The sequence below is a fragment of the Bacillus sp. S14(2024) genome (assembly GCF_050473785.1).
Classification (GTDB): Bacteria; Bacillota; Bacilli; order Bacillales; family Bacillaceae_G; genus Bacillus_A; species Bacillus_A yunxiaonensis.
This window is the reverse complement of the sequence record NZ_JBFLUP010000006.1, coordinates 1768105-1825775: the sequence shown is the minus strand read 5'-3', so window position 1 is coordinate 1825775 and position 57671 is coordinate 1768105. Positions and strand designations below refer to the sequence as shown.

Genomic DNA, 57671 nt, shown 5'->3' with positions numbered 1-57671 from the left:
TTCAAACAAATACAACTGACTTATTTGCGATTAATGCCGAATATTTCAAATGGAGTTCTGATGGTAAATGGGTTAGCTTTCTAGCTACACCCACAGCTTCTTGGTCCAATGATAGCAATACACTGTGTGTACTATCATCAACAGGAGACCACTTTCAAGTTGTAGGAAAAATGCTCTGGTATGAAGACTGGATAAAATGGGCTCCGACAAAAAATCAACTAGCCTACATATCTGGTGAAGGTAGATTTTTCGTTGAAAACAAAAAAACAACCGTTTCCGACATTCCAATCTTGAACCAACAAAAGGAATATACACCAAAAGGGTATGTTGATCTTGATTTAGATTGGTTCTCCCCAGACGTGGTGATCATTGCTCGTGCAAAAGAAAACAAGGAATGGAAAGAAGGGCCTGTTCCAACAATGTTTACAACTCTATATGCAATTAATATAAAATCAGCAGAACAAAAGCAGATTTCCTTCCCAAAGGAAAATGAACTAGACCGTAAGCCTCAAGTTGTTGGACCATATATTACTTGGTATCGAAAGACTCAGAAGGAAAATCAAGGAGATGTATGGATTAAAAATGGAATAAATGGGCCTGAACATCGCTGGTTAAAAAATGTAGACTCTGCTCCAATTTTTTTCACTACAAAGTAACAGAATCATCCACCGCTTCCACATTTACGTTTTTTACATACACATTTATTGTAAAAGAATGAGTTCGTTGAATTACCATAAGGTTACTTAAAAATGAGATACAATCAGCTGCGCTTTTTGTACATTCAAAACCTATCGTACACGATTTTGTCTATATAATTAACTACAGCAATTTAAATTCTTCGCAAAAACAAATTTTCATTGATACATTTGCTTCCCAATCTCCTCCCGTACCGCAAGTGGTAATTCACGGGGTATCCAAAGATGCCCTCGATCGCGAATTGATGTTTCCGAGAGCTTGATCCCTTTCTCACGTAATTCCTCTGCTCCAAAGCGCACTTTTCGTATCTGAAACATCTCCGTCGTTTCTACAGACTGTTCCAGATACGCTTTTTCACTAACATAACACCATTTTTAACGATGATAAGTTTAAAGTCAGTTGAATAATTATCTTGTCTAATTGGTTAATTTTGGTGTAAAATCGCAAGAGAACATAAGTTCTTATTATAATAGGCTATATCAATTGTGATTGGGGTGTTATAGGATGCAAACAAAAAAAGTTTATCTTTATTTATTTAATACAATGTCAGACTGGGAATATGGATATTTAATTGCTGAACTAAACTCAGGGAGATATTTCAAAAAAGATTTAGCGCCTTTAAAAGTAGTTACAGTAGGAGCTAATAAAGAAATGATTACTACGATAGGAGGACTTAGCATAAAACCAGATATCTCCCTTGATGAGTGTACTCTCGAGAGTAAAGACCTTTTAATTTTATCTGGAGGGAATACTTGGGGAGAGGATATTCATCAACCTATCTTAAAAAAAGTTGGCGAAGCTTTAAATATTGGCACTATTGTTGCTGCAATTTGTGGCGCAACTGAGGGACTGGCAAATATGGGATATCTAGATTCTAGAAAGCATACAAGCAATGACTTAAATTATCTAAAAACGGTCTGTCCTAATTATAAAGGAGAAAAATTTTATGAGATGGAACCTGCAGTATCTGGTGAGAATTTAGTTACTGCATCAGGAGTAGCTCCTCTGGAATTTGCGATGGAAGTATTAAAACAATTAGATGTATTTGCACCAGATACATTACATGCATGGTATAACCTAAATAAGACTCATCAACCTGAATACTTCTTCCAGTTAATGAATTCAATAAATAAATAAAGCAACAATTTATGCGAAAAGAGCCTAAATGAAAGAGAGATTAAATGAACCCCCGTAGTGTTCATTTAATCTCTCTTTCAGAATACTTTTTATATCAACTTTTTCTTTAAGAAATTCATAAACACGGTTTGTTTTCCAACCTCTTGGGCGACTTCTCCCTCCTGACGATGGCACGTTACCTACTTACCTACTTCTAGCCAAGGTTTATATTCTTCCTTATATCCCTGGCCTCGTCCTTCTTTTAAATAACAGTTGATTCTAACTTCAGTCCACTGATATTTACTCTCCATAATTCACCTCTTATATATTCAGTATTATCAGTATCATTAAAATCAAACTGGTTATGCTGTATTTATTTTGAAAGTTTCTCTCCAAAAAGATGAATGCATGTTTGTTATTAACATGGTATTTTTCCTACCATACATGTCCATCTCTTGCTACATGTATATACAAATATACTAAAAATACGCCCTATTACTGAAAGTAACACTCCCTTCCATTTGAACAAACAAGTAAATGAACATATAAAAACGTTTTATATTTTTAGTCTATTAATGGACATTATTGATATTCTTATTGACTTAATGGAAGAGTTTCATATAATGAAACTTTCAGTTAAAATTAACATACATACAGAAAAAGCGTTAAAGAGAGGATACGTACTATGTGGAAGACTTTTATCAGCAATGTTTCAACAGATTTTCAATTTAAACTTCCTGCAACAAAAGCTGAAATATCCCAAATAACAGAAAAACTTAATGTGGAATTACCGAATGATTTATCCACTCTATTACATGAAACGAATGGTGTGTTGGATGAATATGATTGTTCTTTCATTTGGTCAGTTGAACAAATCATTGAAGAAAATCTGAATGTAAGAAATTTCGATGATTTTAAGGATTTATATATGCCTTTTGATTGTCTGTTGTTTTTTGCAGATGGAGGAAACGGTGATTTGTTTGGATATGCAATATTAAATGGATCTATACAAAAAGATGATGTATATGTTTGGAATCACGAAAACGATAGCAGAACTTGGGTTGCCCCATCATTACAGACATTTATTGAATGGTGGAATGATGGTACCATTACTGTTTAATTACAATTTTCAAGCTAACTTTTATATCGAAACCAATAAACTAACCTGAAGTGAAGCAAATTAGATAACATATGATTAGATAAAAAAAGATAAGAAAAACATGATGCATTGTGAAGATAACAGTTTATGTTCGCTTCGATGTAAGAGAATAGAAAAGATAAGATAAAATAAGAAATGACATATCGTGATAAAAGAAGATCTAGCAAAAATAAGAACCATCATGATTGCATGTTTCCTGACTTAAAAAAGATACGAATTTCAAAGAAAAAGAGCATTGAATACAAAATTAAGTAGTTCCGATAATGTGGAGAAAATCCAAAATCACAGGTTAAATAACTTATGAATTAGCAACATACATAACAATATAATTATCACACAAAAAAGCTTGGGGTAATTTAAGGAACCCCCCAAGCTTTTTGATTTTAATGAGGGTTCCTATTATCATCATTCGTATTTGAAATGACTTATACTTATGATAGTTTGCGTCTGTCTAAATTTAGTGTATAGTCTTGGATTTAAAATTTGATTAGTTATTTTCAAACTATGAAGAGGTGTTGAGATGAGGTTGAATGAGTATATGCTCGAAACGTTTCCCAATTTAGAACTTAGACCACCTCTATTTTATAATTGGGCTATTGGTATTCGTTTTAAATTAGGTGTGGACTATGATTGCAATAACATTTATGAAAATTGCCTATATTTAGAAGGTGTTTGTAACAGAGCGATTACTTTATTTAAGTCTTTACATTCACCAAAAGATGATATTTATGTTGTAGTGGATGTAAATGACTTTGCAGACGGTGAAACTTTCAAACATAAATTGAACATCTTTTCTAAGTATGTAAAAGAGAAGTCAGTTTTGTTTAAGTTACAGCAAAATACAATCCCTTATATTTTTCCAGAAGACGATGAAGATGGAGAATATAAAACACATAGATTTACTTTGAAATGTAAGGCTTCTGACTTTAAATACATTCCTATGCTAAAAGCAATTTGTAATCAAGATATGGGAATAAAACCGAGCATTTTTCATAGGGTGTATTTCATAAATATTAACAAGAACACTATATTTCACGTTTATGATGATAGAGGTTGTGATTTATTAGCTAGCTCCCCTAAAACAATTAGAGATATTTATAATACATTTAATGATTGGATATTAGATTACGATAGAAATAAAATTGATAAAGTATTTAATTGAATTTAACTTATTTTAAATAAGGGAAACACCATATTTAGGTATTTCCCTTTAATTAATATAAAAATCAACATTAATCTTTAATAGAGTCAAATATTTAAATAAATTTAACCAAGTCTGGATTTAAGGCGACAAAATGAGGCAGCCAACATGAGTTGCAAACTATGCTTCCAAAGATACTAGGAGAAGCTATTACCACTAGTAAAGCAGCAACAAAAGATTCCATAGAATTCTTAAATTTTGTCTCTTATGAGCTGTTTGAGAACAATATAGTTGTATTTACACCTAAATTAGATGTTATTCACTTACCAGAAGGAGCAACCGCTATAGATTTTGCTTTTTCATTAGATGCTGAGAAAGCAAAACAGATGGTTGCTGTCCGCATCAATGGTCAAATACGCCCAGTTTCAACTCCCCTATCCCACTGGGATATTGTAGAGATTTTAACTAGTCAATATCCCAGTGATAAGTCTTGTTGGCTCAATTTTGCATATACCTCTAAGGCGCAATTGGCAATACGAAGTGAATTGAGAAAAGAATAGTTCGAAAGATAATCTAATTGACTTCCGCTTACGAATTTTATATCTATAGCCCTCCATCTTAGGACTGTTATTTCATTTTTTTAATTCGGGGAAGCAAGGATACTTCTATTCAGAAACTATCTTAGTATATAAAATCCATGTTTTAACATTGAGTCTCATTAACAATAATATACAAGCCATCTAAGAAGAGGTCTGCTATTTTTACTGAAACTTAGAACAGCGGAGGCGATCATTCTTAATTTGGGAGCAACGACACTGCAAGGTGACTTGTTTTTACATTTAATAAGGTAGGCTTTAAAATCAATGAGTTAAAATATAAAAACTTTTACGATAAGGTTGGAAAAATAAACGGATGGGATTTTAGTAAATTACAGTGTATGTCCAAAGGAGTTAAGTGGGATTTTTATGAAGAAGTAACTAAAAGATGCAAAAGTTTAGATATTCTTTTAGACGTCGGTACAGGTGGAGGAGAAAATGTATTAAAAATTGCCTCTTCATTGCTTTTCTTAGTTGGAATTGATCTATCAAGTGGAATGATGGAAACGGCTCAATCAAATCTTAGGAAATCAAAAGTGTTAAACGTTCGATTTTCTCAAATGTCCTCTGATTGTCTACAATTTCCTGACGGTTTTTTTGATGTTATCTCATGTTGCCACGCACCGTTCTTTTCAGCGGAAATAGCCAGAGTGTTAAAAAGCGTGGGAACTTTTTTAACACAACAAGTAAGTGAAGCTGATAAATTAAATTTAAAGACTGCATTTGGACGTGGACAAGCTTTTGGAGAAGTTGATGGAACATTAAAAGAAAAATATATAAGGGAACTGAAAGAAACGGGTTTTACTGAAATTCAATCCTTTGATTACAACGCTCTTGTATCAAACATACGAAAACACGGCCGACAAATAATCGACCGTGTTTTTTGTAAAATCATAGCTTATCTTATGCGATTTTGATGATATCGAAGTCACTCATTTATAAAATCTCTGTCATCCCCATAAAAGAATAAATAATCAAACCTACTCCCACTAATCCTACAACCAATAAGACAAAAGACATACTCCATATATCAAAGAATACCCCAATAATATCCAAGGCATATTCAATAATGTTCTTCTTTCCTCCCCAATCAGATTCTTTCAAGGACACAAAGAAGAAGCTAAACCCTATAATAGTGAGAACAAATCCAAATATGATTAATGAAAAGTAATAGTTCAAATAAATTCTCCATCCCACGTAATGTATTCGTGTTTTTTGTAAAGCCATAGCCTATTATATACGATTTTGATGATATCGGAACATCACAAAACATAAGAAGCCAACAGATGCGTTAAGTAGGACAATTGAAACATCAGTGCGAATGAAGGCTATAGGTGCTTTGTGTATCCAGTCTTGATAGATGATATAAGAAAAGCCCGCACATAAACTAAACAATATGATAGCCCATAGGAGAAAATAATATGAAATAAATAATCTCATAAACCCTTCCTCCAACATTGTTTTTATTTACCTATTCCATATAATGTTCTTATATTCCTCTATACTCTTGTTGCATGAAACCTAGTTAGATGAAAAACCACAATAAAAAACAACCAAATTCAAACATTGATTACAAATTACAATGAAAAGAGCTGCTATTTATACATAAAATACAATGGAACGATTCCCACGAAAATGTCTTTTATTGATACATTTGCTTTCGAATCTCTTCTTGCACCACAAACGGTAACTGACACGGTGTCCAAAGATGTCCCCGATCCCGAATCGATGTTTCCGAAAGTTTTGTTCCTTTCTCCCGTAATTCCTCTGCTACAAAGCGTACTTTTCGTATATGAAACATCTCCATCGTTTCTACAGACTGTTCCAAATACGCTTTTGTTTTGGGAAGCTTCGGAACCCACTGATAGAAACGACTTACATTTCCCAGCTGAACGCCGATGCGATGCCTGGTAATGCGTACAGGCGGCACGGTTTTTCGTAATTTTTCTACCACTTCCTGTACAGATAGAAGATATGTCTCGTCACGCTCTTCCCAAGACACATGAGAATGCTTCACAGAAGCTGGCACATGCTTTCTAGTTGGCATCGTCCCTTGAAACCAAGACCCATCATACCGTAAAAGCCATTGATACAGGTGAATGTCCTTTGTTTTCAATTCTTGCCGTGACAGAGTACCATTTTGAATCAATATCGCAAACAACGCTGTCCGCTTCTTCCGCACCTGTTCTTTCTGCTCTCTTTCCTTCTTCCTTTTCTCGTCTTCTTGCCGCATTTGACGGGAGATGGTGTTCCCGCTCACCCCGATCATGTCACCGATTTCTGCAAATGACTTTTGATTTTTTCGCATCAAGCGAACGTGTCGATACCATGCTTCTCCGTACTGACGAACTGATATCAAACGATATCGGTCTTGCGGATGTTGATCAGGACCTTTTCGTGTATACGTAAACCCACAGAAACAAGAAAAAATGCCAAGCGGCACCCCGCTTTTTCGGTGGCGTTCGATTCGGACATTTGAAATCACCTCTTTGTGATAAAAGGAGCAAGCAAGATTTAAACAAGGCCACGGACCTTCTCCAAAAGGTGTGTCCCTCGAATCATAGGTATGCACATCCTCCCATGAAACACCGAAAAAATGAAGAAGCAACAGATGCCGAATGGGATGTAACCATATGATTGGCACGAAGTGGATAAATTTGCGCCCATGTTTGAGGAGAACACTTCGCTTGCAAGAGGTTCAAAATGTTTTCCCCATAGAACGAAGTAAAATCTCGATAGAGTGTGCTGCGGATTTTCCCTTGCGGCGTGAGGTATCCTTGGCGGCGAAGTAATGCATCATACACCTTTCGCAGCTGTGCATCATCAAAATGATTATCCGCCTTGGCTAGTTTTTCGCTTTCACACGACAAGTGAAACAGGATGGCTTCTTCTTTTGCAGACAGAGGCGGGATAACGGGCTCTCCGTGACACACGCTGCGGGTTGCTCTAACATACGGATTGTCGCTGTAGGAACGATACGGAACACTGCTGTTTCGCAACGGTTCATGATGCTGTGTGCAGTAAAACACGCTTGGCAGTTGATGCGTCATTCGCCAATACGTTTCCCCGTACATATGGTAATCCTCTGCTACACATGCGGAACAATACCGAAAGAAATGAGGCGGGCGAATCCAACTTCGTCCACCTCCCGCACTCGCAAAGGCCGTGATGCCATCCTCATACCCATTTACCATCTTGTCATACACCCTTTTTCGTACATCGTCATCTGTCGTATTTGTATAATATCGATACATCGTGTGCTTCCCTATCCACTCCTCTACCGATCCAACTCTAAAGTGGCTCACATGGCTATGTACATGCCCAAGATACATGGGACATTCCACATCAGATCGCTTATGAAAATTTCGATTGCCGAATAATTCTTCTAATGATTGTGTTTGAATCAGATTGCCGCTTCTCGCGTGATAACGAGCAATCAAGCTATGAAACAATTCGTCTGGATAGAACCTTGGAAACTGTGTAATCATGTAATCTCTCCTCTAAAAAAGAACATTTGCTCTTATTTTAAAAGGGAAATTTACGGCTTTCAATCCGTATTCACCGTGGCCAGTGTAAAAAATGTAGAACAAATGTGAGAGTTTATGTTTCGTCAAAAAACATCTCTATTTTCATCATACCTAAAGGATTTTAACTGTAAATTGAAGTAAAGAAATATATATTATAGAAGGAGGTAAGTGAATGGGATTTAATTGGATACAACTGTTGTTTTGGCCTTTTATGATTCTCTCTGTCTTGTTTTCCATGATTGGCATATATGTTAGGAAGCCGAACCTTTTGATTGTTTCTGCCATGCTCATCGTACCTCTATCACTATATTTATGCGGCATGCCCTTATTTTCTATATGGGGATTACTTTTCCCGTTTCTTTATATAGGTGCAGCAAAATCAATCAAAAAACAAAAAATTTGGTTAGCGATCTTGTTTTCTATACCTGTTTATTTGTTAATTGGATGGCTTGGATATACAGTATTAAGTCAGTGAAAATTCGTTTAGACTAAGAGGTTCATCGGATAAGAATGTTCCTTTTTGTTTCAAAGTCATATCGATGTGAATTTTTTGATAAAATTACAAAAAGGGGGATGGTTATGAGAAAACTGATTTGCTTATTAGTGGCAATCACATATTTGCTATCTCTTTCAGGGTGTAATAAGGCTTATAAATATACAGGAGAAAGTAAAAACTGGAAAGGTTCTGTTATCGTTAGTCAATCTGAGAATAGCAAGAGAATGGAAGGTTCTATTCTTTATAAAGGGAAAGACGGAGAAAAACTCAAGAATATTCAATGGACAGTTACAGATGATTTTGATAAACAAAATGGTAATGGGTCATTGAATGAAGGGAAAATTAACATTTCTTACTACTGCACAGGTTGTGCGACTCACGAGAAAGATGAACCCTTTCACGTAACAGTGGAAGGGGACGGCAATAAAGAAACATTTGAGATGACATATCAATAAGTGGAATCCCAATATCTCCAAGAATTAGATAATATTAAGGTTTGAAATTTTTTGTCTTATCGAACCTCGCAAACATAGACTTGGCGAGATTCGAGTTTTTTTGAATGCATTGTATATTACATAAAGAATGACGTACTTATTTTTGAGTACGTCATTTCTATTATATCCAATAACAACAGACATTTTAAGCAATACAACTATGTTTTTACAACACAAATTCTTTTATGGGTTGCCTGTTATACCCTTCTTCTCCAGCACATCGTATAAGTCTGCTTAGGTGTTTTAACTTCCTTTTGAAAATAGTGAGTTTCAAACAACTGATTTAGCTTGAAATAATCTCCCATACTACACTTTAATAAAACTCTTCATACACGTTTTTCTCATCGTCTTTACAGCTCCAAATTCGTGTAATACTCCACTTCCTCTGCAATCAACTGCCGAATTTCTTCCGTATAGGTACGACATTGGGATAATTGACTTACTCTCGTTTTCTTCACACGTTCACCGTTCTTATGAAGATACCATGCAGTCCATTTTTTTATATAGATTGAATAAATTATAAACAAAATTAGAATTATCATAGATAAAGATATAATGTGGCTCATTATATAAGAAAAAGAAGAATAAATACAGATAGAAAAATTCGGCATGTTTTATCTTTTTTTGTACTACAAACGACCTCATTTACTACAACAACATTTTCATAGTTGTTGTAGTAACAAATCCTATTGATTACACTCAAATCGCGTATGCTAGGAAACGAAAAGCGACTCCTTGAGTTATCAAGACCTAAATTATAAAAATCCATAAAAGATAATCTAAATGAACAATAATTACGTATACTGTGACAAAATTAAGTATACTCGAATGAAGCACGAGTTACGTGTGATCATTCATTGATTTTTACAAAAATTGTTTTTACAAAAAAAGCTTCAATCGGAATAATTTTTAATATATTCAATTTATTGTAAATTTGTTATATACTTATTTCGTTGTTTGTTCATAAAAATTCAAGGAGTATTATTATGGATTTTATTACCTTCAAAGTAATTGGTATTTTTGTATTTTTAATGCTTATGACTTCGATTGAAGTTTTGGGTTACGGTGTTCGACTTGTAGGAGCAAAGTTAGCTTTAGTTGCTTCAGCCTTTGCTATATATAATATCTTGTCGCTAGTTGCGCGATTCTCTAATATGTTCCAACAACCATTTACTGCTTCCTTAGTTGATAGTGCTACACAGAATGGTGGATTAGAATTGTTAGATAAACAATTTAGATTTTTGCTATTAGGCTCTACCATGGGAGTAATACTAGGGGGACTTTTAGTACCATTCTTTATGAAAATATTTTCTAAAAGTCTTGTACCTTTATCAAAAGATGGCTCGTTTTTTAATTTATTTAAGTTGATAAATAAAACAAATTATAAAAAAGTGAAAAATTATTTTGTTATAGTAAACAAAACTAATTTAGAAGGAGTAAATTTCAAGAATATATCATTTAAATTGTTTATCATTAATACAATCGTTTCTGCTGTATTTACAGTAGGAGTTATGTCTGCTTTGTATGCAACTTTATTAGTTCCCCAGTACGATAAAGCAGCAATGTCATCATCAAATATTATTACTGGAGTAGCTACAATTTTGTTAACACTTATTATCGATCCGAAATTGTCTTTTTTAACTGATAAAGTTGTACAAGACAATCGCAATTATGGAGAATTAAAAACTTTTACATTCATGATTTTACTTTCAAGATTATTAGGCACATTAATGGCTCAAATTATACTAGTTCCAGGTGCATATTATATAGCATGGTTTGCCAAAATTATTTCTTAAGCGTATAAAAAAAGAGAAGACGACGAAAAGTCATCTTGGTATTATCCCCTATAAGTAATAGTGTATCATCTACAATTTTTCTTGTAGCCTTTTTACACTGTCTACTTATAGGGGATAATACCATCTCAACGCTTGTATCTATCCTCTTCTTTTCAATTATATAAATACTCATTTTTGTCATTCATTTTTTATAGGAAATAAAAAAACTTGGTTGAGTAAATCCAACCAAGTTTTTTGCCCTTTACCTTCCAATTTAATGAGAATACAAAGTCTGAAGTACCTATTCACAATCACTTTGTTTCATTTGAATCAGGTACACTATTAATTTGTTGAGGTACGTTAATATTTGTGTAGGTACACTAATAATTGTCACTTTTCATTACTTCTTACTAACACACTATTCTTATCTCCCCTTCGAACATAACTATATAAACATACACCATTAGACGGGGTTCATTTCGCAGAATTGTTACCCCCTCTATTAGATAGAAAAAATACTTACATGTAACGTTTTTAATTAAATTGAATAAACCAAACTGCATGGAATAAATCTTTGATGAAGGTGAACCATTTAAAAAACTTCATTTAGGCATTGGGTATAATTTGAATTTTCAGTTATAATTAACGTATACATATTTAAGTAAAGGTAAATTATTTGCAGGAGCGATGCTAATGAAGGACTTCATTGTAGTTTTCATTTCTATTTTGCTTTCAAACCTCATTTCCAAATTCCTCTATCATTATATCGGTATAAGTTACAATGTATTTCGAGATAAATTCGACTTGTTGTTATTTATAATTGATTTCGGGATATATTTCACCATCTTTTTAACAATCTACTCTCTTTTACGTAAATTTTTAGTAAAAGAAAAGAATTGAATTGTTCTTTTTTTCTTATGTATACAAAGAATTCTCCCATTTTCAGATTTCGTAGGAATGAGATGAGATAAAAATAAAGACATGTCCCAGATTCAAGCACTGGTTTGACATGTATAGTAGCAGGTATTTTCGTGTGGGCTGTTCTCGCAGCAAAGTATAATTATGTAACGACTATTTTCCTACGGAGGAATGAACATGTTAAAGGTTGTTCGGATTACATTTGCACTCATTGCATTAACTTTGTCTATCTATAGTTTTATTACAGAAAACAGAGGCATTATGCTTTATATGTTCATTACTTTAGGCTTAATGTCTTTCATTATGAGCATTGAGGAATTACGTGAACAAAGGAAAGCAAGTGGAACGATCTGTTTTATAGTTGGAGCTACTGTTTTATTCATCGCCATATCAGAATTTCTTCGCTAATATTAGCTTTTGAAGGAGGGACACAATGCTAACTGGATTACGTATTTTTTTCGGACTGCTTACAATCGTTCTCGGGGTTTATTATTATTTTACTAAAGCCGCTACACTTCCTTACATGCAGCTTTCACTCGCATGTATGTTTATTATCATGGGCATCTCTGAACTGAAAGCAAATAGAAAAACAATGGGGATCGCTTCCTTTTTTGTTTCTGGTTTTATCTTCTTCATTGTAATTTCGGTATTTTTGCGATAGGCTCTGTTAAAAAAGATTGTTGATTTGAGAGGTGTTTCAGCTGAAGAAAAGAAATCTATTGTATTTCGTATTTGTATGTATTTTAATATTATTTTCTGCTTGTAATAACACTAAAACAAATTCAAATGAAAAAGGTGGGGATAATACAACTATGTCCCTAGAAAAAATCGCCGAGAATAGCTTATCGGATAAAGAAAAGATGGAAATTATAAAAAATGAAAAGCCTGTAATCGGGGAACGAATTGTTACTAAAAAACAAGCTCACCTAATAGGTGAACAATACGATGGAAAAACCGTTACATCGGTGACGTTCGTAACAAATAATCAAGTATTAGGTAATATCACTGTTTATCTATATGATGGAAAAGTAATTGGCAAGGGGCTTAGAGATTGAAAAATAGGAGTAACGTAAAGGGTGCATCTAAATCGATGCACCCTTTACTATTAAAAAATTATAGTTTGAAAATCAACAATTAATAATAACAGAGCCTTGCGATAAAAAGATAAAAGCCATCTTAGTAACGATATTTTTGTTTGGCGACACTTCTCTTTGTCACATTCCAGAATAATCCGAAAAGCCAAATAAACAATTACACAAATAACAAATATATTCAATTTCAAATAAAGCATAAAAACTCAAAGTAAATTTCACTCTGAGTTTTTATGCTTATTTTTGTATATAATTCCAAACCGACTTAGTAACACATCTTTTTGTAAAGTAACATATCTTTTTGTAAAGTAACACTTCTTTTTGTCACTTTTCAACTAGTAAATCTATAACTTAGTTAGATACCTTAGACTCTTCTAACTTCTCACGAAGAACCATTTGTAAGATACCACCGTGACGGTAGTAGTCGATTTCTACTTCACTATCGAAGCGTGCTACTACTTCAAATTGTTTTTTGTTTCCTTCTGAGTCAGTCGCAACAACTTTTACAAGGTCGCGTGGTTTTACTGTTTTATCAATTTGAATTTCAAATGACTCTTGACCAGTAAGACCTAATGTTTCTGAACTTTCACCATCTTTAAATTGAAGCGGTAATACGCCCATTAATACAAGGTTACTGCGGTGAATACGCTCGAAGCTTTCTGCGATAACTGCTTTAATGCCTAAAAGGTTTGTACCTTTTGCAGCCCAGTCGCGTGAGCTTCCCATACCGTAATCTTTACCAGCGATAACAAGAAGACCTGTTCCGTCTTGTTTGTATTTCATTGCAGCATCATAGATAGATGTCACTTCGCCTGTTGGCCAGTATGTTGTGAATCCACCTTCTGTGCCAGGAGCGATTTGGTTTTTAATACGAATGTTCGCGAATGTACCGCGCATCATTACTTCATGGTTACCACGGCGAGAACCGTAAGAGTTGAAGTCAACTGGCTGCACACCATTTTCTAATAAGTAACGGCCTGCTGGTGTGTTTTTGCCGATAGATCCTGCTGGTGAAATGTGGTCTGTTGTTACAGAATCACCAAATTTACCAACTACGCGCAGTCCTGAAAGTGTTTCCACTTCACCTGGCTCTTTTGATAACCCTTCGAAGAACGGCGGGTTTTGGATATATGTTGAGTCGTTATCCCAAGTATATAACGCTTCGTTTGAAGTTTGGATTTCATTCCAGCGTTCGTTGCTGTTAAATACTTGTGCATATTCTTTCTTAAATAGTTCAGAAGTTACAACATTTTGTACAACTTCTTCGATTTCTGCCGCTGTTGGCCAGATGTCGTTAAAGTAAATTGGATTACCGTTTGCATCGTTACCGATTGCATCATTTTTCAAGTCGATATCAACTGTACCAGCAAGTGCATAAGCCACAACTAATGGTGGAGATGCTAAATAGTTTGCTTTTACAAGCGGATGAATACGACCTTCAAAGTTACGGTTACCAGAAAGGACAGATGTTACTAATAAGTCATTTACAGCAATAGATTCTTCTAATTCTGGTGCTAATGGACCGGAGTTACCGATACAAGTTGTACAACCGTAACCTACTGTTTGGAAGCCTAATTGATCTAAGTAAGTTGTTAATCCCGATTTATCTAAGTATTCTGTAACAACTTTAGATCCTGGCGCTAATGATGTTTTTACGTAACCAGGTACTTTCATTCCTTTTTCAATTGCTTTTTTCGCAACTAAGCCTGCACCAATTAACACATATGGGTTAGATGTATTTGTACAGCTTGTAATTGCTGCGATTGCAATTGCACCTGTTTTCATCGTTACTTCTTGATCTTGTAATACAACTTTCATTTCTTTATCAAATTCTTGCTCTGAGAAGCCGAATCCTTGGTTACCAACTGGTGCTACAACAGCTTTACGGAACTCATCTTTCATGTTAGAAAGAGGAATTAAGTCTTGTGGACGTTTTGGACCAGAAAGGTTAGACTCAATTGTATTTAAATCAATTTCAACAAGATCTGTATAGATTGGATCTTGACTATCAGCTGTGTAGAATAAGCCGTTCGCTTTACAATATTCTTCAACGATGCGAATTTGTTCTTCGCTTCTTCCTGTTAAACGTAAGTAATCTAATGAAATATCATCGATTGGGAAGAATCCACAAGTTGCACCGTACTCTGGTGCCATGTTAGAAATTGTTGCACGGTCAGCTAATGGCATGCTTTGTAAACCGCTGCCAAAGAACTCAACAAATTTTCCAACTACACCTTTTTGACGCAATACTTGTGTTACTTTTAATGCAACGTCTGTTGCTGTTGTACCACTTGGAAGTGTACCAGTTAATTTCACACCGATTACTTCTGGAACTGGGAAGTATGATGGCTGCCCAAGCATACCAGCTTCTGCTTCAATACCACCAACGCCCCATCCAAGAACACCGATTCCGTTAATCATTGTTGTATGAGAATCAGTTCCTACTAATGAGTCTGGATATGCAACAAGTTCACCTTCAGCATTTTTCACTGCATGAACAACCGGTGCTAAATACTCAAGGTTTACTTGGTGAACGATACCTGTTGCTGGCGGAACTGCACGGTAGTTATCAAATGATTTTTGTGCCCAGCTTAAAAATTTATAACGTTCTTCATTACGTTTAAACTCTAAGTCCATGTTAAATTGAAGCGCGTCTGGTGTACCCGCTCTATCTACCTGTACAGAGTGGTCAATAACAAGATCAACTGTAATTTCTGGATTGATTTTATCAGGATCTCCGCCCATATCTGCCATTGCTTTGCGAAGAGAAGCTAAATCAACAACAGCTGGAACTCCTGTAAAGTCTTGTAAAATAACACGAGATGGTTTAAACGGTACATCGATATCTTGAATATCTTTCGTTCCCCATTTCGCTAAATTTTCAACATGTTCTTCTTTAATAACACGGCCATCAACTTGACGAAGTACTGATTCAAGTAATACTTTAATTGAATATGGTAGCTTAGAAACATTACCTACCCCTGCGTTTTCAAGCGCTTTCAGATTATAATAGTGATACGTATTTCCATCTACTTCAAATGTTGCGCGAGTTTGAAATGGATTGTGTTTTACCATTATGGTTACCCCCCTGTTAAACGTGACTGAAATTGTCTGAATATAAAATGTAGACAAACTTTTCAATACCTTACGATAATATATTATTACAACTTAATGGATAAGTAAATAAGAAGAAACTTATAGTTTTTCATAAGTTTTCTTTATAACTTCGTTGCTGCATATTAAATTACTGGTTAACAGATACTATTTTTATAAAGTGAAACTGCTTTTTAGAAAGCGTCTTTCTTTATAAAAATTGAACTATCTAGGTTCTTATGGTTAGTTTTATTTTCATTCTCAACCAAATTTCCAAGCCAAAAATATTAGGGGGAATCATAATGGGAAAACGTAAAGCAAATCATGTCATTCCAGGAATGAACGCAGCCTCTGCACAAGGACAAGGTACAGGGTATAATGAAGAATTTTCGAATGAGCCATTAACAGCAGCTCAGCGTCAAAACAATAAAAAGCGTAAAAAGAATCATTGAACTATCCCTACCTAAACTCCTAACGGGTTTTGAAGAAGGGGATTCCCAACAGGGACAACTAAGACAAAATGCTTAGAAGACCATACCCATTCAACAAGGTATGGTTTTTCTGCTTTCAAACTTAGACAAACCTTTTACGTCCAAGTCTGTAAGAGCCCCTGGAGGAAAAAGTTCGTTCACAGAACGAATCTTGTTATGGTTCGAAAGCTCCATCTGATAGAATGTGTGAACACGCAAATCAGACAGGATGCCAGACAGCCACTTCCATTGCGCCCAATGATGCAGACCTACCATCTTCTCCGGTAATAGTGAATACAAAATTGGTGGAAGTTTTTCTTTAAATCCCATTGCTCTTCTAGCAATGACGTAAGAAGCTGCTTGGTGAATGCTAATACCAAAACGTTTCATATATTTGATTTTACCAATTTGAGAAGTATACGCTGGATTTACCTCAAATACTGCTATACCCATCTTCTCAGCACGGCTTTTAATAGCTGAAATCATCTTTTTGTAAGCAAACATGCTCATCATCATGTTTGCTTTTTTGTTGCCATAAGGGTTCTTAACCTTTGCTTTTGTTGTGTTTAATGTTTCTACTTATATACTTGAAAAAACACAAAAAAGCGATTCATTCCCCACCTCCCCTCTTCACTTCTCTCTGCCTCTTGAAGTGGCGGTCTTCACGCTAGATATGATAAAACAAAATCCCAAAAGATTATCTTTTGGGATTTTTCAATGCTTATACTTCAATAACTCCGATACTTTCACGAATCGATACCCTTGTTTTTGCAAAGCTGGTAAAATCTCTTTTAATGCTTCGACAGTTTGGCTTCTATCGCCTCCTCCATCATGCAATAAAACAATATCACCACTCTTCGCATTATTTAAAACGTGATTTACAATCTTATCCTTTCCAGGATTAGACCAATCTCTTGGATCTTGATGCCAAGACCATAATACAATTTCATATCCTGCTTCTGTTGCCGTATTAAATACAGATTCATTAATATATCCACCAGGTGGACGAAAAAGAAGAGGTTTATCTACCCATTTTTGTAAATACCGTTTTCCCTCTAGAATATCATTTTCGAGTTTTTGTCCTGTTGCACTACGTGCATACAAATGATTCATTGTATGATTACCAATTTCATGCCCTTCCTTTAACGCTTGGTCAATTAAATATGGATTACGCTTAACTCGGAATCCAATCATAAAAAAAGTTGCTTCAGCATTATATTGGCGCAATATATTTAAAATTTGAGGTGTATATGTAGAATCCGGACCATCATCGAATGTTATTGCTATTATTTTTTCATTAGTTGGCACTTCCCATGTTACGTGACCAGTTGGTTCTAACTCTTTTCTCATTAACATTTTTGCATCAACATGTTCAATTCCTATCATACTTAACATAACAATAATACAACTAATTATAATGCATTTTCCTTTAATTATCATGAGCTCGTCTTATGTGAAAAGGCTGCTGAGACTACTCAACAACCTATTAATCACGCACTTCCTCCACATTTTGCATAATATGTTGCAAATCTTGTTCATATTGTTGCAATTGCTTTCGCTGTGTTTCAGAAGCAACTTCTAATGCATTTTGAATTTGTTCATATGCTTCATGCACTTCTTGACGTAAATGTTTTAAATCCTGTGCATAATTTGGATCGTTTTTTACAATGTTGTTATATACATTTTCTGCATCCACCGTTCCTTGCTGTGCAGCTTGAAATGCTTGTTGCTTATCTTTATGATACGGCATAATCATTCCCCTTTCTGTTATTACTCTCCATTATCTTTTACCTTTACCTCAAAAAACATTCTCGTATAAATTTATGAAGTTTTCTCATCCTAATATAGAGCGGAATTTTAGACTTGGTACTTTCCTTCCGCTAATTCATTTCGCTAATCGAACTCTACTGTTCATTTGAATAACCACTAAAGCACAAGAAAAAGAGGGGTATAATAATGGAGAAAAATAACAGAAAATCCACTCGTAAAAATTCTCCGCAAGGACAAGTTTCTGGTGGTCAACCAGAACCGTTAAGCGGATCACACAAAGTAAAAAATAAAAAACATACGCGTCAAAAAAATCATGCTCACCATGACATGTAAAAAAGCAGACAGTGCATGCGCACTGTCTTTTTATCATATATTTCTAATATCTTCTCTTCTTTTTAAGCACATTTCCCCCTTTCTTTTTCACCTCTATTCTCAAAGTGAATATCGTAATATGAATGAATTTTTATGGAGGTTTTCTTACAATGGGCAAGAAAAAGAAAAAAGACTGCCTTTTTCATGTTGATGGCTTTGAAGAATGGATGAATCAATTTTGCTCCGATTTATACGCAAATTCCCCCTCTCCAAACGGTATCCATATTGACCTTTTTGAAACAGAGCAAGAATATATTTTAGAAGCCGATATTCCGAACATATTAGAGCGAAATATTCTGATTAAAAAGATGGAGACAGGCCTACAAATTAACATATTTTGTAACAATTCTGCCTTGCAGCATATGATTTTCTTACCAACCAATATTATATATAAAAAAATGTTAGCCTATCTTGATAATGGTCTTCTTACCATTCACATTTCTAAAACAGAAACAGCGCAATTTACAGAACAAACTGTCCTCTTTACAGAATGAATAGTCATATAAAAATCTAACACATGAGATAAGAAATACCCTTTTTTCTACAAAATAAAGTGAAATTGCCATGAGTGAGAGTATTACTGCCCGCATATGGCATGATAGAGCAGAAAGTAACAGAAAATTTGAAAGCAATTAACACCTTAAAACTACTATTGCACTGGCAATAATAAAAGGAGGCTGATTTTTAAAATGATCAGCCTCCTTTATTCATAAAACTTTATTTCGTCCCTACACGCATTACATTTGCGCTTCCCATTTTTCTTCTATCGTTCTTTTACGCAGCAAACTTCTTGTCAACAACAGAATCGGAAATGCAAGCATTGAAAGCACCGCCAAAATTGTAAAAATCGTAAAACCATTATGGTAACCGTAATGATCTAACAGCAGCCCGCCAAACCATGGCCCAATAACAGCTCCAATTCCTGAGAATCCCATTGCCCCAAAATATGTTCCCTTTAAATTTGCAACAGCAATTTGATCAATAAACACATCTGTCATAGAAAACATTAATACTTCTCCAATTGTAAATATGATCGTACAAACGAAAACAGCCCACATTGATCCCGCAAATCCAAATCCACATAATCCTACACCAACAAGTAATGTACCAACCATAATGGATACAAGCGGTGTATACTTTTTACAAACTTGAATGAGTGGATACTGAACAATTACTACAGTAATAGCGTTTAATGTTAATGCATAAGAAAATAATTTCACTCCATTTTCAAATAGATGGGAGTTCGCAAAATATTGAGAAAGCGTTGATGAAAATTGTGAGTATCCTGCTGTACTAATAATAATTCCAATTAATGCAACTAAAAAAACAATGTCTTTTCTTATAATGCGCAAGGAATCCATAAAAGTAACTCGTTCTGTCTCTTCTGTTTTTTCTTCTCCAACATGATACTTTCGAAGTTGTAATGCGAGTACAATTGTATAAAGAGCATACATAATAGCTGCTATAAAAAATGGTGTTGTTGATTCAGCAGTTCCAACCTGAAGACCAACAAGCGGCCCAATCGCAACACCAACATTAATAGCACCATAACGTAAGTTAAACATCATTAAACGATGCTCCGGCTTTGTTAAATCGGATAATAAGGCGCGAGACGTTGGTTCAAAAAATGAACGACACATCCCATTTAGCGCATTTAGTAAGAAAAATGTTAAAACATGCTCCGCAAATCCAAATCCAATAAATACACAAATCCAAACAATAATAGATGATAACATAATCTTTTTTCGTCCATAACGATCTGATAAATTCCCGCCAATGAAACTTGCAAATACACCTACTAATGCGCTCGTTCCAATAATCGCTCCTGTAACTCCTGCTGATATTCCTTTTGCATTCGTCAAGTAAATTGCTAAAAACGGAATACTCATTGATGTTGCAAACCTTGCAAATAATGTTCCAATAATAATAGTCATCCCGATAGGGTGAATATGTTGTAACTTCCCCTTCATCTCTTTCACCTTCTCTATCTACAAATACAATACAAAGAAAAAGAAAGCTGAAAAGCAGCTTCCTTTGAAAACATGATTTTTGTTTTCCTAAACGCGAGCCGTTCGTTTTAGCTCCATATCAATACCATATGTAAATTGTAATTCTTTTAATACTGCCTCTGCTTCAATGTCTATATTATGTTTACTATTAAACTCAGCTACCCAACTCTCTACTTCTTCATGTGTATAGCTATATTCTCCAGCTATCCAACTTTTCATATCAAAACATTCATTAATACAAACCTGAATAAGCAACTGATCGTACATAGCGATTACATCTTCTTTCTTCCATAACAATTCTTTCACATATAACCGATCAAACGTTACACTTTCTCGGTTACATTCTGTTAAATGCCGGGTCATTTCATGCAATTCTCGGTATATCTCAGAAATATTCGTATTCAGATGAATCAGTTTACGTACACCATTTTCATATAACATTTCATCCACCCCCGTTATGTTCCCCTTTTTCTTATTATAGCAAGAAAATTCTAAAAAAGAGAATTTTTCTTATGAAATATTAGGAAAGTGATACGTATTGTTTTACAATGAAAATAGTTACATTTGAAAGGAGTATAGACGTGAACCAAAAATTATATTACAAAGATGCATACTTACAAACATTCACAGCTCAAATTACAAAACAAACGCGTGACAACGATGGTAATATATATGTCGTATTAACAGAAACAGCTTTTTATCCAACCGGCGGTGGGCAGCCACATGATACGGGACAGTTAAATCAAACTCCTGTTATAAATGTGGAGGAAATAGATGGAGAAATTCGCCATTACATTACTAAAGAAATACATACAAATGAAGTAACAGGAGGTATTTCTTGGAAACGTCGTTTCGATCATATGCAACAACACGCTGGACAACATATTTTGTCTGCTATATTTTGGGACCATTTTAATATTCCAACAATCGGTTTTCATTTAGGAAGAGAAATCGTAACAATTGATTTAGAAACTTCCGACCTTTCTTTAGAAACAGCCGAAGAAGCTGCTTACCTTGCTAATCAAATTGTTTTTGAAAATCGTCCCATTACAGTTCAATGGGTAAACCAAGAAGAAGCAAAACAGCTTCCCCTTCGCAAGGAACCAACTGTAACAGAAAACATTCGTGTTGTGATTATTGAAAATCTTGATTATAACGGCTGTGGCGGTACACATCCAAAACAAACTGGTGAAGTCGGCCCGATTCAGATTATCGATTGGGAGCGTCATAAAGGAAACATTCGACTTACATTTGTTTGCGGCTGGCGTACAATCGGACTTATGAAGCGCAATCAAGCTCTCGTAAAAAGCGCAGCCCAGCAATTACATAGTAAAGAAGACGATATTCCAAACAAAATAAATCAGCTCCTTTCTTCTCAAAAGGAAAATGAAAAAGCACTGCAAGCAGCGAACGAAAAACTCATTCTTGTAGAAGCAAATGAATTATTACAACAATCAGAGAAAACTTCGTTTGGAAAACAAATTGCAGTTAACTTTACAGATCGTTCTATGCAGGAACTGGCTAAATTAGCAGCTCTCATTACAGAGCAAGATGAACATATCATTACATATTTTGTTACACAAAACGGTGAAAATTTACAATGCATTTGCGCATGCGGTAAAGCCGTTGAACAAAACATGAATACTCTGTTAAAAGCAGCTCTTCCCCTTATAGAAGGAAAAGGTGGAGGTAATCAAAAAAGCGCGCGCGGTGGCGGAAAAGCAACCATTTCAGGTGAAGCATTTTTAGCTCATCTCATTCATATACAAAAAGAAACGCAAGAAGCATAAATAGCTTCTTGCGTTTCTACTATATTTGGAGACTCTTCTCTTTCATAATATGAAGGAGTTGATGATACGAATGAATATAATAATCTGCACCTTGAATTGCTAAATTTTGAAAGGTTATGATTCCTAGCTTTCTACCTTTTCGAACAAAAGCGCAAGTCCAATCCCTCCGCCAATACCTAACGTTGCAATCACGTATTTCATCTGTTCTCTTTGTGCTTGATAAAATAATCTTGTCACAAGCATTGCTCCCGATGCACCGTACGGATGTCCAAGAGCAATCGCTCCGCCGTTTACATTTAATTTTTCATAAGGAATGTTTAGCTCTTTCGCACATGCAACTATTTTGGAAGCAAACGCTTCATTCATTTCAATATAATCAATATCTTCCATGGTAAGATTCATCTGTTGCAATAATTTTTGCACCGCAAATATCGGTCCACTACCGGGAAAATGAGGATCTACACCAGCAACGACACTATGCACAAATCGTAGCACCTGTTTATAACCAAGCTTTTCAGCTTGCGTTTCATTCATAATAAGAAGTGCACACGCTCCATCATTCACTCCACATGAATTACCTGCCGTCACTGTTCCCTCTTGTAAAAAGGCAGGGCGTGTTCGTTTTATAATTCTTTCATAATTCATACGAGGCTTAATCGTTTCATCTTCTATAATATGAGAAACTGGTACAATTTCTTCTTGTAAATATCCTTTTTCTAATGCTGCTAATGTTCGTTTATAGCTTAAACATGCATAAGCATCTTGCATCTCTTTTGTAATTTCGTAACGCTCAGCTACATACTCTGCAGCAACACCCATATCAGGATCGCCAATATGTTCAGGTGAGAAGCGCGCTCGTTTCTCAAATAGTGAAGTGCTTACACTTTCGGCTCCACCTGCAATGTAACAAGTTCCCGCTCCGCCCTGAATTAGATGGCATGCCAATCGAATCGCTTCCAGTCCAGCTCCGCACTGACGATCAATCGTCACACCTGGTACAGCATACGGGAGACCTGCCTCTAATGCCGATAACCGAGCTACATTCCCACCAGGCCCGACAACATTTCCGAATATAACATCATCGATTTCTTTTTCAATACCTTTACTTATATATGTAAGTAAAGGGGCCGCTAATTTTTCAACCGAATAATCTTTAAATATCCCATTTACCTTTCCAATCGGAGTGCGTTTCGCTTCAACAATTACTGCTCTATTCATACATAAACTCCTGCTTTTCAATGATTTCTTTCGCTTCTGCCCGTGCAACTTTCCCGCTGCTTGTATGAGGAATTACATCTACAAAATACCACTCTTTCGGAATTTTATAGGAAGATAACTTTCCAAAACAAAATGCCTTCAGCTCTTGTTTTGATACCGCTCCTTTAACCAGCACTACCGTTTTTTCTCCCCAATACACATCTCTCTTACCAACAACAACTGCTTCATCAACATTTGGATGCATCTGCAATACACGTTCAATTTCTTCAGGAAAGATGTTGATTCCACCATATATAATCATATTTTTTTCTCGTCCTACAATATATAAAAATCCATCTTCATCAACATACCCCACATCATGAACTGTCATCCATCCATCACTCGTTACATGACAAATTGGTGCATCATCTATTATATATCCCATAAAAAACTGTTCACTCTTCACATAAATTGTGCCGACTTTTCCTTGCTCGACTTCTTGTCTTTCCCCATTACGAATACTAATTTTCACATTATGGCATGGTCTTCCAACTGAAGATGGTTTATTTTCATTATCAGTATGCGATAGTGCTGTAACAAAGCTTAATTCAGACGCGCCATAAAATTCATATCGCTTTGCCTTTGGAAAGACCTGTTTTATTTTTTGCTTTGCTTCAGCTTCCCATTTTGCACCTGATGAAATAATCTTTATCTCTCGTTCTATAACTTTTTCTTCTTTGTATAAGGACTCTAGCATTGTTGGAACTGTGTACATAACAGAAATAGCTTCATTTTCTAATATTGAAAGAACACGGTTTGGAATGAACTTTTCTGTCATATATATCGTTTGTCCTAAAAATAAAGCACTCATTGCACCGTATAAAAAGAGAGAGTGAACGAACGTTCCCGCGAGCAATACTGTATCATCCTTTTGCATATGAAAATCATGAACGTTACAAGCAAAGCTTTCTACCCATGATTGTTGTGAACGAAGAAACGCTTTTGCTTTTCCAGTTGACCCTGATGTGAATCCCATATAAAAAGGTAACTCTTCTACCTTTTCTACACAATTTACTGTAATAGAAACATTTGCTATCCTTTCAGACCACGTACTGATAGAAAATACTTTACTATTTGTTTGAGGCAACTGATTACATTTATGCTGTGCTACAACTATAATAGAAGGCTGTACGATTTGTAGTCGTTCCTCAAGTTCATGAATATTCCACTTTGGATCAAGTGGTACACAAATCCAGCCTGCCATAGAAGATCCAGCAAAAATTTGTAAAAACTCCACACTATTATCAAGCAAAATCGCAATCTTTTTATTACTTGATTCTTCCTCGCGAAGCCAATTGGCAACTTGACATACAGATAGATGCCACTCTTTGTATGTAACTGCTCTATCTTTTATTTTGATTGCAATTTTATTCGGTTGATATTGAGCATGCGCTGCATACGTTCTTGTAATTCCCACCTATTCCACTTCCTTTTCTATAACAAAAAGAAACACGTTTTAACGTGTTTCATAATGTGTACTATAGATTGTTCGTTTCAATGAACGTTGTAGTCTCGTAACAAGAATTGCTGCAAATACAGCCTTCAATATATCTCCTGGTAAGAAGACAACACTTAGTTTCGCCGCTTTTACTACACTTATATCCATCACAAAGGCCTGTACGATAACGCCGAAGAAATATACAACAAAAATACCACCAATAATATTAATGAAAAATGATTTCAAAAATGTTACGTTGCGAAGGCGTTCTGCGAAATATCCAATAACAAATGCTCCGATTACATATCCCATTAAATAACCGGCACTTGGTCCTACAAAAACCGAAAATCCACCGCGTCCACCAGCTAACAATGGTGCACCCGCTGCTACAACAAGTAAAAATACGAGTTGGCTAAGAGCACCTAGACGTGATCCTAACAAACCGCCTGAAAGCATGACACCAAGTGATTGTAATGTAATCGGTACAGGTGTAAATGATAACGCAATTGGCGGTATAAATCCTAAAACTGCCATAATAGCACTAAATAAAGCTACAAAAACTAAATTTCTTGTATTCATATTATGTTTTCTCCCGTTTGTAAACTATAAATTAAAATAAGGTAACATATCACATGTGATATGTTACCTTCCTCTTCTTTAATTGTCAACTAAAATATAATTATAGTTAACATTCACTTTCAACCTTCTATATAATATTGCTCCAATTCTTTTCGAAGTGCTTGCTTTAAAAACTTTCCGACTGAAGTTTTCGGAATTTCTTTCATAAAGACAATCTCATCTGGTAGCCACCATTTTGCAAATTGTGGTTTTAAAAAGTCATATAATTCTTCTTTTGTAACAGACTTACCTTGTTTTACGACAATGCATGCAACAGGACGTTCTTGCCACTGTTTATGTGGTACTGCAACAACAGCTGCTTCAAATATTGCTTCATGCGCCATCAAGGCATTTTCTAAGTCAACAGATGAAATCCATTCTCCCCCGCTTTTAATCACATCTTTCGTTCGATCCACAATTTTAATACATCCTTCTTCATCAACCGTAACGACATCTCCTGTATATAACCACCCATCTCGAAATCCCTCTGCTGTTCGTTCATCTTTATAATAACTTGCCGCAATCCACGGAGCACGCAGACATAGCTCACCCATTTCTTGTCCGTCCCATGCTACATCTCCGTTTTCCCCAATAACTTTCATTTCAACACCAGGTACTAAATAACCTTGCTTCGCACGAATCGTAAGCTGTTCTTCATATGGTAATTCACGTTCATAACTTTTTAAACGTGCAAGTGTGACCAGTGGGCTTGTTTCTGTCATCCCATATGCATGCACAAATGGGACATTATATTTTTGTTCGAATGCGGCAATGACACTTTTCGGTGCAGCTGCACCGCCGCATAAAATTCGTTTTATATTTGATAGATCATAACGATTCTTTTCTAATTCTTGCAGTACACCAAGCCAAATTGTTGGGACACCAGCTGCTATTGTTACTTTTTCTTCCTGCATCATTTCTAATAAAATCTTCGGTGTAAACATCGGTCCAGGAAGAACTTGCTTTGATCCAAACCATGTTGCTGCAAATGGTAATCCCCAAGCGTTTACATGAAACATAGGAACAACCGGCATAGCAACATCACTTTCAGAAAGTGCCGTTGTATCTGCAAGTCCAAGCGACATACTATGCAAAACAGTACTGCGATGTGTATAAACGACACCTTTCGGATTACCTGTTGTAGCTGATGTATAGCACATACCAGCTGGCATATTTTCATCGATATCTTTTAAAAACGGAAAATTAGGATTTCCTTCTTCAAGAAGTTGTTCATAGTGGTATGCAGGTTGAAGTGAAGTTTCTGGAAGCTCTTTTTTATCGGTCATGATGATATAAGCTTGTACAGTTGATAATTCCTCTTGAATACTCTCAACAAGCGGTACAATATCTTCATCAATCAGTAAAACGCGGTCTTCTGCATGTTGGATAATATAAGAAATATGTTGAGAAGATAAGCGAATGTTAATTGTGTGCAGTACAGCTCCAATACTAGGAATCGCAAAATATGCTTCTACATGACGATGATGATTCCACGCCAGTGTGCCCACTCGTTCTCCTTGCTTTACACCTAGCTTTTGCAATGCACTAGATAGTCGTCTCGTTCGCTCCCCTAGTTCCTTATACGTTAGGCGTGTAATTGTACTATGTGTACGAGAAATAATTTCTTTCTTTGCAAATAACTTCTCTGCCCTTTCTATCATCGAGCTAATTGTTAATGGTACATCCATCATCATGTTTTTTGTCCCCCTTTATAAAAACGCTTTCATTTTTTGAAGAACTTTATAACGAAACAATTATAAAAAAATAAAAGCCACAACTTATTATTATTTACTTGTTACTTTACATGATCAGACACTCCATCTTTGTTCACGAATACTTTTCTTTCATTTGCTTTTTTCCAAACAAAATACCCTGCTGTTACTACGATTAAAAACGGAATACCCGTTGTAAGAGTTGATTTAAACATGTCAGTAAACCAAGTTGTTATTAAAATTGCAAACATTAATACGGCTCCTAATGTAGTTAAATATGGGTATCCCCACATACGAACTGGTAAATCTCTTCCTCCGGATGCAACCCACTTCTTTCGAAAATATAAATGAGTAACAAAAATCATCATCCATGTAAACATAGCTCCGAACATTGAAATACCCATCATGAGCATGAATGCTTGATTCGGTGAAACAATTGTTAAAATTGTTGCCAGCGCAATACCAATTGTTGAGAAGAATAAAGCTGAAACAGGAACTCCCCTCTTGCTTAGTTGACCAAACCTTGCCGGTGCATAACCAGCCCTAGATAACGAAAACATCATTCGAGTTGTAATATATAATTGACTATTCATTGAAGACAAAGCTGCGATTAAAACAACAAAATTCATAATGCCAGATGCACCTAGAATATGTAATAACTCCATTACTTTAACAAAAGGACTCTTATCAACACCAGCAGCTTTCCAAGGAACAATCATTAACATGAAAGCTAATGTTAAAATATAAAAAATAATTAAGCGATAAATAGTTGAACGAAGTGCTTTAGGAACTGCTTTCTCTGGATTCTTTGCTTCGCCAGCGGTTACAGCAATCATTTCAATGCTTAAATAACTAAATAAAGCTACACAAACCGCAACCCACATGCCCCACCAGCCATTTGGTAAAAATCCACCGGCATTTGTATAATTTTGAATTCCTATTTCTGGATTCGTGTTAGTACCAAATACAACGTAAGCACTTAAAAGAATAAAACCAACAATAGCTACTATTTTAATCATTGAAAACCAATATTCAATCGTTCCAAATAAACTTACACTAGTGGCATTCACAAAAATAAGTAACGCTGAAAAGAGAATAACCCACATCCAACCAGGAGCAGTTGGAAACCAATATTTCATATACACTGAAACCGCTGTTACTTCAGTTCCGACCGCTACTACAATACTTGCCCAATATGCATAGCGCACAGTAAAACCTGCCCAAGGACCTATGTAATGTTCAGCATATGCTCCAAATGACCCAGAAGTAGGATGCGCTACTGTCATTTCTGCTAGACACCCCATTAATAAAAAAGCAATAATAGCCCCAATCCCATAACTAAGTATTACGCTAGGACCAGCCAAGCCAATAGCCATCCCACTTCCTAAAAATAAACCTGTTCCAATTGCTCCGCCGATTGCAATCATAGACAGCTGCCTCGTAGATAGTCCGCGGTGCAAACCTTTCTCTCTTTCTATAATTTCTTGAAAATGCGTTTCTTCCTTCTCCATATAGCCCCTCCATTCCTACTAATAAGTAAAAACTTAGATAAGTATAAAAATAGAACGGTTTATTTGTCAATATTTTTAGAAAATTTAGATAAATATTTATACATTTTTTTCTTGTCTTCGCCTTTAAAAACAAAAGGAAGAGTAATCTCTACACTACTCTTCTTTTTGGGTATTGTATTCATCTCGCAAAATAGCATACATTTTCGTATCTCGATATGCCCCTTTCACAAACATATCTTTTCGAAACGTTCTCTCATATTGCATTCCTAAGCGTTTCAGCACTTGTTCTGATTGAACATTACTAGCATGACACCTTGCTTCAATACGGTTTAACTGTAATGTTTCAAATCCATAATGGATACATGCTTTTGCTGCTTCTGTCGCAATGCCTCGTCTCCAATAGTTTGGCGATAATGCATACGCTAGCTCTGCCTTGTGATGATTTTTGTCATATTCGATAAAACCGCACGTCCCTATGATCCTTTTTTCGTTTTTCAGTTCTATTCCGTAAGCCGCCATTTCTCCTTTTTCATATTGATCTAAGATTGACTGTACGAATATTTGTGAGTCCTGTAATGTTTCATGCGGATACCATACTGTATATGTCGCAATTTCTGGATTTGAAGCATATTCAAATATATCAGCAGCATCTTGTATTGTTAACGGCCGTAAACATAATCGTTCTGTAATGAGTGTTGGATATTTTTCTGAGATATTTCTATACTTCATTCATGTCAGTTCCTTTCTACATCCCTACTTAAAATGCTGTATAATTACCCCTTTACCAGCTTCCACTTCAATTTCTGCAAATGCTCCGTTTATAAATGTAATTTGCGGAGGCATATGACCACAATCTACATCATAAATAATTGGAATTTGAAGTTCATCAGTAAGTTCTTGATATACATCTTCGGCAGTATAATCATTGACTGGATGGTTTGCAGCACTGCGGCCAAATAAAATACCTGAACAATTATCAAACCAACCAGCCAGTTTCATTTGAACCAACGTACGTCGTAAATCAGTAGTAGTTAACTCACAATTTTCAAAGTACCAAATGAACGGATCGTCATGAAAATGCTTCTTCCTAAACTCTTGCACGTTACCAAATGGCGTGCCAATAAGATGTCTAATCACATCGATACATCCGCCAAGCAATCGACCTGCAATTTTCACATTTTTATGCGGAATTGTTTTCCAATTTGTATCTTCTGTCAAATGAAAAACACACGGAGATGGATTATTATGCTGCCATTTCTTTTGATATTTCTCTGAGGAGTATTGGATAATTGAAGCTCCTGTTCCCGTTGATAAAACAGTTTGCCACATCGCTGTTGTATCATCGGAGTATTCGCCCCTTAAATCTACTAAATTTGTTCCGTGAGCAGTCGCTATTCCTGTGTTTAAAGTTATTGCTAATAATAAGGTACTTGTATCCGAGTACCCTAGTATCCATTTCTTGTTTATCTTTTCAAAATCAATTTCTTCTAGTATTTCAATTAATAGTTCACCACCCCAAGGAGGAATGATTATATCAATGTTTTCATCTTGCATCATTTCTATAAATTCATTTGCTCTCTTTTTCGCACTAGAGGACTTAGCTTTCTCCTGTGTCCAAACTGTTTTTCCGCAAACGACTGTATAACCTTTTCTTTCCATACTTTCACAAGACTGTTTAAACATATTATGCAGTGCTACATCTACCCCAGACGAAGGTGCTGTTACACCAATCGTTGCTCCTTTTTGTAAAAATGGATATTTTATCATATGTATTTCCCCATCCTTTTCTATATATCTAGATTTACATTCGTTGGACTACCCTTAAAACCCTTCATTTCAAGCAATCGAAACCGTATCAAATCATTGTTTCTGACTCTCAAAACAGTCTATTCATAAGCTTAATTCGGGACAATATAATATTCACATTTTCAATATAATCAATCACTTATATATTCAAACGCTAATAACAAAGTCTAACACTTAAAAAGGAAGCAGGAAAAATATGTCGTATTAAGTAATAGTAAAAAAATCCGTAAATGACCAGGAAAGGTGAATAAATAAAAATATGAAACATGTTATGAATGTAGAGTTTGCAAAACGATTAGAGCAATCTGAAATAGATATGATGTATTCGAGATTGAAAACCATTCAAGAACAAGAAAATAACCCAATGAGAATTGATATCCAAACTTTCGGAAGTGCAATGGCCTTTTCGGCAAAAGGAATCCCAGGACCTTCTTTCAATACCGTAAAAGGTGTAACGTTTACTGATACAAACAAAATAGATGAGATAATCGATTATTACGAAAAACAAGACATTCCTTGTCGCTTTGAAATTACTCCCGCTCATTCAACTCCTGAGCTATTTGAGTATTTGTCCCAAAAAGGGTTTTATCAAACAGACTTTCATACCACTCTTTATGGAGATGTAACAAAAAATACTATTTCAAATGAGATCATTGTTCGAGATTTAGAAGAATATGAGTTTCACCTCTTCGGAGATATTTATGTAAAAAGCTTTGGTATGCCTACTTTCACCATAGACGGTGTTAGTCAAAATAACAAAATATTATATGGGCAAGAAGGCTGGCATTTTTATTTAGCCCTTATTGAAAACACTCCAGCCGCAATTGGTGTTTTATATGCTAACAAAGGCGTTGCTTCTTTAGCCGCTTCAGCTACTTTACCTCATTTACAAAGAAACGGCTGTCAAACCGCCTTACTTAAACATCGAATGAATGCAGCAAAACAATTAGGTTGCGAATTAATTGTTGGACAAGCGCGTTTCGGAAGCATTAGCCAAAATAATATGGAACGAGCTGGAATGAAAATTGCTTATACAAAGGCAATTTGGACGAAAAGAGACTAACTCACTAGACTGCGAGTTAGCCTCTTTCCTTTGTATAAACCTGCTACTTAATTGGTTTTTCTAATACGTATAAGTCTTCTTCTAAATTTGTAAGTTTATCTGCGACCAGCTTTCTAGCGTCGCCTATCCCTTGATTATATATATGCGGCCCTAGTTCTTTTATCATTTCTTCAATTAAACGTTCCGCTTGAAAACGACCAATCTCTTCTAGCCCTTCCTCTTCAAAAAACTGTTGAATATGTTCTACAAGTGCTTCTTTTTTCTCATTTGGTAATTTCATGAAAATCATGCTATAAATCTCCTTTTTCATTATTAGATAAAATGAAACTTCCATCAGTGGGGGTTTTTCATCCCCCACTGATGGAAAGCTCTCACCAATCGGGCTTTTATGGGCAGTTGTCCCCTACCTATCTTCCTCGCTTCTCTCTGAATCTTACTGCCCGTTAATACGGGATAGACTGCTGCGCAATTCTGCCATTGAAAAACGCGTTCCAGGACACGTCTTTGTTACCCCGTCTAATTCACGATGTCCAAGAACCTGATCACTATCCAAAGTAAACTGACGCATTAATTGTTTACATAACCAATGCAAAGAAATCATTTGTACTGGCGTTGGATCATAGGCGTCAAAATTTCCAGATATGCAAATTCCTATACTCTCAGTATTATATCCTTTCGCATGAGCCCCTATATACAATCCCCTGCCCTCGTAAATCGTACCATCTTCTTCAATAAAGTAATTATATCCTATTCCGCTCCACCCTCGTTTATTTTGATGAAAATCATGTGTCTTATATATGTCCCAACCATTTTCCGCTGTATGATGAATAATAATTTTTGTAACAGCGTGCAATGGTTGCAGCGGATCGCGAAAAGATAGATTCGCTTTCTGAATACGCATAGTCTCACCCTTTACAGATGAATGATAATTGCTGTTTTATCATCTGGACGAACAAACTGTTTCGCTTCTAATTCCTCTATTATTTGTATGTATTGTGTAATACCATGTTCCCACACAAATTGTGCACTTTTTTCTAACGGCCACTCTAGATGAAACAAGCCATCTGAACAAATAAATAAATCTGTAATTTCTTGTCGTAAAAGTTTCCCTTGCTGAATAAACAAAACTGCTTCATTCATCCCATTTGCAACAGAATATCCATTTGGAATATTTGCCATATAACGATTGTAGCTTAATTGCGACTTTCTATCATCAAATATTGTTTCACTCGGAACAAAAAGCCCTTTTTTACGATCTTCTTCACGCTTTTGTTTTGCTCGTTTACTAATTCCTTTCACAGTGTCTTTCGTAAGTACTTGGACTGTTCCATCAATGAATTTAGCAACAATCATACAATCTCCAAGTTGCGCATATTCTATTGTTTTATCTGTTATATGAATAGCGGCAATACACGTACACCAAAGTTGCTCTTTTTTTGTTGTATCAATAGGATAAGATTGCATTTTTTCTTGCAACAACTGATTTGCTTTAGCAACTTCATTTCGCAATGAATCCATACCTGAAATAGATTCAAAGTATTGCTGAAACAAATGCGAAGCTAAGTATGCTCCATTATGCTCATTCTCATCTTGAAACTCAATAAGCGGCGTCGCCCCATCACACACACCATATAACTTTAAATCTTCATTACAAATCAGTGCATCTTCACATTCTCTTTTCAACGGACTTTTTTGCTGAAACACTTGAATTTTCATACTTATCCTCTCCCCCTTTTCAAGAACAGAAATCGCTCCCATTTTTCAAACTAATCTAATTTCCCTAAATAAACTGTTTTCCCTCAAATCTTACAAACTCATATATAATTTTGAATTAATATGAGTTTGTATATAAAGCATTTTTAGTGAAGGACGGGAAAGATATGTATCGATTACTTGGAGTGATTTTAGGTTCTTTAGTTGTAGCACTTTCTTTTAATCTTTTCCTTATTCCCCACAAGATTTTAAGCAGTGGGATTAGTGGAATTGCAATTATCATTGGAATCTTAACCCCATTTAATACTGGAATTGTAAACTTTTTACTGAACTTACCTATTCTTATTTTAGGGTATATTGGACTTGGAAAACGATTTATCGGTTACACAATCGTATCAGTTATCACACTTTCGGCAGCTTTATATGCTATTCCTGTGCATGCAGTGGCAACCGATGCACTACTTTCTTCGTTATTTGGCGGTGTAATTGCCGGGGCAGGTATTGGACTTGTTTTCAACTGCTATGGTTCAACAGGCGGATTTGATGTTATCGGTATGTTACTTTCACGTAAAAAAGATATTCAGCTTGGCGGATTCTTAATCGCACTTAATACTATTGTAATCATTATTTCTGGATTTTTCTTCGATTGGGATACTGCTTTAAACAGTTTATTATCTATTTTTGTTACAGGAAAAGTAATTGATGCGGTTCATACAAAACATCGAAAAATTACTCTAATGATTGTAACAAGTCACGCAGAAAAAATGAAAGAAAAGCTCCTTTCCAGTCTTGTACGCGGGATTACCTTACTCGATGGAGAAGGTGCATACTCAAATGAGAAAAAACACATATTAATGACCGTAATTTCTCGAGAAGAACTAGCTGGAATGAAATCTATAATTTCTGAAGTTGATCCGCAAGCGTTTGTAAACATTACAGAAACAGTCGAAGTATTAGGATTATTTAGAAGAGGTTAAAAGCGAGATGGAATAGTATCCATCTCGCTTTTTTACAACACTTTTCGTTCCATAAATTCAATACGGTTTCCAAATGGATCTGATACATAAAATCTTGTAACATCAGGACGTGCTGTATCGACTATAACGGAAACCCCTTTTTGCGTTAAATCATCTTGAAAATGTTCAATGTGCTGAACATAAAAAGCAGGATGAGCTTTTTGGGCAGGAGAAAAATTTTGTTCTACTCCAATGTGAATCTCTTGATTTCCGCATCGAAACCAACAGCCTCCTCGCTTTCTTAACTCTTCAGGTTTTGGAACTTCTTCTAATCCAAGTATGTCTCCATAAAACGCGCGCGCTTTCTCTTCACATCCTGCTGGTGCTGCTAATTGTACATGATCAATCCCTTGAATCTTAAACGTCATAATATCCCCTCCCTTTACTATCCTTATTATATCAAAAGGTATTTTATAAATAACTTATATACTTATTATGAAGATGTATAAAAAAAACGAAAGAACATCTGATATTTTCAATTATGAAGTGAACCTATCAATAGAACGATTACAGATAATTATTCCTTGCCTATCTTCTTCGTTTTCTCAAAATCTTAAAGAGAAAGACTTACTAACCGTTTTCAGAAAATAAAACTTATAATTTAGAAATATACAATTGAAATTGACTATTCATACTTAGCATGTCTATACTCTTAAAGGATATGACATTAGAAATATTAAATATTTAAAACAAGACATATAAAACAGTAAATCAGCTATCTAAAATCATCATATATATACAGAATATTTATCCGGGGGGATAATGAATGCAACGGAAACGGTTTACGTCTTTTAAAAAAAGTATACATCCAAAAAGACGCTCTATTATTACAAAAAATAAAATGACAGAATGTATAAATGCAACAGAGCATTGCACATCTCTTTTCAAACATAATCCTGATGGTATCTTATCTGTCGATTTACAAGGTAATATATTATGTGCCAATCCTGCAGCAGAAAGAATGCTAGGATATACAGCTAAAGAATTTGAAAAGATGACAATCTATTCTTTCATTACTCCACAACATACAGAACAAAATTTACAAATCTTAAAACATATAATGAATGGAAAACAGCAAGAATATAAATTATCTACGATACATAAAAACGGGCATCCTGTAGAAATAATTTTGAAAAGCTCACCAATTTTTGCAGATCATGAAATAGTCGGCACATATGTAATAATGAAAGATATCATGAAAATTAAACAAATAAACGAAGATGCTATATTAACAAAACAACAACTAGACTCACTTCTAAAAAATACAGTAGATGCCATTGTTGTTCTTGATTTAAAACTTCGGGTAATGAAAGCAAATAAAGCTTTTGAGACTCTATTTGGCTGGACTGAACAAGAAATGCTCGGAGAAACAATACCCACTATCCCAGACTTTTCAAAAGAGAAATACAACAAAATCTATCAAGAACTTGCTAATAACAAACTTTTCACATCACAAGAAACACTTAGAAAGCACAAAAACAGAAATTTAATTAATGTAAGTAATTTTATCTCTCCTGTTGTAAATACATACGGAGAAGTAGTAGCGTTCGTAAGTAGTTTAAGGGATATTACAGAGCGTAAAAAAATGGAACACGCATTAAAAGAAAATGAAAAACGTTTACGGACTCTTATAAATGCAATGCCAGCGTTTATCCTTTTGAAAGATGCAGAAGGAAGATGGCTTGAAGCAAATGATTATGCTATTTCTAGTTTAAATTTTGAAAATGTGCCATATCGCGGCAAAAAAGATAGTGAGTTAATCCAATATAATGAACTATATCGTAACTCCTTTTTATACTGTGAAAAATCTGATGAATTTGCATGGGAGAAAAAAGAAAGCATACGTGGTGAAGAAATTATTATGCATTCTAGTTCCACTCCTCTTATTCTCGATATTATAAAAGTACCTCTTTTTCATCCTGATGGGTCCCGAAAAGGAATCGTCATTATGGGACAGGATGTTACAGATTTGAAGAAAACAGAAGAACTATTGAGAAAATCTGAGAAACTAGCAGTTGTTGGGCAACTAACGGCTGGAATTGCTCATGAAATACGAAATCCATTAACTTCTTTAAAAGGATTTTTGAAATTGTTAGAACCCGATATTATTGAAAAAAACAAATGGTATGTTGATGTCATGTTAAATGAAATTGCTCAAATGGAATCGATCACAAATCAATTTATGGCAATGTCCAAGCCACAAGCTATATCTATAAAGTCCTGTCAAATTCAAACGTTAATTGAAGAAGTAGTAACTTTTATTTTACCAACAGCAATCATGCATAATACACATATCAATATGGATCACGGCTCTGTTTTACCAACAATTCATTGTGATGGAAATCAACTGAAACAAGTATTTATCAATATCTTAAAAAATGCAATAGAAGCAATGCCACAAGGCGGAAATATTTTCATTCAAACAATGCAGATAGAAAAACATTCTATCTTAATCAGCATTACAGATGAAGGTTGCGGCATTCCACAAGATCGTATTTCACGCTTAGGTGAACCTTTCTATAGTTTAAAAGAAAAAGGAACTGGATTAGGTTTGATGATGTGTTATAAAATAATTGAAGAGCATAACGGAAAGTTACAAATTACAAGTAAATTAAACAAGGGAACAACTGTAGATATTCGGTTACCTATCATTTCCGAAACAAAAATGAAATAAAGCGAAACTAACTATTAGTGGGGAGTTCTTCATCATTCACTGATGGAAAACTCTCACCAATTGGGCACATGCCAGCAGTTATCCCCTAGCTATCTTCCTCGTCTTCTCTTAATCTTGAGGTGTAATTATTACTGCCCAAAAATAGCGGGATAAATAAGAAAAGAAAACAGAAACGATACTTTTATTTAGATTCAAGAAATTTGAATCAATCTTGGTTTCAACAAGAACAAATATATAATGTTATACATTATATAAGAATAAAAGAAGAGGATAGATACAAGCAAAATAATTTGTGGATTTAAAACAAAGTTCAACCGTTTATAAAAATGATAAACCGAAATCTATCTGTGATTTCGGTTTTTTCTTTATTATGATAAAAGTTGATATTTAAGAGTGTAACTAATCGCTTACCAACAACCTTTTCAGAAAAGGTAAAATGCCCCTCTTCTATCAGCTAACAACTATTCATTTGTAATCAGTCCTTTAAAAATGATAGCAGTGCTTCATTAAATTCTTTAGCATGTGTTGCATTTAACCCATGTGGACCACCCTTTATTAAAGCTACCTTAGAATTAGGAATTGCTTCATGTGTTAGCTTCCCACTATATTCAAATGGAACAGTTGCATCTGAATCACCATGAATAACAAGGGTAGGTATATTAAATTTGGCTAAATCTCCTCTGAAATCCGTTTTGCTGAAAGCAGCGATACAATCTAGTGTTCCTTTAGGCGATGCACCCGCTGCAATATCCCTATTGTAAAGTCGAAATGGTTCACTGACTAAGTCAGTTCGATCTCCAGCAGCAAAAAATCCTCTCGTAAACTCATCAAGAAATGCTAGGCGATCACTTTTTACTCCATTTTCAAATCCTTGAATTGCTGCATCATCTAATACTCCCTCAGGATGATCTGCTGACTTGTAAAGAAATGGTGGTACAGCTCCTGCAAATACAGCCTTCTCTACTCTATTTGTTCCATAGTTTCCGATGTAGCGAGCTACTTCTCCACCACCCATTGAAAATCCGACCAGTGTGACATCTTGGAGATCCATATGCTCTAGTAACAGGTGTAAATCAGTAGCAAACGTATCATAGTCATAACCGTTCCATGGCTGAGAAGATTTCCCGAACCCTCGACGGTCATAAGTTATGACTCTGTATCCAGCCTCAACGAGAGCAGGAACTTGGTATTCCCAAGATCGACCACTTAATGGCCAACCGTGAATTAATACTACTGGCTTCCCTGTACCATGATCCTCATAATATAGCTCAATGGGCGTTTGATTTTCGGTTCCTACAGTAATTTTTGCCATTCTTCTACCTCCAAAAAATATTCTAATATATATCCTTTTCTTCAATAATCCGGATGAATCTTGTAACCTATTTATGCACGTTTATGTTGTGGACTCTAAGCATGAAACTCTATTGTTCCGATGAATTCATTTTCTGTTTTTGTAACAATTCCCCATCTAATACCTTTTTTCATCATGAAATAATTGCTGAACATTCCTCATATTCAATTCTAATAACAAAAATAGGTGACTATCAATATTGTTCTATCTATAGAATGTATAGGTAAAACCAATCAATTTTATGGTGAAAATAACTATAGTTACCATCTATAGAAATTATAGATAATTTAGAATTGATTAATGAATTGGTTTTCAAATACTATAAGTTTGTATAGCGCTTCATGTTCTGTGAATGCTGCTATAACTAATATTAACGGTCAGTTTAGTTACAAACTAATCGTAACAAACGAAGAAATTTATGATAATATTCCACTGTTTAAACTTTCTTCGATTACTTAATTTTTAGGAGGAATACATAATGTCTGATCTCTATTCTCGTATTAACAAAGATGATGCTGTCGTTCTTTTAGTAGATCATCAAACTGGTCTTATGTCCGGACTAGTACGTGACTATGGTGTTGATGAATTCAAGAACAATGTTTTAGCTCTTGCTCACACTGCTAAGTTTTTTGATTTACCAGTTATTTTAACAACAAGCTTTGAAAACGGACCTAACGGACCTTTAATGCAAGAATTGGTTGATCTCTTTCCTCACGCACCAAAAATAGCTCGACCTGGACAAATTAACGCATGGGATAATGATGATTTTGTAAAAGCAATCGAAGAAACTGGAAAAAAACAACTTATCATCGCGGGCGTAGTTACGGATGTTTGCGTTGCTTTCCCGGCACTTTCCGCTATAAAAGCTGGATATGAAGTATTTGCTGTTACTGATGCTTCAGGAACTTTCAGTAAACAAGTTGCAGATGCTGCCAATACGCGTATGGCACATAGTGGCGTGCAACTTATGAACTGGTTTAGCGTAGCGTGCGAATTACAACGCGATTGGCGCAACGATGTCGAAGGTTTTGGCAATTTGCTTGCTAGTAATCTTCCAGGTTATCAAAATATAATTGGAAGCTATATGGGAGCTCAGCGAGATCTTAGTAAACAAAATGCATAAATTTATTCCTAAGAAATAGCTATAAATCACTTTTTTTAAAGTGGATAGTATAAATTTAGCGCTGATTTAATCAGCGCTCCCTTTTAAATTAAGAAGTATAGCAAGCTTTTATTTTTACGATTACAGCTTAAATTAACAGAAAATATAATTGTTTCAAAAAAATTTATTTGAAACAATTCAAAAAAAAAAAAAAAAAAGGAGTGTTTTATTATGAGTAATTTAGAATTGTTAACCCCGGAGAACAGTGCATTAATTTTGATCGATTTTCAGCCTCAAATGACTTTTGGGGTTGCAAGCATTGACAGACAAACATTGATTAATAACGTTATGCTGCTTGCTAAATCAGCAAAAGCTTTTAACGTACCTACTATTCTTACTACAGTTGAAACACGCAGCTTTTCTGGTTATTTTTGGCCACAAATTCTTGACATACTCCCAAACCATGAAATTATAGAACGTAGTTCAATGAACTCTTGGGAAGATCCAAAATTTGTTGAGGCAGTTAAAGCAACAGGTAGAAAGAAATTGATATTTGCAGCACTTTGGACTGAAGTTTGCCTTGCATTCCCTGTGCTTGAAGCAATTAAAGCTGGCTATGAAGTTTATGCAGTTGATGATGCTTCAGGTGGTACTAGTTTGACAGCACATAATGCTGCTATGCGTCGTGTAGAACAAGCTGGAGCAATCCCAGTGACAGCAATTCAAGTTTTACTTGAATACCAACGTGATTGGGCACGCAAAGACACTTATGATGCTGTTATGGAAATTGTAAAAGAACACACTGGCGCTTATGGTCAAGGCGTGGAATACGCATATACTATGGTACATGGCGCGCTTCCAAGCAGAAAAATATGAAACAAGAAAGAGTAACTGTCGGAGAAACTCATACAGGGAACACGATGGATGCTGGCGGTACAGTAACAACGATTGTTACATGGAAAATTCAAGAAGGTAGAGAAAAACAGTTTGAAACATGGAGACATGAAATCGAAGCTGCCGCTACTAAATTTCCAGGGCATTTAGGCGTAAATCTAATAGTCCCCAATAACGGATCCAGGGAGTATACTGTTATTTTTCGCTTTGATACGTATGAACATCTACGTGCTTGGCAAGAATCAGATATTCGTCGAGATTTGTTAAAAAAGGCAGAACAATTTCAAGCTACTAATCCAACTTACAAAACTGAAAGCAGTTTGGCTTATTGGTTTGTTACTCCGAAAACGCCAGTTCCACCGCCAAAATGGAAAATGTCTATTGTTACCCTTCTGGGTGTATGGCCTCTTAGCATGTTGGTTCCTAAAGTGATAGGACCTATTATAAAAAATATGAATCCTATTATGTCAGCTTTTTTTGTTTCTGTATGTATAGTGTCCTTACTATCATGGGTAGTCATGCCGATTCTCGGTAAAACATTTCATCCATGGTTACAAAATAATAGGAAGTAGATGAGGTGTGAACATGAATTTACCGGATATGATCTTATATAACGGAAAAATCACTACCCTTGACCCATCTCAACCTGAGGTATCGGCTATCGCCATAACTGATGGTTTAGTCACTGCAGTAGGTGGAGATGAGCTTCTTGATAGTGCCACAGAAAAAACCAAAAAAATAGACCTTAAAAGAAAGAGAGCTATTCCGGGCTTGAATGACTCTCATATACACGTTATTCGTGGAGGTCTTCATTATAATATGGAATTGCGCTGGGAAGGTGTGCCATCACTTGCTATTGCTCTGGAAATGCTCAGAGAGCAGGCAAGGCGTACACCTGCTCCTCAGTGGGTAAGAGTAGTTGGAGGTTGGTCTGAATTTCAATTTAAAGAGAGACGGATGCCAACTTTGGAAGAGATTAATGCTGTTTCTGAAGACACGCCTGTCTTTGTGCTACATCTTTACGATAGAGCACTTGTAAATCGTGCAGGGCTGCGTGCACTGGGATACACAAAAGATACCCCAGACCCTCCAGGCTGTTTAATTGAGCGGGATAAACGAGGTAATCCAACGGGGCTTTTAATTGCCAATCCAAACGCTTCTATTCTTTATTCAAGTTTGGGTAAGGCTCCAGTACTTAATTTTGACGACCAGATTAACTCAACTCGCCATTTTATGCGCGAATTAAATAGATTAGGTATTACAAGTGCTATTGACGCAGGTGGTGGGTTCCAAAATTATCCTGATGATTACAAAGTTGTTGAACATTTAGCGGAGAAGGAACAATTAACTTTGCGTATTGCGTATAATCTATTTACGCAAAATCCAAATCATGAATATGAAGACTTTGCTTCATGGGCAAAAATTGTTTCTCCGGGTCAAGGAAATGATAAGTATAAAATGAATGGTGCCGGAGAAATGTTAGTATTCTCGGCAGCCGATTTTGAAAAATTTCAAATGCCGCGGCCCGAACTAGCTACGGTGATGGAAGCTGACTTAAAGAAAGTAATTTCTCTATTGGTGGAAAACCGTTGGCCATTCCGTTTACATGCAACTTATGACGAGTCAATAACACGTTTCTTAAATGTTTTTGAGGAAGTCAACAGAGAAATTCCTTTTAATGGTCTACGCTGGTGGTTTGATCATGCAGAAACAATCTCAGAGCGTAGTATGGAACGTGTTAAGGCTTTAAATGGCGGTATCGCCATCCAAGACCGCATGGCTTTCCAAGGTGAATACTTTGTTGATTTATACGGAAAAGAAGCTGCAAAGCGTACTCCTCCGATTTATCGTATGCTAGACCTGGGTATACCTGTTGGCGCCGGTAGTGATGCAACCAGGGTTTCCAGCTATAACCCTTGGGTTGCTCTTTACTGGATGGTTGCCGGAAAAACCATTGGTGGTCTTTCGATATACGATGAAAAAAATAAACTTGACAGAAAAGTAGCCCTGGAACTATATTCCAAAGGAAGTGCGTGGTTCTCTGGTGATGAAGGTAAAAAGGGAACCCTTGCAGTAGGTCAGTTTGCTGATATTGCTGTATTGTCTGCTGACTACTTTACTGTGCCGGAAGAAGAAATCAAAGACCTTGAATCATTACTCACCATTATGGGTGGGCAGGTTGTTTATGGAAATGATGAATTTAAAAATTTGTCACCTGAATTGCCGCCAGCATCACCTGATTGGGCACCGACGGGAGTTTATGGTTATGGTGGTGCTAACCTAGCCCACAATATACTTTCTCACGATGCCCATGATCACAAGTTACATAGTTGCAGTAACCCTCTCCATCAACACACTCATACCGTAATAGGAAAAGATGGAACTAAATGGGGTATTGGTTGTACTTGCTTTGCTTTCTAAGTCAGAACCACCGGTCTAATGCCGGTGGTTTTCTTTCTACAATAAGGGTTTGAGGTCGAGGACGGGCCCAAATGGTAATGGTATTAAGATCATATGCATGACTGCTAATCTCAAAATAATAGATGTAGCCGTGTCAAAAGACTTGAACCTTAACATTGGAAGGACTCAGCTCTTAATAAAATGAGGAACAGGCGCATATGAAAAGATACTTGGCTGATTTGATTTTTCCATTTTTCCTTAAATAAAAATCAATGGTATTCCCTTTTGAATCGACTGCACCATACATATACATCCACTGCCCTTTGACTTTAATATAGGTCTCATCCCAAGATTTATAGATTATTTTCAATTCCCCTGAAGTTTTCGCACTAGAATCATTATTGTTTCTATTATACTGATACTTTTTCAGGATCATTTAACTTCTGCATAAAGATACGTGCTGCAAAACTTAAAAATTTATCATCAAAGTGAATAAGATTAATATCTTGACTTGGTGTTGGATCAACAATACGAACTATGCTCAAAGAATCACTATTAACATAATCAACCAGTGAGAGTGGTATTATGGCAACCCCATGTCCATTGCATACAAGACTCAATAGAGAAATAGAAGATTTTGTTTCTATATTTGCCTCAGATAAAGATAACCCTAAATTTTCACAATATATCTTAATTGATTCACGACAACTGTTTGAAACCATTATTCTACTCAGCCCTACTAATTCTCGAAAAGAAACAAATGATTTTTCATTCAAAGGATGATTTTTTGGAATCACAAGGACGAGCTCTTCGCTATACAAAAGTGTGCTTGTTAATGTGTCTGGAGTTTGAAAACTACGTGTGATCCCTATATCAATATTTTTTTCAACGATTTGATTTACAGCAACTTCTGATTCTATGATTTTTACTAAGATGTTGGGATAATGTTGTTGAAATTGCATTATATAAGGTGTTAAATAGGTGAGGTCCTCTAATAACCCTCCTATAGTAATCACACCTCTTTTCACACCCTTTAATTCAAAGATCTCATTATGAACCTCATCAAATAGCTGCATGATAAATTTACCTTTATCAAATAGTAACTTACCTGCTTCTGTAATTTTGATACCTCTTCCAACTCGATGAAATAAAGGTGTATCAAGTTCACCTTCTAACACACGTATTTGTTGACTTAAAGTCGGCTGTGAAATACCTAGAACTTCCGCAGCTTTAGTAAAACTACCATTATTACAAACCTGAATAAAATACTCTAAATGTCGTAATTCCATTCTTGGCACCCACTCTCAGCTTTTATTAAAAATTCACTCTTAAAAGAACACTTATCCCCTGCACTATATAAGTAGAGCAGGATTCCTTTATGAATCTTAATTTTTAATTTCCTCACTAGTAAAATGATAATAACCGCAATCAATCCAACAATGTGAATAAGAACGCTGGCTTTATAGTTTCCTATAACTTCTGATAAGATGTCGTTTACTGGGATTATAAGTGCGATGAGAGCACCAATAAGTGCGGAAAGTAATTTATACATACCGCTTCTCCCTTGCATTTTTTAGGTTAATTTATCATGATTGGATTAACGAGTATTATGACATATGTCATAATCCAGAGGGGATTTTTTACTTTTATTTAATTTATGTTTAATTAGGATATTACTAATTCGAGATATATGTTCAAAAATTTATAGTTCTTGCGCATAATATCCTAGTTTTTTCAACTGTTCGATTATCACTTTTTTCTCACTAGAGTCCAAACCACCAAATATTTGCCGAATCGCCTCTTTATGCTGAGGGAAAATAGTATCCATCAATTCAATACCTTCTGAAGTAATTGACGCATACGTGACACGGCGGTCTTTAGGACATGGTTTTCGTATTAAGAACCTCTTCTTTTCCAACTTATCAACTACATACGTGATACTGCTACTTGCAAGTAATATTTTGTCTCCAATTTTTTGTATAGGCTGATCGCCTTTATTGTATAGTAACTCAAGAACTGCAAATTCAGTTGGATTAAGTCCATAACTTTTTATATCTTCTTCAATACGCTTTGTGATTGACTGTACTGCTCGTGATAATATAATAAATAACTTTAAAGATAAATTCTCATCATTATTAATCACACTCATAATCACCAACCCCTTGGAAAATACTTCTAATTCGAGATTTATTATATGATCGTCAAAATATTATGTCAATAATTCATTTTAGTTTTATCAAACCACTTATAATTTATTTCTCAACATGAGACGTATGGAATCCTAATAAATTAATTGGTAATATATAGACATCTCAATTGCGTTATTTCTTTTAAAGAGAGCTTGTTTTCTGACACAAGCTCTTTTTTATCATAGCCTACATAGAATTCGGAGATATTTTACATGGTGAGTTTTGTACCCTTACAGCGATAGAGACAAAAAATCTGGTTCTGGTGCAAAAACCTCAAAACAATTGCAATTAATCTCTAAAGCTTGGACATACCAAAAATTAAGCAGTCAGACGAATCCTGACTGCTAAAGTTTGATTAAAGAACTATTTCTCCGTGGCAAAATAAAGCAGTGCTATGATCGGAAAAGCGATTCCCATCCATAATGCTGCACCCCATCCACCTGAGGCGTATGCCCATCCTCCGATAGAGGATCCAACAGCACCACCCAAAAAGAAAATGGCCATGAATAATCCGTTTAATCGACTACGAATTTCTGGCTCCAAAGAGAAAATCAAACGTTGACTAAGCACAAGGTTTGCGGATACTCCCATGTCCAACAGAATAGCTGCAAATACTAAAACGGCTATTCCAACGGGCGAGCTACTCCGAATCATGAGTGGTAGTAATAAAGAAATGATAACAACAGCGAGAGCTATCCCAGTGGCAAGCCGAGTCCATCCGCGATCAGCTAGACGGCCACCTACTGGCGCAGCTACCGCACCCGCAACTCCGACAAGCGCATACAGTGCTATATCTTTCTGAGAAAAATGAAAAGTAGGGCTAGACAATAATAACGGAACAGTAGTCCAGAATAAGCTGAAAGTCCCGAATACACACGCATGATAAATTGCGCGACGGCGTAAGATTGGGGTAGTTCGCAGTAGTTTCCACATTGAACCGAGTAAGGCTGTATAGTTTGTGTTTGCCATTGGCCTCCTAGTAGGGAGTACTTTTAATAATATGATCGCTAAGAGAAGAATTACTGCCGCAGACAAGGCAAATATTGCATTCCATCCCCAAATGTCAGCTACTAGGCTTGATATCGGACGCGACAGCATGATGCCAAGTAACAGACCACTCATGACATTACCAACAACGCGGCCGCGTGTAGCTTCTGATGCAAGGTATGACGCAAAAGGTACGAGGACTTGTGCTGCGACCGATCCCAATCCGATGAAGAATGAAGCCACTAGGAAAAGAATGCCGTGTTTCACAAATACTGTGGCAGTCAGGGCAACTGTACTTAGAAGTAAAGATATAACTACTAGCTTTCGGTTTTCAACAATATCTCCTAAAGGCACAAGAAATAGTAAGCCGACAACATATCCAATTTGAGTTAGCGTTACAATCAATCCAGCACTACTAGTAGAAAGCCCAATTGCAGAGCTAATTAATCCAACTAAGGGCTGTGCATAATAAAGATTAGCTACAATGATACCACATGCAGTTGCTAGAAGTATGGTTAACCCTGTTGAAATATTTTTATCAATTATTTGATTTTTTAAATTAGACATAGTTAACTCCTCCTATACCATTATCCCGAAGTTCTTGAATCATCTTGGCAAATGCTGCCGCAGTGTTAGACGCCATTTTACTAAATTGAGTCTGAACTGCATCCAACTCTTCTTTCAAGACTTTCAATTGTGCCATCTCTCTCTTCTCCTTTCCCATGTATTATTGTAATAAGTTCTTGTGGAGTCTTATGCTTAGTTGCATCAGTTAACATTGTAAGATTTTTTGAATTTTAAATACTAAACGTTTAGTTCATTAATTAAAATAAATAATATACTAAACGTTCAGTTTTGTAAATAGGCTATTTTATTTTTTATTCAAATTAAGTATACTAAACGTATAGTTTATATTTTGGAAGGAATGATTAATGTGCAAAGTAAAAGAGGTCGGCCGCGTAATGTCGAAACGCATAAGTCTATCCTTTCCGCATCCTATGAGTTATTGTTGGAAACGGGCTTTAAAGCGGTCACGGTCGATAAAATTGCAGATCGTGCTAAAGTTAGCAAGGCCACGATTTATAAATGGTGGCCTAACAAGGCAGCCGTGGTAATGGATGGTTTTCTTTTTGCTGCCGCTGCCAAATTGCCTGTGCCTGATACGGGCTCGGCATTAAATGATATTCTAATTCACGCCACGAGTTTAGCCAGATTTTTGACAAGTCGGGAAGGGACCATTATTACGGAGTTAATAGGCGAAGGGCAGTTTGATTCAAAATTGGCTAAGGAATATCGTACCCGATATTTTCAGCCCCGGCGACTCCAAGCTAAGCATCTTCTGGAAAAGGGAATTCAGCGAGGAGAATTGAAAGAAACTCTCGATATTGAATTAAGCATCGATCTCATTTACGGGCCGATTTTCTATCGTTTGCTCGTAACTGGCGAAAAGTTGGATGATTCCTATGTGCATCATTTGGTGATGAATGCGTTTGAAGGAATCCGATTGACATGAATAACATTCGAACAAAAATTTATTTACCACGAAATTGCCGATTCTCCGCTCTCTCCATATAAGCCGTCATGACCTTTCATCACTTTAATATAGCTGAGCGATATCGACCACTGGAGAATCGAAGAACACTTTTTGAATCTATACCTGACCGATAAACTGGGTTTCCAACCATACTAATGAGTTGGATAGTGTGAATTTAGAGGGTATTGAGGAGCATTATATTATACGAATACAAATTTATCTTAAGTTGGTGGGTATGTGGTAGCGTCACATGCCTATCAACCTAAGAGGAATTTATATCCATAATTCATAGAAAGCGTTATTCTTTTTGTAGAAATATACAGAAAGGATGGCGTTTTTTTCATTTAAGGGGGAATTTTTTTGTTAGCTTGATAGCGATGGGGCGGGACCCCGATATAAATTTTTTAATCACATTTCGTTATTACAGTAAACATTCCTGTCATACTAGGTGAGTAATCCTTAAAATCATATTTTTCATAAAATTTTTCTTTTCCCTCTGATGCGAATAATCCTACAAACGCTTTATTTGGTGCGTTTTCTTTTAGATACTCTACTAACGCATTCATAATTTTTTTGCCAATACCCATTCCTTGATAATCTGGATGAACTACCACATCTTGAATGTAAAAGTAAATAGCTCCATCCCCAACAATTCTTCCCATTCCTATGGCCTTACTCTCATCCTTAACTGTAACGGCAAAAACAGAATTTTTTAATGATATTTCGGCAACATCAAAGTTCATATAATCTTCCCAACCCACAACTGAACATAAATATTTATATTCTTCTAATGTTGGTGCATAATTTGAGATTGTATATTGTCTTTTCATAAATTCTCCCCCTATCTCTCTATAATTTCAAGTTAGCATTTTTGTACTTCTTTTTCTTCCGAATGTTCAGATTTAAGTATATATCATATTCATGTAAAAGTTAACATAATCCCTCATTGAAGTAGAAGAAACATCTATGCTAGGAAACGTAAAAAATTTTGAAAAAGGATGAGCTTATAGGGGAATCATCCCATATACACCTTGTTTGTAATTAACACATAATGGTATGATTTCAATGTATTTACAGTTAATCATCTATGTTCCACGCTAACGAGTTGGGAATGACAATTCATTCCCCTGCTGACGACTGACGAAGTCGAAAATTTTTTTGGGGTTGGGGTGATCTTATGAAAAAGATAATTGGATTAAGTTTTATTCTATTTGTTGGCATCACATTATCCGGATGTTCAGATATAATAGAAAATTCTTTAGATTCAAGTGATAGAGGTGCTTATGAAGTTGCTACTAAACAAGAAACTGGAAACGGAAGTATTGAATTATTAACATCGACAATTACAACAAAAGATAATCAATTAGAATTTATGACTAAGGGAATTGATGAAAATAAAGTGACCTTTATTTTTGTTGCCAATAAAAAAGTATTTGAACAAAAAATAAAAAATGATGAATCCTACAAACTTAACATTAAGGGTATCAAAGATGCTCATAGGACGGACTACAAACCTAAAGTTCAACTTTTGCAAACTAAAGATGATGCCGAAAATGGAGACATAGTAACCTTTAAACAAGTTAGATATACAGTTGAAAAAGATTAGTTTTATAGTTATTTAAATTCAATTTGATAAACAAAAATAAACCTACATACTATATTACCAAAATTAATAGAATACTAATCGAGACTTATTTGTTTAGTGCTAGAGTTAAAGTTTACTCACGATTTCAAATATTGCTCGGATCAGGCAATAGCCATCGATGGCGGATTAAAATATTCAAGAGTAACGGGAAAACTTGATGATTTTGCCGATCTTACAGAATGGGAAGAAAATGTCCAGTAAAAAAGGTAGCTGCTTGGGTATGTCAACGGTACCGGACCGAACTCGAAAGAGATCGGGAGGATGAGGAGTTGACATACTTACTATGCAACCCTCTTGGTACTGAACAGTTCGCTTCAAAATTTCAATATAAATTTGTTATTTTAACTATTGGGACGAACTAGGAAACATTGATATACAAGACTTCTTGCCTCATATCCCACTTATTTCCCAACAATATAATTCGAATCTACCTTAATAAGATGCTACACGCATTTCATATTTCATTCATGATTAATGTAATCTTACGAAAGCACAGGCACGATTGTAGCTTTTCACAATGCATAAAACAAAAGAATTCCATAACCATACAATAACGTTAACAACAATACTAGTTAGACTCCCGATTAAGGCACTTCCTATAATATCAGATGGATAATGCTGTCCACTCCAAATACGTGAGAATCCTGTTAAAAATGCTAATAACCACATAAAGCACCCAAGAAAACGTTTATAAAAAGGAGAAGGTGCGTCACCCTCTCCTTTCTTCCTTATATTAACGCACCGTCATATCCAAGTTTATAACCATTAATAACGGTATTCACTGCCATTGAACCATCTTTGTAAAGATAATACCACTTGCCTCCTACTGACACCCAGCCTGTTTCCATCGCTCCACTGTTATTCAAGTAGTACCACTTACCTCCTACTGACACCCAGCCTGTTTCCATCGCTCCGCTGCTATTTAAGTAGTACCACTTACCTCCTACTGATACCCAACCAGTTTCCATCGCTCCACTGTTATTTAAGTAGTACCACTTGCCTCCTACTGATACCCAGCCCGTTTGCATTACTCCGCTGTCATTTAGATAATACCATTTGTTTCCTGTTGATACCCAACCTGTTTTCTTTACTCCGTTATTATCGTAGTAATACCATACACCTTGGTCATAAACCCAACCAGATGCTCCCTTTACAATTTGAATTTCTTTTACTGTTTTATTACCACTAACATCAACAAGTTCAATCTTAAATGTATTTACGCTATCTTTTAATGGTACTTCAATATTTTCGACAGTATGCTTAAATGCCCTCATTTCATACGGCTCAACAAATGCATGTGCGTACTCTTCGCTGCCATTCACATATAAACGTGCTTCATCAAAATTGTCTTCAATATCAACACTAATTTTCGCTGATTCTTCATTTTTACCGACATACTTTGGTGCACGTGTTACAGTAAGTTTTGGCGCTTTCGTATCAACGATAAATTGGCGCTGAATAGAAAATTTATTTCCAGAACCATCTCTTGCATACACATCTACAGCATGTATACCATCTTCAAATGGTAAAGTTGTTTTAAACGAATATAGATTTCCTTTTTCGTCTGGTTTTAATTGGATATCTTTTCCGTCAATTTTAAACTCAGCAATACCAGATTCATCAGATACGTTTCCTTCAAAGACAACGTCCTTTGTATTCCACGTCTTCAATGTTTCTGGAGATTTCAAATCAATAACCGGAAGATTTGTTTCTTTTTTGTCATTTACAAATGACACAGTCGCATTATTTGCATAGTCAAACGCAATAACTGCTACATGTAGTCCTGCCGGCACATCTTCTGGTAATGTAAATTTCTTTGTATCTGGCGCTAACATCTCTGGGAATACTTTCGCAATGTTTCCATCTTTATCAACGTAAGCAACGCGTAAATAGTTCACACCCGCCCCACTGTCTTGCGCTCCAATTATTACATCTCCATTGTCAATAAACGATGTTACCACCGGTGCTTTCGTATCAACAATTACTGGATATTTTACCGTTTGTTCTTTTCCATTTAATGTTCCTTTTAACTGAATGTAGTACGTGCCATCTGGGGCTACTTTGTTGTTTATCTTGCCATCCCATGTATAATTATCTGAGATATAAAATTGTCTTTCAGGGCGACTACCATCATAATTCTTTGTTAACAACTCATCTGTACGAATTTTTCTAAGCACTTTTCCTTTTTCATCTACAACAGCAACTTCTAATTTCTCTACATTGCGTAGTAAAGAAAACACTGGCGTTACACGATCATTTAATTCATCTCCATTTGGAGAAATTGCAATTTTATCTTTATGAAACTGCTTTGTAATTTCACTTTTCCCTAAGTATTCACCCTTTTCATTTACTAACCCTGTGCGTCCATAGTATGACTTCTCATCGTATACACCGTTATCAAAAATTGGTGCTTTACTCCAATCTCCCTTAAAACCAACAAATGGAACATGTAACGTTGGCTGTCCATCTTTATCGGCTGCTTCTAATTTAATGAAACCATCAACAAAGTATCCGTTTGGGAATACAGTTTCTGGTGATACTTGTGACGATAGTGAAGAATCGAGAACTGTCACTTTCGATAAATCAATTGTTACATCAAAAGATTTTGTCTTCCCAGCTTCTACTTCAATTGCGGCTGGAGCATTTACTTTTGCACCCTTTAATTCTTGCGACTCAAGCGCCATATGATCAATGCCGTCTTTTTCTTTTACAACTAAATCTGTTTGTACATTCCCGCTCACTTTATACGTTAACGGTTTATCACTAAAGTTTTGGACAGCTAACGTGAATGTTGCTGTATTTCCTTTAATCTCTTTTAGTGCAACTTTTGCCTCACCAGTCTTTTTGTTATATACCATAGCTGGCGTTTCAACAGCTGCATGGAGTTGCATAAGTCCAGCACCTTCACGACGCGGAGATGCATAATTTTCTAAACCTAATTGTGTATTATTGTCGCCTTTCTCCAAAACTGGCTTTGAAGTATTCATTAATAAATTTTTCGTACGTAATACTTTCTCCGCACCTGATAATTTAAATTCCTTCTCAACACGCTCAAGAACAAGTGCAGCTCCCCCAGCTACGTGCGGTGCTGCCATAGATGTACCGTTCATTAAACCATATCGGTCGTTATTTAGTGTAGAATAAATCTTTCCTCCTGGAGCTGTAATTTCTGGTTTAAAATCTAAATTTGGTGTTACTCCCCATGATGTGAAGTCAGACATTGTGCCAGCTTCTTGATTTACAATCTCTAGACGAGATCCATCAAATGTAACCGATACCTTTTTACCTGCTGTTAACAATTCTTTTAATGTATTTCCATCTTTAATACTTACAGAAGCAAGCGGGATTTTCGGTGCATCCAGTGCCATAGACACATAGTCACCGTGAGCAACACGCGGGCGTACGATAATACCAGCAGCTCCTTTTTCTTCTGCTTTCTTTTGGATTTCCGTATAATTTGGATTTGCAGCATCACGAATCGCTACAACAATTTTTCCTTTTACATCTTTTCCTTCGTAATCTTTCTCAGCTCCATCACCAACATATACAAGCTCTACTTCTTTATCTTTCACTGTGTCTAAGAAATTAGGACCTGACTGAGCTTTCCAACCTAGTTTAATAGTTTTATCTCCATCTACTTTCACTTGCATAGCATCTAATTGAATATGAGAATTTTCTACAGAAGCTACTTGCAGAGAATCATGGGCAATGCCTGGAGAACCAACTGTGCCGTAATCAGGATTAGAAGCAAACGGTGTATCCTTTCCTGAACCTGCAAACGCAGAGTTTCCAGCTGAAATAGACATAACAATTCCATTATCAACCGCATTTTGAATAGCTTTTGATTCAGGATTGCTATCATTAACAAATCCAGCAGATGAACCTAAACTCATATTCACAACATCTGCACCTAACTTGATCGCATCATCAATAGCTTTAATGTAAATATCTCCAAATGTAGACTCATAGTTTGGATCGTTACTAAATACTTTTAAAGCTAAAACCTGTGCTTCTGGTGCAACACCTTTAATACCGCCCGTATTTTCATCACCATTTGCCGCAACAGTTCCTGTTACGTGTTGACCGTGCATACTTGCCCCAGGTCCTATATCACGCACTTCTTCATTGTTATCAAAATAATTATATCCGTAAGGAACTTTATCTGTATAAAACTTTCCTTTCATATCATTTTGATCAACTGTTTTTGCTACTTTTTCTTTCGTCAAGCGCTCTTTGGAAGGGTCTGACAATTTCATATCTTTATGTGTATAATCAATTCCTGAGTCAATTACAGCTACAACCATACCTTGTCCTTTATAACCATAATCCCCCCATGTTTGCTGTGATTGTACCATCTCTTTACTTGTAATCATATCTGGTTTCACTTCTGGACGTTTATATTCATTTACAATATGTACACTTTCCACTTCTGGAAGGTCTTGTATTTTTTGAATCTCCTCCGCTTTTACACTACCGCTGAAACCATTATATACAGTATCAAAACTTTCCTTATAGGACATTTGAATGCCCTCTTTTTTAATCTTTTTCTTTACACTGCTTTGCTGACTTTGTACCTGATTTTGAATTTGTTCTTTTTTACTTTTAGAAGTTTTTGCATAGTCCATCCCTTTTTCTTGTGCATATTCCAGAACAGACTTCTCTTTTAATTTCACAATAACTCGCACTTCTTCTTTCTTGTTAAACTGTATATCAGGTGACGAAGTATTAGCTAGCTGTTGTTTTATCTCTTTTGCTACATTCGCTATTTGTGCTGCTTGTCCCGTTTGATTTGTTTCCGCGAATGCCGTTGTTGAAAACAACAAAGGCACTGTAGTAAGCACCGCTACAACCGCTTTATTTTTCTTTTTTTGTCCCATAACGTCTTTACCCCCATAAAACAAAATAAACGGTTTCTGCAATATAAATTTTATATCCCTAACTGAAAAACCGATTATTTAGAATATACATTATTTTCTAATAATAGTAAATATATTTCGACAATTTAAATAAAAAAATATCATTTTTCAACATAAAGCATAACCCTTCACAAATAAAAAACAGAAAAGCCAACTGATTGTTAGCTTTTCTGTTTCATTTATACATTAGTATGATGTCTCATCCATGGGGCAATTTCACTTTTCGCAAGAAGCAAATACCGTTTCGCGCGCTAGTAAAAAACTCATAATTACCTGTGCTGCTACGCGGCTTGTCATATCGCGAAAATCAAGCGTTGGATCGATTTCCACAATATCCATACCCGCCACAAGAGGTTCTTGCCCAAGTACTGTCATTGCATCAAGTAACGTGGTGCTATCCATACCGCCTGGCCCAATTGCCGGACACCCTGGTGCAAAAGCTTGATCTAATACGTCCATATCAACAGAAATATAAATAGATGTAACACCTTGATGGCGTAGTAATTCAATACTTTCTGTAATAATGTCCTTTATATGACGCTCTCTAACATGTTGCATCGTATATACGGTTACTCCATGTTCTTTTGCATATTCATGGTAGGTACGGGCATTAGAAAAGTTTCGAATCCCAATTTGCACCAGTTGCTTCCCTGTAATCACATCATTCTCTAGTAAACTACGAAATGGTGTACCGTTTGACGGTCCGCCATCTTCTAAATTTCGTAAATCATGATGGGCATCAAATTGAATAATCCCAACTTTACCTTTGCTTCTTGCAAAACCACTTATACTTGGAAAGCTAATAGAATGGTCTCCGCCAAGAACAATTGGTACCATCTGTGGATTCAACTTTGTAAGACTCTCTAACGTCTTCGCAATGCGCGCATGACTTTCTTTTATATCCGTGACATGCATCGTAATATCACCGCAATCATACAGAACACTATCTTTCATATCATGCTCTTCTGTAATTGCATACGTACTATAAGCATCTAACATCGCTCGAATCGTGTTCGGTGCAAAGCATGCTCCTGAATGACTAATGGATGGTTTTGAAAGCGGAGCACCAATTAATGCTGCTCCGAAGATTTCTTCGCTTTCATCCCAGCTCTTAATCATATCGCTCCATTTCGTTACTTCACGGTCAATAAACTTTGCATTCTTCTTTAAATAGTGGCCTTGCTCCACGCCTTGTCACCTCTTGTATACGCAATATTCCCTTGCTTCCATACTGTATTTACATGACTAACGCCGTAATGATACGGTACATACGCATAATTGTATGCATCCCATAATACGATGTCCGCCTTACGTCCAACACGGATTTTTCCAGCTGCATCACCGCGATTAATTGCATACGCTGAGTTTACTGTTACAGCATTCCATACTTCTTCTGGTGTCATTTTTAACTTTAACATCGCAATACTCATGATGAGTTGAATATTTTCTGTCGGAGAGCTACCGGGATTGAAATCAGTCGCTAAAGCTACTGCTACACCATCATCAATCATTTTACGGCCTCTCGCAAAGCTTTCTTTATTCAAGTAGAATGTTGTACCTGGCAGCAGTACAGCAACTGTATTTGAATTTGCTAACATCTCAATCCCTTTATCAGATGCTCCAACTAAATGGTCAGCTGATGCTGCACCAATCTCAGCAGCTGCTTCCGCACCGCCAAGTGGATCAATTTCGTCCGCATGCATTTTCACATCAAAACCAAGTTCTTTTGCCTTGAGTAAAAATTCTTTTGATTCTTCAACAGAGAATACTCCTGTTTCACAGAAAATATCAACAAACTCTGCTAATTGCTTTTCCTTAATTTCTGGTAACAAGTCAAGCATCCACTGTAAAAATTCTTTTGATTTTCCCTTATATTCTTTCGGCACTGCATGAGCCCCTAAGAACGTTGACACAACATCAATTGGATGCTCCTTCTGAACTTGTGCTGCCGCCTCTAATTGTTTCCACTCAGTTACGTCATCTAATCCATAACCGCTCTTCGCTTCCATTGTTGTTACACCAAAAGACAACATGCGGTCTAGGTGGAATTTTGCCTTTTCAACAAGTTCATCTTTTGTTGCTTGTTTTGTAGCATTTACAGTAGAAAGAATTCCGCCGCCTTTTTCTAAGATCTCTAAATACGGTACACCTTGTAGTTTGAGAGCAATTTCATTTTCACGAGAGCCGCCAAATACAAGGTGTGTATGCGGATCCACAAGACCTGGTGAAACCATTTTCCCTTCGCAATCCACAACTTCTTTTGCATGTAATTCCTTCGCTTCTTCCATTGTTCCTACGAATGTGATAACACCATTTTCAATACCTACCGCACCGTTTTCAATGACAGGAAGCGTATTCATCGCTTCCCGTCGTAGTAATCCATCTTCTTGATCCATTGTTAATAATTGACCGATATTCGTTAGTAACATGTCTAGCATATTTTCTCCCCCTTACTTCATCATCGGAATATTAACGCCTTTTTCTTTCGCTGTTTGCACCGCAAGGTCATATCCAGCATCAACGTGACGAACAACACCCATTCCAGGGTCAGAAGTTAAGACGCGTTCAATTCGTTTTGCTGCTGCTTCCGTTCCATCCGCAACAATAACCATTCCCGCATGAAGAGAATATCCCATACCAACACCGCCGCCGTGGTGAACAGACACCCAGCTTGCGCCGTTTACACTGTTAATTAACGCATTTAAAATTGGCCAGTCAGCTACAGCATCACTGCCATCTTTCATTGCTTCTGTTTCACGGTTTGGCGAAGCAACAGATCCGCAGTCTAAATGATCGCGGCCGATAACGATTGGTGCAGATAATTCACCGTTCGCTACCATTTCATTAATAATACGGCCAAATTTCGCACGCTCTCCGTATCCTAACCAACAAATACGAGATGGAAGTCCTTGGAATTCAACTTGGTCACGCGCCATACGAATCCAATTACATAAATGCTCATTATCAGCAAATTCACGTAAAATAACTTCATCTGTTTTATAAATATCTTCTGGATCACCAGAAAGTGCTACCCAGCGGAATGGTCCTTTTCCTTCACAAAATAGCGGACGAATAAATGCTGGAACAAATCCTGGGAAATCGAATGCATTTTTTAAGCCTTCATCAAATGCAACCTGACGAATGTTGTTACCATAATCAAACGTAATTGCACCGTTCTTTTGCATATCAAGCATTGCTTCCACATGCTTTTTCATGCTTTCTTTTGATAATTGTACGTAGCGCTCTGGATCTTCTTGACGAAGCACAGCAGCTTCTTCTAATGAATAACCAACTGGAACATAACCATTTAACGGATCATGTGCAGATGTTTG

56 protein-coding genes and 5 pseudogenes (2 of these 61 only partly in view) are annotated in these 57671 nt (G+C 36.0%); 27 read left to right on the top strand and 34 right to left on the bottom strand.

Annotation, left to right across the window (positions count from 1 at the left end; all coding sequences use genetic code 11):
- Nucleotides 1-656, top strand: partial view of a translocation protein TolB gene (locus tag AB1279_RS09680; protein WP_429758560.1) — the 3' portion only. Its footprint begins 559 nt before the window's first position; only the last 656 of its 1215 coding nucleotides appear in the window; its start codon lies beyond the left edge, outside the window; it ends in the stop codon at nucleotides 654-656.
- A 198-nt stretch (nucleotides 657-854) separates the two neighbouring features.
- Here AB1279_RS09680 and AB1279_RS09675 read toward each other — a convergent pair whose 3' ends face one another.
- A complete protein-coding gene (locus tag AB1279_RS09675) occupies nucleotides 855-1013 on the bottom strand; it encodes a hypothetical protein (RefSeq protein ID WP_429758559.1) in 159 nt (52 codons plus the stop codon).
- A gap of 187 nt (nucleotides 1014-1200) precedes the next feature.
- Here AB1279_RS09675 and AB1279_RS09670 point away from each other — a divergent pair, with 187 nt between their 5' ends.
- The 5 genes and pseudogenes from AB1279_RS09670 to AB1279_RS09650 all read left to right on the top strand — a co-directional run.
- Nucleotides 1201-1833, top strand: a complete 633-nt coding sequence (locus tag AB1279_RS09670) for a type 1 glutamine amidotransferase family protein (protein WP_429758558.1) — start codon at nucleotides 1201-1203, stop codon at nucleotides 1831-1833.
- 664 nt (nucleotides 1834-2497) lie between these two features.
- Nucleotides 2498-2932: an SMI1/KNR4 family protein gene (locus tag AB1279_RS09665; protein ID WP_429758557.1), complete on the top strand. Its 435-nt coding sequence runs from the start codon at nucleotides 2498-2500 to the stop codon at nucleotides 2930-2932.
- Nucleotides 2933-3491: 559 nt separating this feature from the next.
- On the top strand, nucleotides 3492-4133 hold the full coding sequence (locus AB1279_RS09660) for a DUF3885 domain-containing protein (RefSeq protein ID WP_429758556.1): 642 nt from the start codon (nucleotides 3492-3494) through the stop codon (nucleotides 4131-4133).
- Nucleotides 4134-4294: 161 nt separating this feature from the next.
- Nucleotides 4295-4672 carry a TGS domain-containing protein gene (locus AB1279_RS09655; RefSeq protein WP_429758555.1) on the top strand — a complete coding sequence of 126 codons (378 nt, stop codon included), beginning with the start codon at nucleotides 4295-4297 and terminating at the stop codon, nucleotides 4670-4672.
- Nucleotides 4673-4971: 299 nt separating this feature from the next.
- Nucleotides 4972-5538 (top strand): annotated as a pseudogene (locus tag AB1279_RS09650) (class I SAM-dependent methyltransferase); the annotation flags it as partial.
- A 106-nt stretch (nucleotides 5539-5644) separates the two neighbouring features.
- Here AB1279_RS09650 and AB1279_RS09645 read toward each other — a convergent pair.
- The 3 genes from AB1279_RS09645 to AB1279_RS09635 all read right to left on the bottom strand — a co-directional run bounded on the left by AB1279_RS09645 (nucleotide 5645) and on the right by AB1279_RS09635 (nucleotide 8196).
- On the bottom strand, nucleotides 5645-5887 hold the full coding sequence (locus tag AB1279_RS09645; RefSeq protein WP_429758554.1) for a hypothetical protein: 243 nt from the start codon (nucleotides 5885-5887) through the stop codon (nucleotides 5645-5647).
- Between the two features lie 463 nt (nucleotides 5888-6350).
- Nucleotides 6351-7280, bottom strand: a complete 930-nt coding sequence (locus tag AB1279_RS09640) for a TnsD family Tn7-like transposition protein (RefSeq protein WP_429758553.1) — start codon at nucleotides 7278-7280, stop codon at nucleotides 6351-6353.
- Nucleotides 7267-8196 (bottom strand): TniQ family protein, encoded by a 930-nt coding sequence (locus tag AB1279_RS09635; RefSeq protein ID WP_429758552.1) that lies wholly within the window; start codon nucleotides 8194-8196, stop codon nucleotides 7267-7269. Before AB1279_RS09635 ends, AB1279_RS09640 begins: the two co-directional genes overlap by 14 nt.
- 211 nt (nucleotides 8197-8407) lie before the next feature.
- Between AB1279_RS09635 and AB1279_RS09630 the strand changes: the two genes are divergently transcribed.
- The 6 genes from AB1279_RS09630 to AB1279_RS09605 all read left to right on the top strand — a co-directional run bounded on the left by AB1279_RS09630 (nucleotide 8408) and on the right by AB1279_RS09605 (nucleotide 12973).
- Nucleotides 8408-8710, top strand: a complete 303-nt coding sequence (locus AB1279_RS09630) for a hypothetical protein (protein WP_429758551.1) — start codon at nucleotides 8408-8410, stop codon at nucleotides 8708-8710.
- 104 nt (nucleotides 8711-8814) lie between these two features.
- Complete coding sequence (locus AB1279_RS09625) at nucleotides 8815-9186, top strand: hypothetical protein (RefSeq protein WP_429758550.1); 372 nt, start codon at nucleotides 8815-8817, stop codon at nucleotides 9184-9186.
- Between the two features lie 1025 nt (nucleotides 9187-10211).
- Nucleotides 10212-11021, top strand: a complete 810-nt coding sequence (locus tag AB1279_RS09620) for a lipid II flippase family protein (RefSeq protein ID WP_429758549.1) — start codon at nucleotides 10212-10214, stop codon at nucleotides 11019-11021.
- A 1074-nt stretch (nucleotides 11022-12095) separates the two neighbouring features.
- A complete protein-coding gene (locus tag AB1279_RS09615) occupies nucleotides 12096-12326 on the top strand; it encodes a DUF3953 domain-containing protein (protein WP_429758548.1) in 231 nt (76 codons plus the stop codon).
- A gap of 25 nt (nucleotides 12327-12351) precedes the next feature.
- Entirely contained in the window at nucleotides 12352-12579 is a 228-nt protein-coding gene (locus AB1279_RS09610; RefSeq protein ID WP_429758547.1) for a DUF3953 domain-containing protein, read from the top strand.
- Nucleotides 12580-12730: 151 nt separating this feature from the next.
- Nucleotides 12731-12973, top strand: a complete 243-nt coding sequence (locus AB1279_RS09605; RefSeq protein WP_429758546.1) for a hypothetical protein — start codon at nucleotides 12731-12733, stop codon at nucleotides 12971-12973.
- Between the two features lie 387 nt (nucleotides 12974-13360).
- Here the strand turns inward: AB1279_RS09605 and acnA are convergent, their stop codons facing one another.
- The gene (acnA, locus tag AB1279_RS09600; protein WP_429758545.1) at nucleotides 13361-16084 is read right to left on the bottom strand and encodes an aconitate hydratase AcnA; all 2724 of its coding nucleotides are present in this window, start codon (nucleotides 16082-16084) and stop codon (nucleotides 13361-13363) included.
- Between the two features lie 320 nt (nucleotides 16085-16404).
- Between acnA and sspO the strand changes: the two genes are divergently transcribed.
- On the top strand, nucleotides 16405-16554 hold the full coding sequence (sspO, locus tag AB1279_RS09595) for a small acid-soluble spore protein O (RefSeq protein WP_429758544.1): 150 nt from the start codon (nucleotides 16405-16407) through the stop codon (nucleotides 16552-16554).
- Between the two features lie 90 nt (nucleotides 16555-16644).
- Here sspO and AB1279_RS09590 read toward each other — a convergent pair.
- The 3 genes and pseudogenes from AB1279_RS09590 to AB1279_RS09580 all read right to left on the bottom strand — a co-directional run.
- Nucleotides 16645-17139, bottom strand: a pseudogene (locus AB1279_RS09590) (IS200/IS605 family accessory protein TnpB-related protein); the annotation flags it as partial.
- A gap of 147 nt (nucleotides 17140-17286) precedes the next feature.
- Nucleotides 17287-17967 carry a polysaccharide deacetylase family protein gene (locus AB1279_RS09585; RefSeq protein ID WP_429758543.1) on the bottom strand — a complete coding sequence of 227 codons (681 nt, stop codon included), beginning with the start codon at nucleotides 17965-17967 and terminating at the stop codon, nucleotides 17287-17289.
- Between the two features lie 91 nt (nucleotides 17968-18058).
- Nucleotides 18059-18322: a hypothetical protein gene (locus AB1279_RS09580; RefSeq protein ID WP_429748764.1), complete on the bottom strand. Its 264-nt coding sequence runs from the start codon at nucleotides 18320-18322 to the stop codon at nucleotides 18059-18061.
- A 206-nt stretch (nucleotides 18323-18528) separates the two neighbouring features.
- On the opposite strand from AB1279_RS09580, the gene AB1279_RS09575 reads away from it, so the two are divergent.
- Nucleotides 18529-18675, top strand: a complete 147-nt coding sequence (locus AB1279_RS09575) for a small acid-soluble spore protein P (protein ID WP_429748763.1) — start codon at nucleotides 18529-18531, stop codon at nucleotides 18673-18675.
- Between the two features lie 149 nt (nucleotides 18676-18824).
- Nucleotides 18825-19208: an Hsp20/alpha crystallin family protein gene (locus AB1279_RS09570; RefSeq protein WP_429758542.1), complete on the top strand. Its 384-nt coding sequence runs from the start codon at nucleotides 18825-18827 to the stop codon at nucleotides 19206-19208.
- A gap of 243 nt (nucleotides 19209-19451) precedes the next feature.
- Here AB1279_RS09570 and AB1279_RS09565 read toward each other — a convergent pair whose 3' ends face one another.
- Both AB1279_RS09565 and AB1279_RS09560 read right to left on the bottom strand, forming a co-directional pair.
- Nucleotides 19452-20684, bottom strand: coding sequence for an MDR family MFS transporter (locus tag AB1279_RS09565; protein ID WP_429758541.1), 1233 nt, complete (start codon nucleotides 20682-20684; stop codon nucleotides 19452-19454).
- 87 nt (nucleotides 20685-20771) lie between these two features.
- Nucleotides 20772-21164 (bottom strand): hypothetical protein, encoded by a 393-nt coding sequence (locus AB1279_RS09560; protein ID WP_429754269.1) that lies wholly within the window; start codon nucleotides 21162-21164, stop codon nucleotides 20772-20774.
- A gap of 140 nt (nucleotides 21165-21304) precedes the next feature.
- On the opposite strand from AB1279_RS09560, the gene AB1279_RS09555 reads away from it, so the two are divergent.
- Entirely contained in the window at nucleotides 21305-22513 is a 1209-nt protein-coding gene (locus AB1279_RS09555) for an alanyl-tRNA editing protein (RefSeq protein WP_429758540.1), read from the top strand.
- A 123-nt stretch (nucleotides 22514-22636) separates the two neighbouring features.
- Here AB1279_RS09555 and AB1279_RS09550 read toward each other — a convergent pair whose 3' ends face one another.
- The 7 genes from AB1279_RS09550 to AB1279_RS09520 all read right to left on the bottom strand — a co-directional run bounded on the left by AB1279_RS09550 (nucleotide 22637) and on the right by AB1279_RS09520 (nucleotide 30816).
- On the bottom strand, nucleotides 22637-23731 hold the full coding sequence (locus AB1279_RS09550) for an acetyl-CoA C-acyltransferase (protein ID WP_429758539.1): 1095 nt from the start codon (nucleotides 23729-23731) through the stop codon (nucleotides 22637-22639).
- Complete coding sequence (locus AB1279_RS09545) at nucleotides 23724-25187, bottom strand: acyl-CoA synthetase (protein ID WP_429758538.1); 1464 nt, start codon at nucleotides 25185-25187, stop codon at nucleotides 23724-23726. Before AB1279_RS09545 ends, AB1279_RS09550 begins: the two co-directional genes overlap by 8 nt.
- Nucleotides 25188-25226: 39 nt before the next feature.
- Nucleotides 25227-25787 carry a biotin transporter BioY gene (locus AB1279_RS09540; RefSeq protein WP_429758537.1) on the bottom strand — a complete coding sequence of 187 codons (561 nt, stop codon included), beginning with the start codon at nucleotides 25785-25787 and terminating at the stop codon, nucleotides 25227-25229.
- Between the two features lie 119 nt (nucleotides 25788-25906).
- On the bottom strand, nucleotides 25907-27520 hold the full coding sequence (locus AB1279_RS09535; RefSeq protein ID WP_429758536.1) for a long-chain fatty acid--CoA ligase: 1614 nt from the start codon (nucleotides 27518-27520) through the stop codon (nucleotides 25907-25909).
- A gap of 101 nt (nucleotides 27521-27621) precedes the next feature.
- Nucleotides 27622-29049 carry an amino acid permease gene (locus AB1279_RS09530; protein ID WP_429758535.1) on the bottom strand — a complete coding sequence of 476 codons (1428 nt, stop codon included), beginning with the start codon at nucleotides 29047-29049 and terminating at the stop codon, nucleotides 27622-27624.
- Between the two features lie 153 nt (nucleotides 29050-29202).
- Nucleotides 29203-29778 carry a GNAT family N-acetyltransferase gene (locus tag AB1279_RS09525; RefSeq protein ID WP_429758534.1) on the bottom strand — a complete coding sequence of 192 codons (576 nt, stop codon included), beginning with the start codon at nucleotides 29776-29778 and terminating at the stop codon, nucleotides 29203-29205.
- A 24-nt stretch (nucleotides 29779-29802) separates the two neighbouring features.
- Nucleotides 29803-30816 (bottom strand): S66 family peptidase, encoded by a 1014-nt coding sequence (locus tag AB1279_RS09520; protein WP_429758533.1) that lies wholly within the window; start codon nucleotides 30814-30816, stop codon nucleotides 29803-29805.
- Nucleotides 30817-31114: 298 nt separating this feature from the next.
- Here AB1279_RS09520 and AB1279_RS09515 point away from each other — a divergent pair, with 298 nt between their 5' ends.
- A complete protein-coding gene (locus tag AB1279_RS09515) occupies nucleotides 31115-31918 on the top strand; it encodes a GNAT family N-acetyltransferase (protein WP_429758532.1) in 804 nt (267 codons plus the stop codon).
- Nucleotides 31919-31961: 43 nt separating this feature from the next.
- Here AB1279_RS09515 and AB1279_RS09510 read toward each other — a convergent pair whose 3' ends face one another.
- The 3 genes from AB1279_RS09510 to AB1279_RS09500 all read right to left on the bottom strand — a co-directional run bounded on the left by AB1279_RS09510 (nucleotide 31962) and on the right by AB1279_RS09500 (nucleotide 33634).
- On the bottom strand, nucleotides 31962-32207 hold the full coding sequence (locus AB1279_RS09510; protein ID WP_429748741.1) for a DUF2164 domain-containing protein: 246 nt from the start codon (nucleotides 32205-32207) through the stop codon (nucleotides 31962-31964).
- 144 nt (nucleotides 32208-32351) lie between these two features.
- Complete coding sequence (locus AB1279_RS09505; RefSeq protein WP_429758531.1) at nucleotides 32352-32819, bottom strand: peptidoglycan recognition protein family protein; 468 nt, start codon at nucleotides 32817-32819, stop codon at nucleotides 32352-32354.
- Nucleotides 32820-32830: 11 nt separating this feature from the next.
- Complete coding sequence (locus AB1279_RS09500; RefSeq protein WP_429758530.1) at nucleotides 32831-33634, bottom strand: protein phosphatase 2C domain-containing protein; 804 nt, start codon at nucleotides 33632-33634, stop codon at nucleotides 32831-32833.
- A 164-nt stretch (nucleotides 33635-33798) separates the two neighbouring features.
- Between AB1279_RS09500 and AB1279_RS09495 the strand changes: the two genes are divergently transcribed.
- Nucleotides 33799-34608: a YitT family protein gene (locus tag AB1279_RS09495; protein ID WP_429758529.1), complete on the top strand. Its 810-nt coding sequence runs from the start codon at nucleotides 33799-33801 to the stop codon at nucleotides 34606-34608.
- Between the two features lie 32 nt (nucleotides 34609-34640).
- On the opposite strand, the gene AB1279_RS09490 is transcribed toward AB1279_RS09495, so the two are convergent.
- The gene (locus tag AB1279_RS09490) at nucleotides 34641-35015 is read right to left on the bottom strand and encodes a VOC family protein (protein WP_429758528.1); all 375 of its coding nucleotides are present in this window, start codon (nucleotides 35013-35015) and stop codon (nucleotides 34641-34643) included.
- Nucleotides 35016-35413: 398 nt separating this feature from the next.
- Between AB1279_RS09490 and AB1279_RS09485 the strand changes: the two are divergent.
- Both AB1279_RS09485 and AB1279_RS09480 read left to right on the top strand, forming a co-directional pair.
- A pseudogene (locus AB1279_RS09485) lies at nucleotides 35414-35854 on the top strand (PAS domain S-box protein); the annotation flags it as partial.
- A gap of 42 nt (nucleotides 35855-35896) precedes the next feature.
- Nucleotides 35897-37321: pseudogene (locus AB1279_RS09480) on the top strand (PAS domain-containing sensor histidine kinase); the annotation flags it as partial.
- A gap of 475 nt (nucleotides 37322-37796) precedes the next feature.
- Here the strand turns inward: AB1279_RS09480 and AB1279_RS09475 are convergent.
- Complete coding sequence (locus AB1279_RS09475; protein ID WP_429758527.1) at nucleotides 37797-38633, bottom strand: alpha/beta fold hydrolase; 837 nt, start codon at nucleotides 38631-38633, stop codon at nucleotides 37797-37799.
- Nucleotides 38634-39150: 517 nt separating this feature from the next.
- Here AB1279_RS09475 and ycaC point away from each other — a divergent pair.
- From ycaC to AB1279_RS09455, 4 genes are all read left to right on the top strand, one after another.
- A complete protein-coding gene (gene ycaC / locus AB1279_RS09470; protein WP_098308570.1) occupies nucleotides 39151-39795 on the top strand; it encodes an isochorismate family cysteine hydrolase YcaC in 645 nt (214 codons plus the stop codon).
- 210 nt (nucleotides 39796-40005) lie between these two features.
- Nucleotides 40006-40650, top strand: a complete 645-nt coding sequence (locus AB1279_RS09465; RefSeq protein ID WP_377885081.1) for a hydrolase — start codon at nucleotides 40006-40008, stop codon at nucleotides 40648-40650.
- Entirely contained in the window at nucleotides 40647-41240 is a 594-nt protein-coding gene (locus tag AB1279_RS09460) for an antibiotic biosynthesis monooxygenase (protein ID WP_429758526.1), read from the top strand. Before AB1279_RS09465 ends, AB1279_RS09460 begins: the two co-directional genes overlap by 4 nt.
- Before the next feature lie 13 nt (nucleotides 41241-41253).
- Nucleotides 41254-43089, top strand: coding sequence for an amidohydrolase (locus AB1279_RS09455; protein WP_429758525.1), 1836 nt, complete (start codon nucleotides 41254-41256; stop codon nucleotides 43087-43089).
- A gap of 175 nt (nucleotides 43090-43264) precedes the next feature.
- Here AB1279_RS09455 and AB1279_RS09450 read toward each other — a convergent pair.
- The 6 genes and pseudogenes from AB1279_RS09450 to AB1279_RS09425 form a co-directional block, all read right to left on the bottom strand.
- Nucleotides 43265-43438 (bottom strand): annotated as a pseudogene (locus AB1279_RS09450) (DDE-type integrase/transposase/recombinase); the annotation flags it as partial.
- A gap of 40 nt (nucleotides 43439-43478) precedes the next feature.
- The gene (locus AB1279_RS09445; RefSeq protein ID WP_429758524.1) at nucleotides 43479-44357 is read right to left on the bottom strand and encodes a LysR family transcriptional regulator; all 879 of its coding nucleotides are present in this window, start codon (nucleotides 44355-44357) and stop codon (nucleotides 43479-43481) included.
- A complete protein-coding gene (locus AB1279_RS09440) occupies nucleotides 44339-44620 on the bottom strand; it encodes a DMT family transporter (protein ID WP_429758523.1) in 282 nt (93 codons plus the stop codon). Before AB1279_RS09440 ends, AB1279_RS09445 begins: the two co-directional genes overlap by 19 nt.
- A 150-nt stretch (nucleotides 44621-44770) precedes the next feature.
- Nucleotides 44771-45217, bottom strand: coding sequence for a MarR family winged helix-turn-helix transcriptional regulator (locus AB1279_RS09435; RefSeq protein ID WP_429758522.1), 447 nt, complete (start codon nucleotides 45215-45217; stop codon nucleotides 44771-44773).
- Between the two features lie 403 nt (nucleotides 45218-45620).
- Entirely contained in the window at nucleotides 45621-46811 is a 1191-nt protein-coding gene (locus tag AB1279_RS09430) for an MFS transporter (RefSeq protein WP_429758521.1), read from the bottom strand.
- Nucleotides 46804-46947: a hypothetical protein gene (locus tag AB1279_RS09425; RefSeq protein ID WP_429758520.1), complete on the bottom strand. Its 144-nt coding sequence runs from the start codon at nucleotides 46945-46947 to the stop codon at nucleotides 46804-46806. The genes AB1279_RS09430 and AB1279_RS09425 overlap by 8 nt, the downstream gene beginning before the upstream one ends.
- Before the next feature lie 231 nt (nucleotides 46948-47178).
- Between AB1279_RS09425 and AB1279_RS09420 the strand changes: the two genes are divergently transcribed.
- Nucleotides 47179-47757, top strand: a complete 579-nt coding sequence (locus tag AB1279_RS09420) for a TetR/AcrR family transcriptional regulator (RefSeq protein ID WP_336483484.1) — start codon at nucleotides 47179-47181, stop codon at nucleotides 47755-47757.
- Nucleotides 47758-48182: 425 nt separating this feature from the next.
- Here the strand turns inward: AB1279_RS09420 and AB1279_RS09415 are convergent, their stop codons facing one another.
- The gene (locus AB1279_RS09415) at nucleotides 48183-48608 is read right to left on the bottom strand and encodes a GNAT family N-acetyltransferase (protein ID WP_429758519.1); all 426 of its coding nucleotides are present in this window, start codon (nucleotides 48606-48608) and stop codon (nucleotides 48183-48185) included.
- Between the two features lie 347 nt (nucleotides 48609-48955).
- Here AB1279_RS09415 and AB1279_RS09410 point away from each other — a divergent pair, with 347 nt between their 5' ends.
- Entirely contained in the window at nucleotides 48956-49384 is a 429-nt protein-coding gene (locus tag AB1279_RS09410; protein WP_429758518.1) for a hypothetical protein, read from the top strand.
- A gap of 96 nt (nucleotides 49385-49480) precedes the next feature.
- Nucleotides 49481-49624, top strand: a complete 144-nt coding sequence (locus AB1279_RS09405; RefSeq protein WP_429758517.1) for a DUF7695 domain-containing protein — start codon at nucleotides 49481-49483, stop codon at nucleotides 49622-49624.
- Nucleotides 49625-49894: 270 nt separating this feature from the next.
- Here the strand turns inward: AB1279_RS09405 and AB1279_RS09400 are convergent, their stop codons facing one another.
- From AB1279_RS09400 to hutU, 5 genes are all read right to left on the bottom strand, one after another.
- The gene (locus AB1279_RS09400; RefSeq protein ID WP_429758516.1) at nucleotides 49895-50092 is read right to left on the bottom strand and encodes a phosphatase PAP2 family protein; all 198 of its coding nucleotides are present in this window, start codon (nucleotides 50090-50092) and stop codon (nucleotides 49895-49897) included.
- Nucleotides 50093-50151: 59 nt separating this feature from the next.
- A complete protein-coding gene (locus AB1279_RS09395; protein ID WP_429758515.1) occupies nucleotides 50152-54300 on the bottom strand; it encodes a S8 family serine peptidase in 4149 nt (1382 codons plus the stop codon).
- A gap of 255 nt (nucleotides 54301-54555) precedes the next feature.
- Entirely contained in the window at nucleotides 54556-55527 is a 972-nt protein-coding gene (gene hutG, locus AB1279_RS09390; RefSeq protein WP_429758514.1) for a formimidoylglutamase, read from the bottom strand.
- Nucleotides 55506-56777, bottom strand: a complete 1272-nt coding sequence (hutI, locus tag AB1279_RS09385) for an imidazolonepropionase (protein WP_429758513.1) — start codon at nucleotides 56775-56777, stop codon at nucleotides 55506-55508. Before hutI ends, hutG begins: the two co-directional genes overlap by 22 nt.
- A gap of 12 nt (nucleotides 56778-56789) precedes the next feature.
- Nucleotides 56790-57671, bottom strand: the 3' portion of a protein-coding gene (hutU, locus tag AB1279_RS09380; protein ID WP_429758512.1) for a urocanate hydratase. The gene runs 777 nt beyond the window's last position; 882 of the gene's 1659 nt are visible here — the last part of the coding sequence; the start codon falls outside the window, past its right edge; its stop codon occupies nucleotides 56790-56792.

Coding starts and splice junctions, on each gene's coding strand:
- AB1279_RS09530 (WP_429758535.1), bottom strand. CDS start 29,049: ATGGAGAAGGAAGAAACGCATTTTCAAGAAATTATAGAAAGAGAGAAA.
- AB1279_RS09580 (WP_429748764.1), bottom strand. CDS start 18,322: ATGCCGTATCATAAAGATAAGCAACAAGCATTTCAAGCTGCACAGCAA.
- AB1279_RS09525 (WP_429758534.1), bottom strand. CDS start 29,778: ATGAAGTATAGAAATATCTCAGAAAAATATCCAACACTCATTACAGAA.
- AB1279_RS09575 (WP_429748763.1), top strand. CDS start 18,529: ATGGAGAAAAATAACAGAAAATCCACTCGTAAAAATTCTCCGCAAGGA.
- AB1279_RS09500 (WP_429758530.1), bottom strand. CDS start 33,634: ATGAAAATTCAAGTGTTTCAGCAAAAAAGTCCGTTGAAAAGAGAATGT.
- AB1279_RS09660 (WP_429758556.1), top strand. CDS start 3,492: ATGAGGTTGAATGAGTATATGCTCGAAACGTTTCCCAATTTAGAACTT.
- AB1279_RS09625 (WP_429758550.1), top strand. CDS start 8,815: ATGAGAAAACTGATTTGCTTATTAGTGGCAATCACATATTTGCTATCT.
- AB1279_RS09670 (WP_429758558.1), top strand. CDS start 1,201: ATGCAAACAAAAAAAGTTTATCTTTATTTATTTAATACAATGTCAGAC.
- hutI (WP_429758513.1), bottom strand. CDS start 56,777: ATGCTAGACATGTTACTAACGAATATCGGTCAATTATTAACAATGGAT.
- AB1279_RS09620 (WP_429758549.1), top strand. CDS start 10,212: ATGGATTTTATTACCTTCAAAGTAATTGGTATTTTTGTATTTTTAATG.
- ycaC (WP_098308570.1), top strand. CDS start 39,151: ATGTCTGATCTCTATTCTCGTATTAACAAAGATGATGCTGTCGTTCTT.
- AB1279_RS09610 (WP_429758547.1), top strand. CDS start 12,352: ATGCTAACTGGATTACGTATTTTTTTCGGACTGCTTACAATCGTTCTC.
- AB1279_RS09515 (WP_429758532.1), top strand. CDS start 31,115: ATGAAACATGTTATGAATGTAGAGTTTGCAAAACGATTAGAGCAATCT.
- AB1279_RS09425 (WP_429758520.1), bottom strand. CDS start 46,947: ATGGCACAATTGAAAGTCTTGAAAGAAGAGTTGGATGCAGTTCAGACT.
- AB1279_RS09430 (WP_429758521.1), bottom strand. CDS start 46,811: ATGTCTAATTTAAAAAATCAAATAATTGATAAAAATATTTCAACAGGG.
- AB1279_RS09465 (WP_377885081.1), top strand. CDS start 40,006: ATGAGTAATTTAGAATTGTTAACCCCGGAGAACAGTGCATTAATTTTG.
- AB1279_RS09615 (WP_429758548.1), top strand. CDS start 12,096: ATGTTAAAGGTTGTTCGGATTACATTTGCACTCATTGCATTAACTTTG.
- AB1279_RS09665 (WP_429758557.1), top strand. CDS start 2,498: ATGTGGAAGACTTTTATCAGCAATGTTTCAACAGATTTTCAATTTAAA.
- AB1279_RS09635 (WP_429758552.1), bottom strand. CDS start 8,196: ATGATTACACAGTTTCCAAGGTTCTATCCAGACGAATTGTTTCATAGC.
- sspO (WP_429758544.1), top strand. CDS start 16,405: ATGGGAAAACGTAAAGCAAATCATGTCATTCCAGGAATGAACGCAGCC.
- AB1279_RS09445 (WP_429758524.1), bottom strand. CDS start 44,357: ATGGAATTACGACATTTAGAGTATTTTATTCAGGTTTGTAATAATGGT.
- AB1279_RS09475 (WP_429758527.1), bottom strand. CDS start 38,633: ATGGCAAAAATTACTGTAGGAACCGAAAATCAAACGCCCATTGAGCTA.
- AB1279_RS09435 (WP_429758522.1), bottom strand. CDS start 45,217: ATGAGTGTGATTAATAATGATGAGAATTTATCTTTAAAGTTATTTATT.
- AB1279_RS09495 (WP_429758529.1), top strand. CDS start 33,799: ATGTATCGATTACTTGGAGTGATTTTAGGTTCTTTAGTTGTAGCACTT.
- AB1279_RS09570 (WP_429758542.1), top strand. CDS start 18,825: ATGGGCAAGAAAAAGAAAAAAGACTGCCTTTTTCATGTTGATGGCTTT.
- AB1279_RS09540 (WP_429758537.1), bottom strand. CDS start 25,787: ATGAATACAAGAAATTTAGTTTTTGTAGCTTTATTTAGTGCTATTATG.
- AB1279_RS09520 (WP_429758533.1), bottom strand. CDS start 30,816: ATGATAAAATATCCATTTTTACAAAAAGGAGCAACGATTGGTGTAACA.
- AB1279_RS09655 (WP_429758555.1), top strand. CDS start 4,295: ATGCTTCCAAAGATACTAGGAGAAGCTATTACCACTAGTAAAGCAGCA.
- acnA (WP_429758545.1), bottom strand. CDS start 16,084: ATGGTAAAACACAATCCATTTCAAACTCGCGCAACATTTGAAGTAGAT.
- AB1279_RS09550 (WP_429758539.1), bottom strand. CDS start 23,731: ATGAATAGAGCAGTAATTGTTGAAGCGAAACGCACTCCGATTGGAAAG.
- AB1279_RS09490 (WP_429758528.1), bottom strand. CDS start 35,015: ATGACGTTTAAGATTCAAGGGATTGATCATGTACAATTAGCAGCACCA.
- AB1279_RS09675 (WP_429758559.1), bottom strand. CDS start 1,013: ATGTTTCAGATACGAAAAGTGCGCTTTGGAGCAGAGGAATTACGTGAG.
- AB1279_RS09400 (WP_429758516.1), bottom strand. CDS start 50,092: ATGTGGTTATTAGCATTTTTAACAGGATTCTCACGTATTTGGAGTGGA.
- AB1279_RS09565 (WP_429758541.1), bottom strand. CDS start 20,684: ATGAAGGGGAAGTTACAACATATTCACCCTATCGGGATGACTATTATT.
- AB1279_RS09535 (WP_429758536.1), bottom strand. CDS start 27,520: ATGATGATGGATGTACCATTAACAATTAGCTCGATGATAGAAAGGGCA.
- AB1279_RS09460 (WP_429758526.1), top strand. CDS start 40,647: ATGAAACAAGAAAGAGTAACTGTCGGAGAAACTCATACAGGGAACACG.
- AB1279_RS09415 (WP_429758519.1), bottom strand. CDS start 48,608: ATGAAAAGACAATATACAATCTCAAATTATGCACCAACATTAGAAGAA.
- AB1279_RS09395 (WP_429758515.1), bottom strand. CDS start 54,300: ATGGGACAAAAAAAGAAAAATAAAGCGGTTGTAGCGGTGCTTACTACA.
- AB1279_RS09455 (WP_429758525.1), top strand. CDS start 41,254: ATGAATTTACCGGATATGATCTTATATAACGGAAAAATCACTACCCTT.
- AB1279_RS09410 (WP_429758518.1), top strand. CDS start 48,956: ATGAAAAAGATAATTGGATTAAGTTTTATTCTATTTGTTGGCATCACA.
- AB1279_RS09510 (WP_429748741.1), bottom strand. CDS start 32,207: ATGATTTTCATGAAATTACCAAATGAGAAAAAAGAAGCACTTGTAGAA.
- AB1279_RS09560 (WP_429754269.1), bottom strand. CDS start 21,164: ATGTTATATGAAAATGGTGTACGTAAACTGATTCATCTGAATACGAAT.
- AB1279_RS09605 (WP_429758546.1), top strand. CDS start 12,731: ATGTCCCTAGAAAAAATCGCCGAGAATAGCTTATCGGATAAAGAAAAG.
- AB1279_RS09630 (WP_429758551.1), top strand. CDS start 8,408: ATGGGATTTAATTGGATACAACTGTTGTTTTGGCCTTTTATGATTCTC.
- AB1279_RS09585 (WP_429758543.1), bottom strand. CDS start 17,967: ATGTTAAGTATGATAGGAATTGAACATGTTGATGCAAAAATGTTAATG.
- AB1279_RS09440 (WP_429758523.1), bottom strand. CDS start 44,620: ATGTATAAATTACTTTCCGCACTTATTGGTGCTCTCATCGCACTTATA.
- AB1279_RS09505 (WP_429758531.1), bottom strand. CDS start 32,819: ATGCGTATTCAGAAAGCGAATCTATCTTTTCGCGATCCGCTGCAACCA.